This window comes from Stappia sp. TSB10GB4 (genome assembly GCF_900185745.1).
Classification (GTDB): domain Bacteria; phylum Pseudomonadota; class Alphaproteobacteria; order Rhizobiales; family Stappiaceae; genus Stappia.
The window spans coordinates 1-55,321 of the sequence record NZ_FYAV01000072.1 but is presented as its reverse complement, the minus strand read 5'-3'; the positions used below and the strand labels follow the sequence as shown (position 1 = coordinate 55,321).

Genomic DNA, 55,321 nt, shown 5'->3' with positions numbered 1-55,321 from the left:
GAAGGAGGCGATCTCCTTGCGCAGCACCCGGGCCTGCTGGCCGAGCGTGCCGGACAGGTCGCCGACCATCTCGCCGGTGCCGCGGGCATGATCGGTGGCGCCGGTGACCCGCCCCATCGCCTCGGCGCCGGAGCCGGAGCGCTCCGAGGCGCGCGCGACATTCGAGGTGATCTCGCGCAGGGCGATGCTCTGCTGGCCGACGGCGGCGGCGACCGAGCCGGCGATGTCGTTCATCTGGACGATGATCTGCTCGACATCGCCGATCGCCATCACCGCATTGGCCGAGGCCTGCTGGATCGCCTCGACCTGCTTGGCGATGTCCTGGGTGGCCTGGGCGGTCTGGCTGGCAAGGTCCTTGACCTCGGCGGCGACGACCGCGAAGCCCCGGCCATGCTCGCCGGCGCGGGCGGCCTCGATGGTGGCGTTGAGGGCCAGCAGGTTGGTCTGGTTGGCGATCTCGCGGATCAGGCCCATGACCTCGCCGATCCGGTCGGCGGTGCGCGACAGCTCGCTCATGCTCGATCCGGTGTCGCGGGCGCTGGCCACGGCCTTTTCCGCCACCTGGGTGGAGCGGTTGGCCTGGTCGGCGATCTCGGCGATGGAGACGTTGAGCTCTTCCGAGGCCGAGGCGGCGGAGGTGACGGCGTCGGCGGCGACCCGCACCGCGTCGCCGGCAATGGTCGCTTCCTCGGCGGCGCGGTTCGCTGCCTCGTCGAGCGTGCCGGAGGCGCCGGCGAGTTCCTCGGAGGCCTGGTCGAGGCGGGCGAGCGCCTCGCCGACGGTCGCCTCGAAACCGGCGATCAACTGGTCGAGATGGCGCATGCGGCTGTCGCGGGCGGCATTGTCCGCTTCCTGCGAGGCGGCGAGCCGGGCGCGCTCCAGCGCATTGTCGCGGAACACGGCGACGCTGGCGGCCATGGCGTCGAGCTCGGTGCGGCCGCGCGCGTCCGGCAGGTCGATGTCGGTTTCGCCGGCGGCCAGCCGGTCCATCGCCTGCCGCAGCGCGGCGAGCGGGCCGGAAATCGAGGCGCCGATGACGATGCTGGCGACGAGCAGCACGGCGACGGTGAGGCCCATGATCACCAGCATGGTCAGGGAGGCGATGTCGCGGCCCCTGTCGAGGGCGCTCGCCGCCTCCGCCTGGCCGGCATCGGCCGCCGCCTTGAGCTGGGCGAGATAGGGGGGCAGCACGTCGAAGAAGGCCTCGAGTTTTTCCACGAGCGCCGTGTGTTCGCCGCCGGCGCCGGTGAAGCTGTCGAAGGCCTCGCGATAGGCGGCAAGGATGCCGGTCAGCTCGGCGGCGACCGCCTCGTCGAGGCCGGCGCGGGAGAGCGCGCGCTCGACGCGGGCGGCGGCGACCTCGAAATTGCCGAGATTGATGTCGCTGCGGTCGAGCAGATAGGCCTTCTCGCTGCGCTGCAGGTCGACGCCGGCAAAGGCGAGGCGCTCGGTCTCGGGGCCGCGCTTGAAGCGGGCCTGCTGCTGGACGCCGGAGACGAGGGCATCGCCGTTCCCGGTCAGCGCCTTGCCGGAGCCGCCCTCGCTGTCGGTCAGGCCGAGGCGCTGCTGGATCGCATGCAGGTCGCGGAAGGTGGTCTCGATATCGCCGAGAACGCCGGAAACCTGGGCGATCTGCGCGCCATAGGGCGCGGCGACGGCGAGGCCGCGGACCCGGTCGAGCTGCTCGCGGGCGGTGACGACCTGGCCGGTGAAGCCGCGGTAGAGGGCGGCAGAGGGTTCGGCGAGATAGGTCTTCTCGGTGATCCGCATGGCATTGGCGGTGGTCGACAGGTCGGCGACCGTGCCGGCGAGGTCGGAAAAGCCCTCGGCCGTCTCGAAGGCGGTCTCGACGCTGGCCTGGCTCCACCAGAACACGCCGCCGATGGCGGCAAGACCGGTCATGGTGACGGCGATGAGAGCAAAAATCCTGATGCGGACCGATAGTCGCCCGATTAAGGTCGACATCGACGCGATACCCCGGAAGCGCGACACTGGATTACCTCGACTTGTCAACTCCTGCCCTAGGTCGTGAACTCATAATTCTGCCGAGAAACGGTATGCCCGAACCCGATCGGATACAAGGAGCAAGACCGCAGGAAACCATTAGGTTTTCAAGGGCTTGCGACGCTGTTGCCGGCGGGTTCCGACATACCCGAAGGGCGCCGTTCGAGCTTCGATCTGCGGCGTCGGATCGCTCGGCCGGGGGGCCTGCCCCGGCCATCGCGCTCCTCCTGGCATATCTTTGCCCGAACGGACGCCGTTTCCGGCACAATTATGAGTCCACGACCTAGGCAAAGGTCGGCGAGGAAAGTTAACATTCACTCACCATGTAGCGGCCGTGCTGCACCATTTCCCGTTGCAACCGGGTGCAAGGGAGGTCGGCGGCCCGGCCACACCCCCGCAACAGCCTGAACTGGATCGATTTCTTGCACTCGCTCCTGCATATGGCCGCACCCGGCATCTTCGTGCTGCTGTGGTCGACCGGTTTCATCGGCTCCAAGCTGGGCGCGCCCTATATCGAGCCCTTCGTCTTCCTGACGATCCGCTTCGCCGCGGTGCTGCCGGTGCTGCTGGCGCTCGCCCTGGTGCTGCGCGCCGACTGGCCGCGCAAAGGGGCCGAGTGGGCGCATTGCTTCTTCGCCGGGGCGCTGATCCACGGCGTCTATCTCGGCGGCATCTTCTATGCCATCGACAACGGCATGCCGGCGGGGATCGCGGCGCTGGTGCTGGGCCTGCAGCCGCTGCTCACCGCGCTGCTGGCCGGGCCGATGCTGGGCGAGAGCGTGGCGCCGCGCCACTGGCTCGGGCTGGCGGTCGGCGCGCTCGGCCTGCTGCTGGTGGTCGGCCCGCGCATCGGCGTCGATGCCTCGGGGCTGACGGTCGAAAACGCGCTGGTCTGTCTGGTGGCGGTGGCCGGCATCGCCTTCGGCACGGTCTATCAGAAGCGCTTCGCCGGCGGCGTCGACCTGATGCCCGGCACCTTGGTGCAGTATTTCGGCGCGCTCGCCGTGGTGATGCCGCTGTCGATGCTGGAAAGCTGGGAGATCACCTGGTCGGGCGAGCTGATCATCGCCATGACCTGGCTGGTGCTGGTGCTGTCGATCGGCGCGATCCTGCTCCTGATGGTGCTGATCAAGGGCGGCAGCGCGGCGCGGGTGGCAAGCCTGTTCTACCTGGTGCCGGTGGCGACCGCCGTGGAGAGCTACCTGCTGTTCGGCGAGACGCTGTCGCTGCTGCAGGTGGCGGGCGCGGCGCTGGTGGTGGGGGCGCTCCTGATCATCCGCGAGCGGCGGATCGGCACGCGGCGCACGCCGGCGTGAGGCCGGTTGTTGCCGTCACGCGCCGGCGAGCTTGCGGGCGCGGCGGCGCAGGATCGCGGCGTTGAGCTCGCCGCCGAAGACGAAGCACAGCGACATCAGGTAGAGGAAGATCAGCGCGGTCATGGCGCCGGCAAGGCCGGCATAGGTCGAGACATAATTGGCGAAGCCGGCGAGCCAGGCGCCGAAGGCCATGCCCGAGGCGAGCCACAGGAGCAGCGTGGCGGCGACGCCCGGCAAAAGGTCCAGCAACCGGCGGCGGCCGGCCGGCAGCACCGCATGGGCGAAGAACAGGCCGCTCAGCGTCAGCACCGTGGCGATGAGATAGCGCGACAGGTTGAGCCGGGCGGTGAACGGCTCGAGCAGCGGCGCCTGGGCCAGCACGGCGCGCCAGACCAGCGGCGCGAAGACGATCAGCAGGGCGAAGCTGATCAGCACGAAGGTGCCGAACAGCACCAGGAGCAGCGACTGGGCGCGCAGATAGAGGAAATTGCGGGTCTCGCCGACACCATAGGCGCGGTTCAGCGCCACGCGCAGGGCCTCGACGCCGTTGGAGGCGAACCACAGGGCGGCAATGATGCCGAAGGTGAGGATGTCGCCGCGCGGCTGGGTCAGCACCACATGGATCTCGCGGGCGATCGGCCGGGCGACCTGTTCCGGCCAGGCGTCGAACAGCAGGGTGGCGATGCGGTCGGCCATGTCCGACATACCGAGGAAGCCGGTGAGCGCGGCGACGAAGATCAGGAACGGGAACAGCGCCAGCAGCGAGGACAGGGCGACATGGCTCGCCAGCGCGAAGCCGTCGTCGCTCGTCATGTGCATGACGGCGTCGTAGATCGTCGCGACGGTGGCGCGGATGGCCTGCAGCACACTCATTCCTCGCTTTTGGGCGAGGCGGCGCCCAGGGTCAAGCCATGGCCGGGCAGTTCATGCCGCAGTGCGAAATCCATGAAATAAAATTGCTTTTCCCCTCCTTCAAAAGAAGCATTGCTTCGCGGGTTCGCCGCGATATTGTTTGCGCTGCAACATCGCACGGCCGGCGCGGGATGCGACGGGGAACGGCGGGAAACGACAATGGAGAGGAATGAATGTCCCTGGCGAGCGAATTCGGTCACGAGGCACGGGAAACGCGGCTTGCGGCGCTGACGGGCGCGGCGGTGGAGACGCTGGGCCGCCTGCTCGATGCGGCGGCGGCAAGCGTGCGCGCCCGCGTGGTCTCGGCCGAGGGGCGGCTGTCGGCGGAAAAGCTGGAGGCCGAGCAGCGCGCCACCCACGGGCTCGCCTGGCTCGCGACCTATGTGGAGGCGCTGCGCCAGCTCGCCGCCTATGCCGGGCGGCTGGAGGAGGCGGGCAGCTTCGGCGAGACCGAGGAGCTGCTGGTGCGTCTCGCCTTCGCCGAATATCTGGCGCAGGTCTTCGGCGGCATTCCGATGAACCAGGGCGAGATGGTGCGGCTCGCCGATCTCGGGCTCGGGGCGGAGGCGGCCGCCTCCTTCCGCAGCGCAGCGGTGGAGGAGCTGATCGCCGGCGGCAACACGCCGGCGCTGCGGGCGCGGCTCGCCGAGCTGATCCGCCAGCAGGAGGGCAACTCGATCTTCGGCGCCTCGGGGCTCGAGGACACCTACGAGCAGGTGCGCGAGGAAATGCGCCGCTTCGCCGCCGACAAGGTGGTGCCGCATGCGCATGAGTGGCACCTGAAGAACGCCTATATCCCGCTGGAGGTGATCGAGGAGATGGCCGGGCTCGGCGTCTTCGGCCTGACGATCCCGGAAGAGTTCGGCGGGCTGGGGCTCGGCAAGGAGAGCATGTGCGTCGTCTCCGAGGAGCTGAGCCGGGCCTATATCGGCGTCGGCTCGCTCGGCACCCGCTCGGAGATCGCCGCCGAGCTGATCCTGTGCGGCGGCACCGAGGTGCAGAAGCAGACCTGGCTGCCGCAGATCGCCTCCGGCGAGGTGCTGCCGACGGCCGTCTTCACCGAGCCGAACACCGGCTCCGACCTTGCCTCGCTGAAGACCCGCGCGGTGCGCGAGGGCGAGGTGTGGAAGATCTATGGCAACAAGACCTGGATCACCCATCCGGTGCGCGCCGACGTCATGACGCTGCTCGCCCGCACCGATCCGTCGGAGCCGGGCTACAAGGGCCTGTCGATGTTCCTGGCGCAGAAGCCGCGCGGCACCGACGCCGACCCGTTCCCGGCGCCGGGCATGTCGGGCGGCGAGATCGAGGTGCTCGGCTATCGCGGCATGAAGGAATACGAGATCGCCTTCGACGGGTTCGAGGTGGCGCAGGAGAACCTGTTAGGGGGCGTGCCGGGCCAGGGCTTCAAGCAGTTGATGCAGACCTTCGAGGGCGCGCGCATCCAGACGGCGGCGCGGGCGCTCGGCGTCGCCCAGGCGGCGCTCGACCTGGGGCTGCGCTACGCGCAGGAGCGGGTGCAGTTCGGCAAGCCGCTGATCGCCTTCCCGCGCGTCTCCGACAAGCTGGCGATGATGGCGGCGGAACTGATGGCGGCGCGCCAGCTCACCTATTTCTCGGCCTTCGAGAAGGATTCGGGCCGGCGCTGCGACCTGGAGGCGGGGATGGCGAAGCTGCTCGGCGCACGCGTCGCCTGGGCGGCGGCGGACAATGCGCTGCAGATCCACGGCGGCAACGGCTTCGCGCTGGAATACGCGATCAGCCGGGTGCTGTGCGACGCCCGCATTCTCAACATCTTCGAGGGCGCGGCGGAAATCCAGGCGCAGGTGATCGCCCGCAGGGTGCTGGAGGAGCGCGGCTGAGGGGGAGCGTCAGGCGGAGCTGTCGGCGGCGGCATCGGGGGTGAGCGCGCGCAGGGTGGCGACCTCCTCCGGATGCCGCTCAAGCAGCCGCAGGGCCGAGGCGATGCCGCGGCTGACGAGAACCTCGCCGGATTCGTATTTCTGGAAGGCCCTCGGCCCGCCACCGATGACGAGGCCGGCATCGCGCTGGGACAGGCGCAGCTTGCGGCGGATCGCGCGAACCTCGTCCGGCGTAAGCAGGTGCTCGGCCTCCGCCTTCAGGCGGTTCAACTCGCGATCGGAGACCTTCATGTCTTCGCCGGAATGGATGCCGTCCTCCACCCCGTCCGCGTACCAGCCCGGCATGTCGAAGCTGCGCGAGAGGCCCTTGTAGGAAATCGTCACCTGGCGCAGACCGCGCGCCATCGGCTTTCCGGTTTCCGGGCAGGTGAGAGGTTCCATCTCACTTCTCCTTGAACGACAGCAACAGGAACTGGGTGACGATCCCGACCGTGACCTTCACATAGACCAGGCCTGCCGGACTGCGGCCGTGATAGACATCCTGCCAGACTGTGTGGTTGTGGTGGGACGTCATCGACTTGTAGAAATCGCCCGGCCGAAGCCCCTGGATCACGTCGACGATCTCTTGCCGTCCCATGCCGAGGGCCGCGGCACCCCTCAAGGCTGTTGTGGTGGCCACCAGCCGGTCGGGCCGGTCGAAGGCACCCTGAATGGCAGGGAGATCGTAGGCGGGTCTCCGCTTCTCCATTAGATATGACACCATAATGGTGTTTTTCAAGATGCATGATGGTCTCCCCGGCTCTCTGCAGCCGGAGGGTACCGTTATGACTGCGGCGATACAATCAAAGGGTGTTCTTGATTGTGGGTGCGTCTCGCGTGGAGCGAGCCTCACCCTTCACACCTCACCCCATGGCGACGACCAGCCAGAGCGAGATCCACGGCACGCCGACGAGCAGGGCGAGGCGGAAGATGTCGGCGATCCAGAAGGGCGTGACGCCCCGGAAGATCGTGGTCAGGCTGACGTCTTCCAGCACGCTGCGCAGCACGAAGACATTGAGCCCGACAGGCGGGGTGATCAGGCTGATCTCGGTCACCACGACGACGACGATGGCGAACCAGATCAGCACCAGTTCGGGATCGGCGAGCAGGCCCGAACCGAAGTCCAGCGTCGTCACCAGCGGATAGAAGACCGGCACGGTGATGAGGATCATCGACAGGCTTTCCAGCACGCAGCCGAGCAGGATGTAGATCGCGACGATCGCCAGGATCACCAGCCAGGGGCTGACCTCGAGATCCGACACGAAATCGGACAGGGCGTCGGGAAGGCCGGCGAAATTCACGAAGTTGGTGAAGATGTCGGCGCCGATGATCAGGGCGAAGATCATCGCGGTGGCGCGGGTGCTCTCGCCGATCGCCTGGCCGAGGGCGCGCCAGCCGAGCCGGCCGAACAGGGCCGAGAGCGGCAGGGCGGCGCCGGCGCCGATGCCGGCGGCCTCGGTCGGGGTGAAGAAGCCGCCATAGATGCCGACCATGATGATGGCGAACAGCACGACGAGGGCGAGGACGCCGAGCGCGTCGCGCCGGGTCAGCGGCTCGGCCTCGGTTGCCGGCGGGGCGAGCTCGGGATTGCGCCACACGGCAAGCTGCACGGCGGCGAGATAGAACAGCAGGCCGACAATGCCCGGCACCACGCCGGCGATGAACAGCTTACCGATGTCGGACTCGGTCAGCAGCCCGTAGATGATCAGGATCACCGAGGGCGGAATGAGGATGCCGAGCGTGCCGCCGGCGGCGATGGAGCCGGCGGCGAGGCTGTCGGCATAGCCGAAGCGGCGCATGGAGGGCATCGCCACCCGCGACATGGTGGCGGCGGTGGCGAGCGAGGAGCCGCAGACCGCAGAGAAGCCGCCGCAGGCGATGACCGAGGCCATGGCGAGGCCGCCGCGCATATGCGCGGTCGCATGGTTGGCGACCGCATAGAGGCCGTGCGCGACGCCGGAGCGGGCCAGCACATTGCCCATGAAGATGAACAGCGGCACCACGGAGAGCGAATAGGCAAGGCCGGCGTCGAAGACCAGCGTGCCGGTCATGGCAAGGCTGGCGTCGAGACCGCGCATTGAGGCAAAGCCGGCAATGCCGACCAGCGCCATGGCGAAGGCCACCGGCATCTTCAGGAAGATGAGGACAAGCAGGACGGCGAAGCCGATCAGCGATTCCGTCATGTCGGATCCCGTCGGGAGACGAGCGGGCGAAGCGCCCGCAAGACGGCGGCAAGGCAGGCAAGCCCGCAGGCCGCGGCAGCAAGGAAGGCGACCGGCGCCAGCGGCAGGGACAGCGAATCGCTGACCCCGCCATCCTGGGCGAGCCGCTGTCCGTGCAGGACCAGCCGCCAGGAGAAGACGGCAAGGACCAGGGCCACCAGCAGGCCGGCGACCGGCTGGACGGCGCGGGTGATGCGCCCGCCCGCGACCATGTCCATCAGGTCGACCTCGACATGCTCGCCGCGGCTCGTCGTCACCGGCAGCGCCAGGAAGACGAGCGAGGCGAGAAAGATCTCGGTCAGCTCGTAGGCGCCGGCGAGAGGCGCGTTGAACCAGTAGCGGGCGACCACGTCGATGCAGGTGACGAGGGTGAGGGCGAGAAGCAGCGCGCCGGAGGCCGCGGAGAGCAGCAGCTCCAGGGCATGAGCGAAGGGCCGGCGCGGCGGCCGGCCCTCTTTGTCCGCTGTCGGCGTCATAACCCTTGCGTCCTGCCGGCTCAGAAGGAGACGCCGGTCTCGGCGCGCAGCTCGGCCAGAGCGGCGGCGCCGTCGAAGCCCTGCGCCTTGACCGCCTCGGCCCAGGCGGCCTCGTGCTTGGCCGCTTTCTCGCGAATGGCGGCGACGACCGCTGCGTTCGCCTCGTGCACCTCGATCTTGGTCTGCGCGACCAGTTCCGCGCCGCCGGCATCGGCCGCATCCCACACCGCGCCGGCCTTTTCGGCGAAGGCGGCGCCGGAGAGCTGCTCGATCGCGGCCTTGTCGGCGTCGGAGATCCCGTCCCACTTGGCCTGGTTCATGACCAGGAACCAGGAGGTGTTGTAGATGCCGCCGGGAACCGTCAGCGTGTGCGAGAGGTGATCGGCGAGGCGGAAGGCCTTCAGCGCCTCCATCGGGAAGGTGACGCCGTCGATGACGCCGCGCGACAGCTTCTCGTAGACCTCGCCCGGGCCCATGAACTGGGTGACGACGCCGAGGTCCCGCATCAGGTCGGCGATGTAGCCGCCCGGCGTGCGCAGCTTGAGGCCGGCGAAGTCCTCCGGCTTTTCGATCTTGCGCTGGTTGTTGTGGACCATGCCGGGGCCGTGGGCGAAGACGGAGAGCAGCTTGACGCCCTCGTGCTCTCCGGCCGCATCCAGCGTGCCGGCATAGACCTTCCAATAGGCCCTGGAGACGGTGACCGCGTCGTTGCCGAGGAAGGAGAACTGGCCGATGCGCGAGCGCAGGAACCGGTCGTCCTGGGTGAAGGAATGCAGGCCGTAGGTGATGTCGGCGACGCCGTCGCGGGCCATGTCGTAATGGGCCGGCGGGGCGCCCAGGGGCTTCGCCAGCACGCGCACCTTGACCCGGCCCTCCGTCGCCTTCTCGACCTCCTCGGCCCAGGGCTTCATGGCGTTCTCGACCAGCGGGTGCTTGGGCGGCAGCCAGGACGACATGACCAGAGTGGTGTCGGCGCGGGCACCGGCAAGGCCGGCAAGGAGCCCGCAGGCGAGCGCGGCAAGGCCGAACCCGGCGGATTTCACCGTGAAGCGCATTGTTTCCTCCCGTTTCCCGGCCGGGGGAACGTCGCCGCGACCGGTTATTAGTTTCGTTTGCAACTTTTCAGGAAAGGCCGGGCGCGTCAAGAGGGCGCAGGCGCTCGCCTGGCGGCGCCTAAGCGCCCGGCGGCGGCAGTGCGGTGGAGACCCAGCGGGAGACGAGCCGGTCGAAAAGGGCGGCCTGCTCCTCGGCCTGCGGAATGGCGCCGATGCTGAAGCCGACGATCATGTGGTAGAAAAAGGCCAGAACCCCCTGGGCCAGAAGCACGGGCTCGGCACCGGCCGCAAGGCGGCCGGAGGCCTGCAGCAAACTGGCCGCCTCGACGACGGCCTCCTCCAGCCGGTAGCAGACGTCGAGAAACTGGCGGGTCCAGGGAGCGTCCTTGAGCGTCGACTGGACGAGATAGAGCCGGGCGAATTCCGGGTCGGCGCGATAGAGCGCCAGCCAGGGATGCAGGAGGCCGGCGAGGAAGGCGGCCGGATCATCCGTCGGTCCCCGGTCGATCTGCGCCCGCATCGCCTCGGCGAGCGCGTCGAGGCTGCCGATGCGCACCGCGATCAGCAGGTTGGCCTTGTCGTTGAAATGCGCGAAGACGGTCGCCTTGGCAACGCCGGCGCGCTCGGCCACCGCATCGACACTGGTCTCCTCGTAGCCTTGCGCATCGAAGAGATCGCGCGCCGCGACAAGGATCTTGTCGCGGGTCTCGCGGGTGCGCTTCTGCGGGCGTCCGACCATTCCAGTCCTTCTCTCTCGATGGGGCTCTCTTGCGAGGCGGTTTGGCGCTGCCCGCGCGGGCCGCGTGAATTTATTTATTGACCGAGGTCAAAAAATGAGTCATCAAAAAATGACCGCGGTCAATTATGCATGGATACACGCGAAACCGGAGAGAGACAATGCCGAAACGCATTCTGGTCCTGGATGGACATCCCGGCCCCGACAGCCTGTGCGGGGCGCTGGCCGCCGCCTATGCGGAAGGGGCCATCCGCGCCGGGCACGATGTGGCGCTGCTGCGCCTGTCCGACATGACGTTCGATCCCGACATGGGGGCGGGCTTTGGCGCCGACAAGCCGCTGGAGCCGTGCCTCGCCGAGGTGCAGGACAAGATCGCCTGGTGCGAGCACCTGGTCATCGTCCATCCGATGTGGTGGGGATTGATGCCGGCCAAGCTCAAGGGGCTGCTCGACCGGGTGCTGCTGCCGGGCTTCGCCTTCCGCTACACGTCCGGCCAGATGCTGCCGGACAAGCTGTTGCAGGGACGGACGGCGGAGGTGCTGGTGACCGCGGACTCGCCCCGCTGGTATCTCTACCTGATCGAGCGGGTGCCGGGATACCGGGTGATGAAATCGCAGATCCTCGGGCTTTGCGGCTTCAAGGGCATCCGCTTCCGCACTTTCGCGCCGGTGCAGGGGTCGAACGAGGCCAAGCGAAAGGGATGGATCGAGAGGGCGGGGCACTACGGCGCGGCTGCCTGAACGATACGGCGCGGCCGGTCCGCCGGGAGCCGGATGCCTCAGAACCGGTCTTCGGCGAACCAGCCGAAGACCGTCAGGTCGAGCGTCGTCTGGGCGATGCGCTCGCGATTGGTCATCAGGATCTGGCCGCCCCGGCGCTGGTAGAAGCGCACCGCCTCCTCGTTGTCCTTGAGCACGCGGATGGCGAGGCCATCGAGGCGGGCGCGGGTCAGCGCGGCGCGGGTGGCGGTGAACAACTCGCTGCCGAAGCCGAGGCCCTGGTGGTCCGGGCGGATATAGAGCTCGTAGATCTCGCCCTCGAAGGGCAGTTCGCGCATCCGGCTGCGGCCCCAGGTGGCATAGCCGGCCGGCACGCCGGCGACCTGGAGAATCTGGATCTGGACGCCGCGCGACAGGGCGGTGCGCCACCATTTCGGCCCGCGCCGGGAAATCATCCGCTCCAGTTCGAGCCCGTCGATGATGCCGCGATAGGTCGCCCGCCAGGCATCCTCATGGATGAGGGCGAGCGCTTCGGCATCGTCGTGGCGCGCTGGGCGCAGGGCTGTCAGACCGATACTCATGGAGACATGATAGCGCCCTTCGCCGGCCGACAAAAGCCGTTGCGCGCAGCGCCGCGCCCGGCGGGGCGGGAGAGCTGGAAAATGCGGAAGAGCCGTGGGGAGAAACGGAAAAGGGCCGGCGCTGAGCCGGCCCTTCCGGTTGCAGTTCGGCCCTTGCGGGCCGGGGAACGCCTGAGACAAAACCCCGGGGGGCTGGGGGGCTGTTGCGTACCGAAGCCTTGTCGTCAGTCCCTCATGCAACGATGCCAATTTCGCCGGCCAAGATGGCGCCGTATGGGCTGCAATGGGGCGAAACTATGAAATCGACAGGGGGGGTAAAAACTCCTGGGGCCGCGCCGGAGCCGCCTGAAATAGTGATTTTTTCCAAGGGCTTGCCGGAGGGGCGGTCTGGCCGGGGCGCCAGCGGGCGAAGCGCGGCGCCCGGCCCTCGCTGCCCGGGACTTGCCAAAGGCGGAAGCAGGGGCTCATCATGACGGATCGATGACGGGACCCCGAGCCAGGCGGGAGGCGCGATGAGCGAGTTCGAAGAAGAGGCATCCCGGTTCGGGGCGGACCTGGAGGCAATCTCCGGCTTCGCCCCTGCGCAAGGGACGGCCAGCCCCCCGGCGCTGGTCACCTTTCACCGCCGGGAGCTCGACCTGATCCTGCGGGTCTATGGCCACCGGGTGGCCTCCGGCGAGTGGCGCGACTATGCCATCGACCATCTGAAGGACCGGGCGGTGTTTTCCGTGTTTCGCCGCAGCTCCGAAATGCCGCTGTTCCGCATCGAGAAAGTGCCGCGCAACGCCCGGCGCCAGGGCGCCTATGCGGTGGTCGGCACCGGCGGGGTGATCTTGAAACGCGGCGGCGATCTCGCCCAGGTGCTCAAGGTCTTCGAGAAGAAGCGTCACCTCAGCCTGGTGTGAGGCCGCAAGGCAGGGGCTGCTCGCCGCCCGGCGCAAAAGCGGAGGCCGGGCGAGCCGACCCCAATCGATCAGCAAAAAGCGGAGGCCGGGCAGGCCGACCCCCCTTTGAGGCAAAAAGCGGAGGCCGGGCGAGCCGACCCCCCTTTGAGGCAAAAAGCGGAGGTCGGGCAGGCCGACCTCCGCAAGGCAGTGCCGCGGGAATGCAGGCACGGAACCGGGAGCCCCGCAGGGGCTCGTCAGAATTTGTAGCCCATGCGCGCGGCCAAAGCGTGCGAGCGGGCGCGGGCCCGGTACTCGCCCGAGTAGGTGAGGGCGCCGGACAGGCGGCCCTCCATCGCGTCGACCTGCAGGCCGGCCGACAGACGGGCGATGTCGCGGCCGACACGGGTGCCGGTGGCGGTGACCGGCGCGCCGAGCATGGTGGCGGTGCGGGTGTCGCCGAGCGAGCCGAGGGCGCGGGCATAGGCGACATCGACCACCGGCGTCAGCGTCGCCGCCGCACCGAGCGGCAGGGCGGGCGCGGCAACGCGCAGACCGGCGCCGGCATCGAACTGGCTGCGGTTCGCCGACGGTGCCGAGAGGGCGAAGACGCCGGCCCCGGTCTCGTTCGACGCGCCCAGCCACTGATGCACGAGGCGGGTCTGCAGGTAGGGCTGGATGGTGGTGCCGACGGTCGCGAAGGTCATGCCGATGCGGGCATTCGACCAGGCGCCGATATCGACCGACTTGCTGGAGCCGGTGAAGGGCACGGCACCGCCGGCGCCGGCGATCGAGTTGCGGGTGCGGCGCGAGTCGAAGCGGCTGAGGCCGCCGGCCGCGTCGGCGAAGAAGCCGCCGGCCGAATAGCTGCCATAGGCGACCGCATGCAGCGCATTGGCGCGGGCGGTGTTGCCGCCGCCCTGGCTGTTGCCGGAGGTGAAGCCGACACCGAAACCGCCGCCGATGCCATTGCCGAGGGTGACGTCGATACCGGAGAGCATGCCGCCGGTGCGGCTGATGCTGCCGGGGGTGGCGCCGTGGGAGGAGATGCTGGAGTAGCTGCCGAGCATGGAGCCCCACAGCCGGTAGCCGGCATCGGCCGTCGGCGCGCCGCCATGGGTGGAGACGCTGACCGTGCCCGGGGTCGCCTTGCCGGAGCCATGCGCAGCGGCAAGGTCGGCGATGGTGCCGGCGATCTGCGACATGGTCGCGGCCTGCGCCATCTGCGACTGGGTGAAGACCGAGGCGGTGGCGCCGTCGCGGGTCGAGGTCAGGTTGTCAAGGTCGAGCAGACCCCAGCCGTATTCGGCGTCGATGCCGGCTTCGCCGACGTCGCGGGCGGTCGCCAGGACCAGTTGCGCCAGGTCGGAGGCGGAGGCGTTGGGGAACATCTCGCGGGCGATCGCCAGCGCGCCGGTGACATGGGGCGCCGCCATCGAGGTGCCGGACAAGCGGACATAGCCGCCAGTGTTGGAGGTCGAGTAGATGCCGTCGGCATCCTGGTCGTCGCCGCCGCCGGGCGCGGACAGGCACCAGGCCATGGCGACGCCGCAGCGGTTGGAGTAATCGGCGAGAGTGCCGTCGCGGCCGACGGCGGCGACCGCCAGCCAGTTCGCCCGCAGCTCGGGGAAGAGGTGGGGCAGGGCCGGCTCATAGGCCGCGCCGGGCAGGCCGTCATTGCCGTTGGCGAAGACCATCACCGCGCCTTCGGCGGCGGCGCGGCGGAAGGCGGCGAGCATCAGCGGATTGTCGTTCTCGAAATGCGACCGTACGCCCTCGAGGGCGGGTCCGTCGGCCGGCATCATCCCGTCGCTGCCCCACGAGTTGTTGAAGAACTCGATGCCGTTGTCGAGGCCGTAGCCGATGACGGCGGCGACGGCGCTGTCGAGCAGCGCGGCGTCGATGCTGCCGTCGTCCCTGGCGATCTGCAGCGAGGTGACCCGCGCGCCCGGCGCGACGCCCATCATGCCCTCGCCATTGGCGAGCGCGGCGATGGTGCCGGCGACATGGGTGCCATGGCCTTCGCCGTCCGTGGTCGTCGGCGCCAGGGTGTAGCCGTTGATCGACAGGCCGCTGAGATTGCCTTCGAGATCCGGATGGCCGGAGATGATGCCGGAATCGACGACGCCGACATTGACGCCGCGGCCGATATAGCCGCGCTCATGGGCGATGCGCGCGCCGGTCATGATCAGGCCCCACTGGGCGTCGTACTCGTCGGCCTGCGCGGCCGGGACGGCGAGGCACAGGGCAAGGGAGAACAGCGGCAGGCGGGAGATGGCGGCCCGGCGGGCGCCGGCAAGTCTTCTGGTAACGCTCGACATTGGATCCGTTCGACCTGAACTGGGGGGAAGATGAATGACCGCAGATAACCCCGCCGCGCCGCGCCGCGTCAATCCGGTTCGGCGCGAAAAGGCGAAGGATTCCGCGAGGAAGCCGAAGAAATGGACGCAGTGGCGGCGGCGGCGGACGCTCTGCAAACCGCCACCGGCTTTCGCCCGCTCCCTGTCCGCTCCCCGCCCGGCACCCGCCCGGCACCCGTCCGGCACTCGCTCGGCACTGGGCAAAAGTCGTTGCCGACGCCCTCGCAAACGAAACGGGCGCGGCTTTCGCCGCGCCCGTCGATGTCCGCTTGTGCCTGAGGATGCGCGATTATTCGCGGTTGCCGAACAGTTGCAGCAGCATCAGGAACAGGTTGATGAAGTCCAGATACAGGCGCAGGGCACCCATGATCGACTTCTTCTTGGCAACCTCGGAGCCGTCGCCCGCGTAGTACATTTCCTTGATCTGCTGGGTGTCGTAGGCGGTGAGGCCCGCGAAGACCAGCACGCCGATCACCGACACGGCGAACTGCAGCGCCGAGGAGGCCAGGAAGATGTTGACCAGCGAGGCGATGATGATGCCGATCAGGCCCATGAACAGGAACGAGCCCCAGCCGGACAGGTCCTTCTTCGTGGTGTAGCCGTAAAGGCTCAGCGCGCCGAAGGAGGCGGCGGTGATGAAGAACACCCGCGCGATCGAGCCGCCCGTGTAGACGAGGAAGATCGTCGACAGCGACAGACCCATCGCCGCCGCGTAGATCCAGAAGGTCGTCTGAGCGGTGGAGGCGCTCATCGACTGGATGCGGAAGCTGAGGAAGAACACCATGGCCAGCGGCGCGAGCATCACCACCCACTTCAGCGGGCTGAGATAGATCGCCTGGCCGAACGGGGTCAGCGCCATGCCGCCGGCGGTCTGGTCGATGGCGAAATACACGGTCGCCAGCGCGGCAAGGCCGGTGATGGCGAGGCCGAGGGCCATGTAGTTGTAGACGCCCAGCATGTAGGCGCGCAGGCCCTCATCATAGACGCCGGCCTGTGCGTGTGCGCCGGCCGCAGCGTACCTCGTGTTGGAATTGCGGTCGAAGGTCGACATCGAAATCCTCTCTATCCGTTGAAACGGTTGCCCTTTTTGAGGGCGGTCCCCCGGCCGCGCCGGACGCCTCGCGGCCCCTTTGCGCAACCTCGTGAAGTCATGCAAGCGCCGCTGTTCGCGCCGCTCGCACGCACGTCCCCCCGAATATGGGCACAAGCCGCCGTCCCCACAAGGCATAATCGGCCCGGCCGACATTACCGTTCTGTCATTATTCCGGCAGAGGGTTACCCGCCGCGCAGGCGCGGTCCGGCGCCGGCTAAAGGTTGCGCAGCACCGGCGCCGGCTTGCGCCCCAACACCTGCCAGGTGCCCATGAGGCCGAAGCCGACGGTGAGTACGAGGGCGGCAAGCGCGGCGCCGAAGGCGGTCACGGGCAGGAAGGCGAAGCCCGCATTCATGATCTCCACCAGCACGAAGGAGGCGGCGAGCGCCCCGGCGATCACCGCAAACGCGGCGGTGACGAGGCCGAGAATGGCGTATTCCAGCGAGAAGCTGGCGATCAGCCGGCCGCGGGTTGCGCCCAGCGTCTTGAGGATCACCGCGTCGTAGACCCGGTGCCGGTGACCGGCGGCGAGCGCCCCGCCCAGCACCAGCACGGAGGCGATGAGGGTGATCGAGGCGGCGGCGCGGATCGCCACCGCGAGCTGTTCCACGAGGCTGTTGACCTGCTGGATGGCGTCCTTGACGCGCACGGCGGTGACGGTCGGGAACGCCTGCGACAGGGTCTTGAGCAGGGCCAGCTCGCGGGCCTCGCCGCCGCCGTCGGCATAGGCGAGGGTGCGCAGATGGGTGTGCGGCGCGCCGGCGAAGGTGTTGGGCGAGAACACCATGACGAAGTTGATGGCGAGCGATTCCCACTCGACCCTTCGGAAATTGGCGATCTCGGCGGTGATCTCGCGGCCGAGTACGTTGACGGTGATCGTGTCGCCGATCTTCAGGCCGAGCCCGGCGCCGGCGCCGGCCTCGAAGGAGACGAGCGGCGTGCCGTCATGGTCGGGCGCCCACCAGGTGCCCTCCGTCAGCTCCGCACTCGCCGGCCGCTCGCCGGCATAGGTGACGCCGCGATCGCCGTTGAGCACCCAGCGGCCGCCCTCGGGCACCGCGACCTCCTCGCTCGGCACGCCGTTGACCGCGGCGATGCGGCCGCGCAGCATCGGCGCGCCGTCGATGGTGGCGCCCGGCGCCTCGCGGGCGAGCAGGGCGTCGAAGGCCTCGCGCTCCGACTGCTGCACGTCGAGGAAGAAGAAGCTCGGGGCATTGGCGGTGACGGTGGTGCCGAGCTCGCGGCGCAGGTTGCCGTCGATCAAGGCCAGGGCGACCAGCAGCGACAGGCCGAGGCCGAGCGAGAGCACGACGGAGGGGGTCAGCGCGCCGGGCCGGTGGATGTTGGCAAGCGCCAGGCGCAATTCGGCGCCGCGCGGATGCGGCAGGCGGCGGGCGCCGGCCATGATGCCGCGGGCGATCAGCATCAAGAGCACGAAGACCACCGCGGTGGCGCCGACATAGGTGAGCGAGATGCGCAGGTCGCCGGACAGGGCGACGGCAAGGCCGGCGAGCACCAGCACGGCGGCGGCGGTCGCCGCGAGGTAGCGCTTGCGCGGCCAGGCGCGGGTGGCGGAGGCATCGTCGCGGAACAGCAGGCTCGGCGGCACGTCATGGGCGCGGCCGAGCGGCCACAGCGCGAAGGCAAGCGCAGTGAGCCCGCCATAGAGCACGCCGAGGCCGAGCTCGGCCGGATAGACCGAGGCGATCGCCTTGATCGGCAGCACGGCGGCGATGAAGCCGGCGGCAACGAAGGGGATCAGCGCGCCGAGGACGAGGCCGGCGGCGATGCCGAGGCCGGCGAGGCAGAGGATCTGGATCAGATAGACGCGGAAGACGAAGTCGCCATCGGCGCCAAGGCAGCGGAAGGTGGCGATCACCGGCCGCTTGGCATCGAGATAGGAGCGCACCGCATTGGCGACGCCGACGCCGCCGACGACCAGCGCGGTGAGGCCGACAAGGGTGAGAAACTGGGCAAGGCGGGTGATGTTGCGCTGCAGGCCGGGGGCGGCCTCGGCGCGCGACTGCACCCGCCAGCCGGCGAGCGGGAAGCGCCGGTTGGCCTCCTCGGCCAGCGCCTCGACCGCCGCGGAGGAGGTGCCGGCGGGCAGGCGGACGCGGTAGAGCCAGCGCACCAGGCTGCCGGGCTGGACGAGGCCGGTCTCCTCCAGCGCAGCGTCCGAGGCGATCATCCGGGGGCCGAAATTGATGCCGTCGCTGAGGCGGTCGGGCTCGGCCGCGAGGGTGTCGGCGATGTGCAGGCTGGCACGGCCGAGAGTGATCGTGTCGCCCTTTTCCAGCCCCAGGCGGACCAGCAGCTCCGGCTCCACGACGACGCCATGTACACCGTCGCGGGGTGCCAGCGCGCCGGCCAGATCGCCGCCGCCGGCAAGGCGCAGCTCGCCATAGAGCGGATAGGCGCCGTCGACGGCCTTCAGCTCGACCAGGGTCTGCTCGCCGCTGTCCGGCGCCCGCGCCATGCCCCGCAGGGTGGCGACGCGCGAGACCGCGCCGAGGCTTTCCAGCCAGGCAAGCTCGTCCGGCTCGGCGGTGCGGTGGATCAGGCGGGCCGACAGGTCGCCGCCGAGGATCGAGGTGCCTTCGGCGGCGATGCCTTCCACCAGCGCGCGCGAGACGGAGGCAACGCCGGAGATGGCGGCGACGCCAAGCGCGATGCAGGCGATGAAGACATAGAAGCCGCGCAACCCGCCGCGCATCTCGCGAAGGGCGAAGCGGAAGGCGAGGCCGAGCGGCGGGCGGGCGCGGCGCTGCGACGGCGTGGGCAGGACACCGTGCATGGTCAGGCCCCTCCGCCGGCGGGAGCGGGCTCCAGCGTCTCGATATGGCCGGAGCGGACGCGGATGGTCTCGTCGCAGCGACGGGCGAGCGCCGCATCATGGGTGACCATGACCAGCGTCATGCCGCGCTCGCGGGTGGCGGAGAACATCAGGTCGACGATCTGCGCGCCGGTGGTCTCGTCGAGATTGCCGGTCGGCTCGTCGGCCAGCAGCAGTGGCGGGCGGGTGACCAGGGCGCGGGCGATGGCGACGCGCTGCTGCTCGCCGCCGGACATCTGCGAGGGGTAGTGGCCGGTGCGCTCGGCAAGGCCGACGGCGGCCAGCTCCTCGCGCGCGGCCTCGAAGGCGCGCGGCACGCCGGCAAGCTCCAGCGGCACGGCGACGTTTTCCAGCGCCGTCATGTTGGGAATGAGGTGGAAGGACTGGAAGACAATGCCGATGGAGCGGCCGCGGAAGCGGGCGAGCTGGTCCTCCGACAGGTCCGTCAGTTCGGAGCCGCCGACGACCACCGAGCCCTGGTCAGCCCGCTCCAGCCCGGCCATCACCATCAACAGGGTCGACTTGCCGGAGCCGGACGGGCCGATGATGCCGACCCGACGGCCGGCGGCGATGTCGAGGTCGACGCCCTTGAGAATGTGGACGCGGGCGGCGGCGTGGCCGAGGCTGAGATGAACGCCGGACAGGGAGACGATGGGGGGCGGGACTGTTCGGTCGGTCATGCTCTGCCTATATGGTTGGGCCATATGATCGGGTCGACGTTGCAACATGCCGCGCTGCACGCAACCTTTCGCGATATGGGAGGTTACGCGGGGAGCGTCCAGAGGATCAGCCGACATGATACGTTTCGTTACAGTTTTTCTCGCCATGGCCGGATTGCTGGCCGCGCTGCCGGCGCGGGCCGAGCCGCTGCGCATCCTCGCGCTGGGCGACAGCCTGACGGCCGGCTACCAGTTGCCGCCCGAGGCGGCGTTCCCGGTGCAACTGGAAGCGGCGCTGAAGGCGCGCGGGCACGATGTCGTCGTGGTCAATGCCGGGGTTTCCGGCGACACCACGGCGGGAGGGCTGTCGCGGCTCGACTGGTCGCTGGGCGAGGGGGCGGACGCGGTGATCGTCGAACTCGGCGCCAATGACGCGCTGCGCGGCCTGCCGGTGGCATCGGCGCGGGCGAATCTCGAGCGGATCGTCGGGAGCCTTGCCGAGCGCGGGCTGCCGGTGCTGCTGGCCGGCATCGCCGCGCCCCGCAACATGGGCGAGGACTATGTCGCCGGCTTCGAGCGGATGTATGCGGAGATCGCGGCGGACCACGACGCGGTGCTCTATCCGAATTTCCTTGCAGGCATCCCGATCACGGCCGAGACGGTGCTGCCGGACGGCATCCACCCGACGCAGAAGGGCGTCGCGATCATCGTCGAGGGCATCCTGCCGAAGGTCGAAGAACTGATCGCGCGGGCCGGCGCGGCGCGGGGCTGAGCGGGCACCCGGCGCGGCGCATCGGGGCGTGCGGGGAGAGGCCGGCAGACGGTTGACGAGGCGCGCTTGAGCGGTCAAGGTCCGGCCATCCTCCCGGTCTTCACAAGACACCGCAGCAGAAAGATCCCCCGATGCAAAAGCGCCGTCTCGGACGCACGGACATTCATGTCTCCAGCCTGTCGCTCGGCACGATGACCTTCGGCGAGCAGAACACCGAGGCCGAGGGCCATGCCCAGCTCGACCTCGCGCTCGACCGCGGCATCAACCTCTTTGATGCCGCCGAACTCTATCCGATCCCGCCCAAGGCCGAGACCCAGGGGCGCACCGAGGAAATCATCGGCACCTGGCTGAAGGCGCGCGGCAACCGCGACAAGGTGGTGATCGCCACCAAGGTGGTCGGCCGCACCGAGAACACCTGGTTCCGCAAGGACGGCAGCGAGGGCCGGCTGACCCGCGCGCAGATCGAGGAAGCCGTCGACAAGAGCCTGACGCGGCTGCAGAGCGACTATATCGACCTCTACCAGATCCACTGGCCGGACCGGAACGTCTCCGGCTTCGGCTCCAACCCGACGATCTGGAAGGCACCGGCGCCCTGCGACGACGAGACGCCGATCGAGGTGACGCTGGAGGCGATGGACCGGCTGGTGAAGGCCGGCAAGATCCGCCATCTCGGCCTCTCCAACGAGAGCCCCTGGGGCACGATGCGTTTCCTGGAACTGGCCGAGCGCAACGGCTGGCCGCGGGTGGTGTCGATCCAGAACGCCTACAATCTGGTCAACCGCACCTTCGAGGGCGGGCTTGCCGAAATCGCCCACCGGGAACAGGTCGGCCTGCTCGCCTATTCGGCGCTGGGCCAGGGCTATCTGACCGGCAAGTATCGCAACGGCGCGCTGCCGGCCGGAGCCCGCAAGACGCTGTTCGACCGGCTGCAGCGCTACGAGAAGCCGGGTGCGGACGTCGCGATCAACGCCTATCTCGACCTTGCCGACGAGCTCGGCCTGTCCTCCTCGCAACTGGCCATCGCCTTCGCGCTGTCGCGCGCCTTCACCACCTCGGTGATCCTCGGCGCGACCTCGCTGGGCCAGCTCGAGCACGATCTCGGCGCGCTGGACCTTGCAATCACCGAGGAGATCGAGGCGCGGATCAACACGCTCTACCAGCATCACGGCAGCCCCTGCCCGTAAGGCGGCGGAAAGACGCGGCGGGCCGGCCCGAATCACGGCCGATCCGCCGCGACGGAGGGGGCCTGCTGCCGGTCGCAAAGCCGGCCTGAGGCGGAATGCCCTTGCGGATCAGCGCCTTGCTTTTTTGCTTGCGGTGCAGCGAAAAACCCGTCCTGATGAGAGCATGCGGCGACAGCGGAGGGTTCGATCATGCCTCGACTGTTCACCGGGCTTGAGATTCCGGCCCAGACCGGCCTCATGCTCTCCCTGTTGCGCGGTGGCCTGCGCGGTGTGCGCTGGATCGACCCCGAAAATTACCACATCACCCTGCGCTTCATCGGCGACATCGACGACCGCATGGCCGACGAGGTGGCGGACGCGCTCGACCGCATCCGCCGCGATCCGGTGGAGATCCGGCTGACCGGGCTCGGCGCCTTCGCCAACGGCAAGCCGCATGCGGTCTTCGCAAGGGTCGAGCCGACGCCGGGGCTGATGGAGCTGCAGGGCGAGCAGGAGCGCATCCTGCAGCGGCTGCGGCTGCCGGCGGAGCGGCGCAAATACGTGCCGCATGTGACGCTGGCGCGCTGCCGCACCTGCAGCAACCAGGACGTGGCGCGCTGGCTCGCCGAGCATGGCGACTTCTACGCCCAGAGCTTCACGGCGGCGCGCTTCGCGCTGTTCTCCTCCCGTGCCAGCGTCGGCGGCGGGCCCTACCTGGTGGAGGAGGCCTATCCGCTCGACCGGCAGGGCGGCGGCTACGGCCTGCCGGAGGGCCCGGCGCAGTTCGCCGGCCAGCATCGCTGAGCAGGACGGGGCGTCCCGACCCGCGAACCGGTTGCATTAGGCCTTAAGTTGCAGTGCAACAAGTTCCGGCTTGCCTTTGGACACGGCGCTTGCGATACAGCCGCCAACATCCAAAGAGGAGCCCCCATCCATGCGTATCGATGCCGTTCCGATCGGAAAGAATCCGCCCGAGGACATCAATGTCATCATCGAGGTCTCGGTGGGCGGCGAGCCGATCAAGTACGAAATGGATAAGGAAGCCGGCGCCATGTATGTCGACCGCTTCCTCTACACGCCGATGCGCTATCCGGGCAATTACGGCTTCGTGCCGCACACCCTGTGCGGCGACGGCGACCCGGTCGACGTGATCGTCGCCAACCAGCGGCCGATCGTGCCGGGCGCGATCATGAACTGTCGCCCGATCGGCGTGCTGTTCATGGAGGACGAGGCGGGGCAGGACGAGAAGTTGATCGCGGTGCCCTCCAGCAAGCTGACGCGGCGCTACGAGAACATCGTCCATTACGAGGACCTGCCGGACATCACCATCCAGCAGATCAAGCACTTCTTCGAGCACTACAAGGACCTGGAGCCGGGCAAGTGGGTGAAGATCACCGGCTTCGGCGGCCCGGACGAGGCCAAGCGGATCATCGAGGAATCGATCGAGCGGGCCAAGGCCGCCAAGGCCTGAGCCGCCTGTCGCGCTGTTTCAGCCGACGACATTCGACATTCTAGGCCGCGTCCCACAAGGGCGCGGCCTTTTGCGTTTCCCAGTCTCTTGGTCTCCGGGCGTCAGGCGCTGTCGCCGGTCTGGGCGCGGATGGCGCGGGCGACCTGCTGCGGGATTTCCAGATGCGGCATGTGGCCGACCCCGTCGAACACCTGCACGGCGATGTCGCCGGGCAGGCCGCGCGCCTGGGAGACCGGCAGCACCCGGTCCTGGGCACCCCAGATCAGCCGCACCGGGGGGCCGAGGGCCGCGATCTCGGCGATCGGCAGGGTCTTCTGCTCCTTGCCGTCGAGCAGGGTCTCGACGATCTCGGTCAAGGTCTCGCAGACGCCGGGACGGGCGCGGGCCTCCGCCGCCTGGCGCACGACGAGGCGCGGCAGGTCGAAGCCGAGGCCGAAGAACTGCTCCAGCAGCGGTTCCAGTTCGCCCGGCTCGCGCGCCGCCGCATAGCGGCGCAGCAGGGCGGCGTTGATCTCGGGGCCGAAGCCGCCCGGACCGAGCAGGGTGAGGCTCGCCACCCGCTCGGGCGCCTTCAGCGCAACGAGCGCGGCGGCCGCCCCGCCCATCGAATGGCCGACGAGATGGACGCGGGCGAGGCCCATCGCCTCCAGCGAGCCGAGCACGGCGCGGGCGGCGACGCCGGCGCCGCCGATCCTCGGCCAGCCGAGGGCGCGGCCGTGGCCGGGCAGGTCGAAAGCCAGCGTGCGCCGGCTCATTGACACTTCGCCCTGCAGCTCCGCGAAACCGCGCGCGTCGCCACCGAAGCCGTGCAGCAGCACCACCGGCTCGGGACTGTCCGGGCCGCTGGCGGTGACGGGCAGGATCGAGGGCGGCAATTCGGACATGGGGCGTTGCTCCGCTGATGGGTCTTTTGCTCCTTGTCGCATGCAAGGCCAGAGGATGCGAGGGGGGGATGCGAGAGGGCAGGCGCCCATGCCGGGGAGGCGGGTCCGCCTTGGCCTTGCGCGGACTTGACAGGCGGGGGGAGCGCATCGCATGGACTTAAATCGATTGAATTGACCGGAGTGGACCAGTGAGCGAGCTACTTTGCCTCGGCGAGCCGATGATCGAGTTCAACCAGACGGCGCCGGGCGGGCCTTACGTGCAAGGCTTCGGCGGCGACACCTCGAACGCGGCGATCGCGGCGGCGAGGCAGGGGGCGCGTGTCGGCTATGTCAGCGCGACGGGGCGCGACGTGTTCGGCGACCTGTTCGACGGGCTGTGGCGTGCGGAGGGCGTCGACACGGCCGGCGTGGCGCGGATGGAGCAGGCGCCGACCGGGATCTATTTCGTCACCCATGGGCCGTCGGGCCACATGTTCTCCTATCGCCGGAGCGGATCGGCGGCGAGCCTGATGCGCCCGGAGGACCTGCCGCTCGAGCTGCTGCGCAAGGCCAGGATCCTGCATGTCTCGGCGATCAGCCAGGCGATTTCGGCGAGCGCCTGCGACACGGTGTTCGCGGCCATCGAGGCCGTGAAGGCGGCCGGCGGGCTGATCTCCTACGACACCAACCTGCGGCTGGCGCTGTGGCCGCTGGCGCGGGCCCGCGCGGTGGTGGAGGCGACAGCGGCGATGGCCGACATCCTGCTGCCCGGCCTCGACGATGCGCGCAAGCTGACAGGGCTGGAGAGCCCGCAGGAGATCGCCGATCACTACCGGGCAAAGGGCGCGGCGCGGGTGGCGCTGACGCTCGGCGACAAGGGCGTGCTCTATGCCGGGCCGGAAGGGACGGAGATCATCGCTCCGCACAAGGTGGCGGCGGTGGATGCGACGGGGGCGGGCGATGCCTTCGACGGGGCGTTTCTCGCCGAATTCCTGGCCACCGGCGACGGGCTGGCGGCGGCCCGTCACGCCAATGCGGCGGCGGCGCTCGCCGTGTGCGGCTTCGGTGCTGTTGCGCCGCTGCCACAACGGGCCGAAGTCCTTGCCTTGCTCGCCAAACAGGGCGCGCGCGGCGCCTGAGGGACGTGTAGATTTTCTGCCGATTGCGAATCAGTCGGAGGGGCGGGCGGCGCGGCCTCCGGGGCGTGGAGGTGACATGCGGTTCTTTGCTGGACGGATCTTTTCTGGGCGGGTTTTTGCGGGACTGGTGCTGGCGCTCTCCCTGGCGGGCGGTGCGCCTGCCAAGGCGCAGACGGAGCAGTATTACGATCCGGTCAGCCGGAGCTGGCAGACCTACCGGATCACGCCGGAGGCGGCCGGCAAGATCGTCCGCGAGAAATACCGGCGCACCGAGGTGCGCTACCGCACCGACAAGAAGCCGGGCTCGGTGATCGTCGATACCCGCGACCGCTATCTCTATTACGTGCTGCCGGGCGGCAAGGCCGTGCGCTACGGCATCGGCGTCGGCCGCGAGGGCTTCTCCTGGGCCGGAACCGAGAAGGTGACGCGCAAGGCCAAGTGGCCGGGCTGGACGCCGCCGCCGGAAATGATCGTCCGCGAGCGCAAGAACGGCCGCAACCTGCCGGCCTTCATGCCTGGCGGACCGAAGAACCCGATGGGCGCGCGGGCGCTCTATCTCGGGGCGACCGAATACCGCATCCACGGCACCAACGAGGACTGGTCGATCGGCCGGGCGGTGTCGTCGGGCTGCATCCGCATGCTCAACGAGGATGTCGAGGACCTCTACGAGCGGGTCTCGGTCGGGGCGCAGGTCACGGTGATGTAAGACGCCGGCCTGCCGGGCCGGTCTTTCGAGGGGCGCTGCGACCGCAAGGTCCGGCGCCCTTTTCGCGTCCGGAGAGGGGCAGGCCTCACACGGGGGCGTGCAGCTCCACCTCCTCGCCGAAGCCGGCGAGCTGGAAGCGGCCGAGCGGAGTGAAGGCGTGCGGGGCGAAGGCGGCGATGTCGGCGGTGACGAGAAGCGGCCGGCCGAGCGTCTTGGTCATCGCCTCGATGCGGGCGGCGGCGTTGACCGTGCGGCCGATCACCGAGAAGGTCAGCCGCTCGGGAATGCCGATATTGCCGAACATCACGTCGCCGGAGGAGAGCGCGATGCCGCAGTGAAGCGGATGCTCGGTCGCCGCCTGCGCCCGTTCGATCTGCACCAGCACGGCGTCGGCGGCGCGCAGGGCGCGGCTGACGGCGGCATCGAAGCCGCCCGCCTCGATCGGAAACACCGCCAGCACCGCGTCGCCGATGAAGTCCAGCACCTCGCCGCCATGGGCCATCACCGTGCGGGCGGTGGCGTCGAAATAGGCGTTGAGATGGGCCATGTAGACGTCGGGGGCGAGACGGTCGGCCAGGGCGGTCGAGCCGCGCAGATCGGAATAGAAGATCACCGCGTCGAGCCGCTCGCCGTCGCCATGGCGGATCAGGCCGGAGAGCACCCGCGATCCGGCGCGGGCGCCGAGATAGGTCTCGGCGAGGGTATGGGCGATCCGCGACTGGATGGTGGCGCGGCAGGCCAGCGCCAGGCGGATCTGCAGATAGTCGAGCCCCTCAATGTCGTCGTCGGAAAAGCCGCCCTCGGCCCGTGTCGCCCAACTGACCAGCATGCCGGACGAGCCGAAATCCTTGGCCGTCGGCAGCTCAAACGGGGTCGACAGGACGAGATAGTCGGTGAAGCCCTCGGCCTTCAGCGTCGTCAGGATCGGGAAGTCGTCGGTGGCGGCGTTGGCGCCGGCAAGACGCCGGCGCAGCCGCGTCTCGCGCGCCTCCAGCACGGCGCGGATGGGGCTTTTCAGCCAGTCCTCGGTCTCTTCCTCGTCATGGCGGTGCTGGGACAGTTCGGCCGCGCGGCCGGTGAGCCAAAGGGCGGATTCCGCCTCGACCAGCGGATGCAGCGTCGCCCAGGAGAGCATGGCGCGCTCCACCGGCATGCCGGCGGCAACGAGACGCTCGCAGAAGCCGGCGAACATCTCGCCGATATCCGGCTGGCCGAGCGCCTCGCGGATCACCCAGTCCTCGATCGCCTCAAGCTTTGGATTGGTTTTCACGCTTCACCTCCAGGCCCGAGCCCCGCGCCACGAAAAACGGCGGGCTGGCCGCCCGCCGTTCCTGACTTCACACCCCGGCCCGTCGCGGAGATTTTCTCAAGCGAGGGCGCCGTGGCAATGCTTGTACTTCTTGCCCGAGCCGCAGGGGCAGGCCTCGTTGCGGCCGACCTTGCCCCAGGTCGAGGGGTTTTTCGGATCGCGCACCGTGCCGGGGGCGACGGCCTGATAGGCCTCGTCGAACTCGTTCTCGCCGGTCAGCGGGTCGCGGTGCTCGGCATGCATCGGCGGCAGGTCGCCGCCGTCCGGCAGGCTTGGCGGCTGCTCCTGCACCAGTTCCACGCGCATGAGCTGGGCGGTGGTCGCCTGGCGCAGGTTGACCAGCATGCTCTCGAACAGGGTGAAGGCCTCGGTCTTGTATTCCTGCAGCGGATCGCGCTGGGCATAGCCGCGGAAGCCGATCACCGAACGCAGGTGGTCGAGATTGGCAAGATGCTCGCGCCACAGGTGGTCGAGCGTCTGCAGCAGCACCGCCTTCTCGACCTGGCGCATGATCTCTGGCGAATACTGGCCGACCTTGCGGGCCATGGCCTCGTCAGCGGCCTTCTTCAGCCGCTCGGTCACCTCTTCCTCGGCGATGCCCTCTTCCTTGGCCCAGTCGACGACCGGCAGGTCGAGATTGAGCAGGCGGCGCACCTCGGTCTGCAGGCCCTCGGTGTCCCACTGCTCGGCATAGGCCTTTTCCGGAATATGCTTGGCGACGAGATCCTCGATCACGTCGTGGCGCATGTCGGTGACCGTCTCGGCCACCGTCTGGCCGTCCATCAGCTCGATGCGCTGGTCGAACACGACCTTGCGCTGGTCGTTCATGACGTCGTCGAACTTCAAGAGGTTCTTGCGGATGTCGAAGTTGCGCGCCTCGACCTTCTGCTGCGCCTTGGCCAGCGCCCGGTTGATCCAGGGATGGACGATCGCCTCGCCTTCCTTGAGACCGAGCTTCTGCATCATCCCGTCCATCCGGTCGGAACCGAAGATGCGCATCAGGTCGTCCTGCAGCGACAGGAAGAACTTGGAATGGCCGGGGTCGCCCTGGCGGCCGGAACGACCGCGCAACTGGTTGTCGATGCGCCGGCTCTCGTGGCGCTCGGTGCCGATCACATAGAGGCCGCCGGCGGCGAGCGACTGCTGCTTGCGCTCCTCGACCTGGGCGCGGATCGCCGCTTCGCGGGCCTCCCGCTCCGGGCCGGCGGCCATGTCGGCGAGCTCGTGCTCGATGCGCATCTCGGCATTGCCGCCGAGCTGGATGTCGGTGCCGCGGCCGGCCATGTTGGTGGCGATGGTGACGGCGGCCGGCAGGCCGGCCTGGGAGATGATCGAGGCTTCCTGCTCGTGATAGCGGGCATTGAGGACGGTGAAGATCCGGTCCTTGTTGCCATTGCCGGCGAACAGCGGCTCGAAGGCGGCCGGCGAGGAGACGTCGGCCTGCTTGTAGCCGGCGGCCTTGAGGCGGGCGGCGAGCAGTTCCGACTTCTCGATCGAGGTGGTGCCGACCAGCACCGGCTGGCCGCGCTTGCGGCAGTCCTCGATCAGCTCGATGATCGCGTTGTATTTCTCCTCGACGGTCCGGTAGACCTCGTCGTCGTCGTCGATGCGCTTGACCGCGACATTGGTCGGGATATCGACCACTTCGAGGCCGTAGATATTGGCGAATTCCTCGGCCTCGGTCTGGGCGGTGCCGGTCATGCCGGCAAGCTTGTTGTAGAGGCGGAAGTAATTCTGGAAGGTGATGGAGGCCAGCGTCTGGTTCTCCGGCTGGATCTGCACCTTCTCCTTGGCCTCGAGCGCCTGGTGCAGGCCCTCCGAATAGCGGCGGCCCGGCATCATGCGGCCCGTGAACTCGTCGATGATGACGACCTCGCGGTTGCGCACGATATAGTCCTTGTCGCGCTGGAACAGCTTGTGCGCCTTCAGAGCCTGCTGCAGGTGGTGGACGACGGAGACGTTCTCCACGTCGTAGAGGCTGTCGCCCTTGAGCAGGCCGGCCTCGCGCAGCAGGCCTTCGAGCTTCTCGTTGCCGGCCTCGGTGAAGGTCGCCGAGCGCTGCTTCTCGTCGAGCTCGTAGTCCTCCGGCGCGATATGCGGGATGAAGGCATCGACGGTGTTGTAGAAGTCGCTGCGGTCCTCGAGCGGGCCGGAGATGATCAGCGGCGTGCGGGCTTCGTCGATCAGGATCGAGTCGACCTCGTCGACGATCGCGAAATTGTGTCCGCGCTGCACCATCGAGCCGCGCTCGTATTTCATGTTGTCGCGCAGATAGTCGAAGCCGAACTCGTTGTTGGTGCCGTAGGTGACGTCGGCGGCGTAGGCGGCCTTGCGCTCCTCGTCGGTCAGCCCGTGGACGATGACGCCGACGGAGAGGCCGAGGAAGCGGTAGACCCGGCCCATCCACTCGGCGTCGCGGCGGGCGAGATAGTCGTTGACGGTGACGACATGGACGCCCTTGCCGGCAAGCGCGTTGAGATAGACCGGCAGGGTGGCGACCAGGGTCTTGCCCTCGCCGGTGCGCATCTCCGAGATCTGGCCGGCATTGAGCACCATGCCGCCGATCATCTGGACGTCGTAGTGGCGCTGGCCGAGAACCCGGCGGGCCGCCTCGCGCACCGTGGCGAAGGCCGGCTCCAGCAGGCTGTCGAGCTTGGCGCCGTCGGCGAGCTGGCGGCGGAACGTCTCCGTGCGGGCGCGCAGGTCGTCGTCGCTGAGGGCCCTAAGGTCGTCCTCCAGCGCGTTGATGGCCGCGACACGGTTGCGCAACTGCTTGACCAGGCGGTCATTCGAGGAACCGAAGAGCTTCTTGGCGAGTGCGCCGAGGCCGACCATGTGGCGGTCCTTATCGTTTGGTCAGGTCGCGCCGGACATTCGGTCCTGGCAGCAACCCGGAGATCGGATTGACGGTACGGGCAGGCGCGGGCCTCACAACCGCCGCATTGGGGCGAGACGAACGCATGCTCGACTGGGAGTGTCCGGCCCTTCCATGGGGGACGCTCGACAGATAAGAGGGGGTCCGGAGGTTGTCAACGCCGCGCAAACCGTCAGCCGACGGGGCGGACCTCCGGCGACAGGCGGGGCGCGGCAGGCGCGACCGCCGAAACACAAGACGACAGGGATACAGGGCATGACACGCATTCTTTCCGCGACGGCGCGGCGCGCCGCCTTTGCCGCGCTGCTGGCCGGCAGCCTGGCGGCCACCGGCGCGGCGGCGCAGGAGCCGGGCGACGTGGTCGCCAAGGTCGGCGACACCGAGGTGACCGAGGCGGACATCGCCTTCGCCTCGCAGGATTTCGCGGATCAGCTCTCCCAGGTGCCGCCGACCCAGTGGCGCAAGATCCTGACCGACGTGGTGGTCGACATGACCGTGCTGGCCAATGCGGCGCGCGAGGCCGGCATCGCCGAGGAGGACGCCTTCAAGCGGCAGGTCGAGTTCCTGACCATGCGGGCGCTGCGCAATGCCTATCTCGCCCGCGAGATCGAGGGCAAGCTCAGCGAAGAGGCGCTGCAGGCTGCCTATGACAAGGAATTCGCCAATTACCAGGGCGAGGACGAGCGGCGGGCCCGCCACATCCTGGTGAAGACCAGGGAAGAGGCCGAGGCGGTGATCGCCGAACTCGACGGCGGGGCCGATTTCGCGGACGTGGCGAAGGAAAAGTCCATCGATCCGATGGGCTCCAATGGCGGCGATCTCGGCTATTTCACCCGGGGCCGGATGGTCAAGGACTTCGAGGACGCGGCCTTCGCGCTGGAGGTCGGCGCCTATTCCAAGGAGCCGGTGGAATCGCAGTTCGGCTGGCACGTGATCAAGGTCGAGGATGCCCGCAAGCAGCCGGCACCGGAGCTCTCCGAGGTGCGCGAGCGGCTGCGCCAGCAGCTTCTGCGGGCGCGCTATACGGAGGTGCTGGAGGACCTGAAGTCGAAGACCAGCATCGAGGTGATGGCCGCGCCAGCCCCGGCCGAGGGCGGCGAGGCTCCCAAGGCGCAGTAAGCGGAACGCCGCTTCAGGGGCGCGCGGCCGGTGCGGCGCGCCAGCCATCCACGAACAGGCAGACGGCCGCCCTCACGGCGGCCGTTTCCATGTCCAGCCGGCCGGTCAGCAGCCGAATGTAGGCGAACCCGACCACCAGCTCGATGGCAAGGCGCGGGTCGACATGGGCGGCGACCTCGCCGCGCTCGCGGGCGCGCTCGATCATCTTTGCGGAATGGGAAAAGCGCCCCTCCATATAGGAGCGGAGAGCTTCAGCCGCGCTGTCCTCGCTCTGCGCCTCGGCGATGACCGAGCGGAACACCGGACCGGTCGGTGTGTCGCGCCAGTGGCGGAACAGCGAGTCGAGAAACGCCGTCAGGTCTTCCACCAGATCGCCGGTGTCCGGGTTGACGACGCCCTGCTTCTGGCGGTGATAGACGTCGAGCAGCAGGGCCGCCTTGCTCGGCCACCAGCGATAGATCGTCGGCTTGCCGGCCCTGGCGCGGCGGGCCACCGCCTCGATGGAAAAGCGCGCATAGCCGTCTTCCGCGAGAATGTCGGCGGCCGCCTGGCGGATCGCATCGGCGCTTGCCGGATTGCGCCGCGCGCCCGTCGAGGGTCTGGCAGCGGGCAAAGCCTCATCGACCCCAGCGCCGACGACATCCTTCGCCTCATGGTCCGTGATGTTGCCGTTCCGCATCGCGTTTCCTCAAGTTTCCCGCCGTTCGGCCACCTTCCTGCGCGGATTGTGGGCGGCTCTGTCGTTGCATTCAGCCTTAGCACAGGGCTTGACTAAACGAAACGGCCCGTTTAGATAATGCGAAACGAAACGGCCCGTTTCGTTTGTTGAGGCGCCAGAATTTCTTCAAGCCGCTCCGCCGCCCTGACGCTGCCTGGGCGCCGTCACCCGGATCCTTCCAGCCGAGCCATTGCCTTCGGCCTGCTCACCAGGAGATCTCCCGATGTCCGCACAGACTGCCTCCGCCCCGTCCCCGGATGTTCCCGCCTCCGACCCTTCCGACATGCGGGCGGATGCGGCCGCCCGTCCGGCGCCCCCTGCCGCACCGCGCGTCCTGTCGCGTCCGCGCTTCGCTCTGCTGGTCTTTGCCGGCGTCTATCCGCTGGTGACGGCGCTGCTTTATCTGGTCGCGCCGCTGACCCGCGGCTGGATGTTCTGGCAGCAGACGCTGGTTCTCGCGCCGATCATGGTCGTGATCATGGTCTGGGGTCTCATCCCCTTCCTGCACCGCCGCTTTTCCGCCTTCCTGCATCCGGTCCGCAGGCCCTCGGCAGGATAGGACTTGCGCGAGCGGGAGCGATGGGGCAAGGCTCGCGGCAGTCTCTTCCCCCCGCTTTTCAAGGGAGTGTCCGATGTCCACGGCCGTCTCGCCGCTCGCCCCGAAATCCTATCCGGCGCTGCCCGCCGTCGCCGGCGTGCGCTTCGCCACCGCCCAGGCCGGGATCAAGTACAAGGGCCGCACCGACGTCCTGATGGTGCTGCTCGACGAGGGCGCGGACGTCGCCGGCGTGTTCACCAAGTCGCGCTGCCCGTCGGCGGCGGTCGACTGGTGCCGCGACAATCTCGCGGGCGGCCGCGCCCGGGCGCTTTTGGTCAATTCCGGCAATGCCAATGCCTTCACCGGCCGCAAGGGCCGCGAGGCGACCGAGCTTTCGGCGCGCTATGTGGCGGAAGCGGCCGGCTGCGCCATGGGCGAGGTGTTTCTCGCCTCCACCGGCGTGATCGGCGAGCCGCTGCCGGCGGAGAAGTTCGCCGGCGTCGTCGGCACCCTGGTCGGCGAGGCCGAGGCCGGCGACTGGCAGGGCGCGGCGCGTGCCATCATGACCACCGACACCTTCCCCAAGGCGGTCTCGCGCAGCATCGACCTCGGCGGCCAGAGCGTGACGCTCAACGGCATCGCCAAGGGCGCCGGCATGATCGCGCCGGACATGGCGACGATGCTCTCCTTCCTGTTCACCGATGCGCCGATCGCCGCGCCCGTGCTGCAGGAACTGCTGTCTGAAGCGGTCGAGGGAACCTTCAACGCCATCACCATCGACGGCGACACCTCGACCTCCGATACGGTGCTGCTGTTCGCGACCGGCAAAGCCGGCGGCGCGCGGGTCGAGCGGGCGGACGATCCCCGGCTTGCCGGCTTCCGCCAGGCGCTCGGCGAGCTGATGCGCGAGCTGGCACACCTGATCGTCAAGGACGGCGAGGGCGCGCGCAAGTTCGTCGCCGTCACCGTGACGGGCGCGGAGAGCGACGCCTCGGCCAAGCGCATCGGCTTTTCCATCGCCAATTCGCCGCTGGTGAAGACCGCGATCGCCGGTGAGGACGCCAACTGGGGCCGTATCGTCATGGCGGTGGGCAAGGCCGGCGAGCCGGCCGACCGCGACCGGCTGGCGATCTGGTTCGGCGACGTGCGCGTCGCCGTCGATGGCGAGCGCGATCCCGGCTACTCGGAAGAGGCTGCCTCCGCCGCCATGCGCGAGGAGGAGATCGCGATCCGCGTCGATCTCGGCCTCGGCGAGGGGACGGCGACGGTGTGGACCTGCGACCTCACCAAGGAGTATGTCGCGATCAACGGCGACTACCGGTCCTGAGCCGGGTGCCCGCATGGCGGACCGCGCGCCTGTCCTCGACCTTGCGACGCTGAAGGCCATCGAGGAAGCCAATCTCAACAGCTTTCCGAGCGAGCGCAGCGTCGTCGACGGGGCCTGGGTGGCGCGGCTGTCGCCCGGCAATCCGGCGCGGCGGGTGAACTCGCTCAACGTGATGGATCCGCGCGACGGGGGCAGCGCCGGCCGGCGGCTGGCCGAGATGCGGGCGGTCTTTGCCCGCAACGGGGTTCCCTTTCACCTGCGCCATACGCCCCTGACGCCACCGGAGCTGGCGGCGATCGCCGACAGCGAGGGCTGGCCCCGCAGCGGCGACACCGATGTGTGGCTGCGGGAGGTGGACGGGGCGGAAGCTGGAGCCGGCGGCCCCGACGACATCCGCGCGGTCGATCTCGCCGCCTTCATGGACGGGTTCGCGGCGGTGGGCGGCACGCGGCCGGAGACGGTGGCAAGCGTCGCCCTGCAGCGGCTCGCCGAGGCCCTTGGCCGGGTCGCGGTGGAGCGGCTGGCCTTCCGGGCCGAGGACGATGCGGGAGCCGCGAGCGGGGTCGTGGTGGCCGTGGTCGATCGCGGGCTGCTCGGCATCTACGATCTGGCGGTGCGGCCCGATGCCCGCGGGCAGGGGCTTGGCGCCCGCCTGGTTCGCCGCTGCCTCGCCGAGGCACAGGCGCGCGGCTGCCGGCTGGCCTGGTTGCAGGTGACGGCGGAAAACGCGCCGGCGCGGGCGCTGTACCGGCGGCTCGGCTTTCGCCAGGGCTATGGCTATCACTACCGGCTGCCGGGGGAAGCTCCCCGCATGGTGAGCAAAGTCTTGCGGCAGCGTCCCGAAACGGAACGGGGAAGCGGATGAAACTTCTGATCGTCGCGGCCTGCGCGCTGCTCGATGCCGACAACCGGGTACTGATCGCCCAGCGACCCGAGGGCAAGGCGATGGCCGGGCTTTGGGAATTTCCCGGCGGCAAGGTCGAGCCGGGGGAGCGCCCGGAGGAGGCCTTGATCCGTGAACTGGCCGAGGAACTCGGCATCACGGTTAAGAAAGAGTGCCTCGCACCGCTCACATTCGCCAGCCACGCTTATGAGGAATTTCACCTGCTCATGCCACTTTTCGTATGCCGACGGTGGTCGGGCACGGTGGCGGGCCGGGAAGGTCAGGCGATCAAGTGGGTGAGGGCGGTGCGGCTTCGGGACTATCCGATGCCGCCGGCGGACGAGCCCCTGATTCCGCATCTGATCGATCTGTCCTGACAAGCGGAGGATCCGCAGCCGCCACCGGAGAGGCAGGAAGCACGGGACGCGGCAGATGCAGGCACGAATCGACAAGTTGCGCGAGCGCGGCGATCAGGTCGTCGATCTGGCCGGCACCCTGCGCCGCGACGAGGCGGGCGCGACCGCCATCGAATACGGGCTGATCGTCGGCCTGGTGTCCTTTGCCATCATCGGCGCCCTGATGAGCATCCAGGGCGTGCTCGGCGACAACGTGTTCGCCGTGGTCGCCTCCGCGCTCGCCAATATCTGACCTAAGGTCCTGAGCCTAGTCCGAACGGGGGGCCTTGCCCCCACGCTCCGCTTCGATTGCCGAGAGTGCGTCGGCAAGGCTCGCCTTTGCCGATCCCGGCTTCAGCGGCTTCTGCTGGCTTTCGTGCGGCGCCCATCCCGACAGCGACACGAGATCGAAGGTCGCGCGGATCCGCCCGTCCGGATCGGCATGGCGTTCGCCATAGATCTGCGCCGCCCGTACGAGGGTCGCGCGCGGCAGCGGCTTGCGGCTGCGGTCGGCCAGCATATTGGCCGCGCCCATCGCCCTGAGATCGCGCATCAGGGCAAACATGTCGCCATAGCGCACGGTCAGGCGGTCGACATCGGCGACCGGCAGGGCGAAGCCGGCGCGCTGCAGCAGGGCGCCGAGCGCGCGGGTGTCGGCAAAGGGTGCAACGCGCGGGGTCGCGCCGCCCAGGGTCTCCAGCTCCGCCAGCAGGAAGGCGTCCTTCAGCTCGAACAGCGTGTCGCCGCCGAGCAGGTTGGCGAGGAACAGGCCGTCCGGGCGCAGCGCCCGGCGGATCTGGATCAAGGCGCCGGGCAGGTCGTTGACGAGATGCAGCGACAGGGCCGAGGCGACGAGATCGAGCGAGGCATCGGCAAAGGGCGGGACGGCGTCGTCGGCGACGAGCGCGGCGCCCGGCACCGAGCGGTCCTCGACCAGGAGGTCGGCGCGCAGCACCGTCCCGACCCGGCCGGAGGCGGCAAGGGCCGTCGAGACATGGCCGCGATGGCCGCCGAGATCGAGGGCGAGCGGAAAGTCGCGGCTGACCGCGGCGAGCCGTTCGCCGAGGTCGGCGGCGGCATGGGCAAGCAGGAAGTCGGCATCGCCCGAGGAGGTCGCAAGGCGGGCGAGCGCGCGGGCGCGGCGCAGCGCGAGCAGGCGCCGGTCGAAGATCTCAGGTCGCTCGGTCTCTGCCACGGTTTTTCCACTTCCGCCCTTGCCGGCCGTCCCGATGACGGCGCGCGCCACAGGTAGCGCCGGCAGGGGGGCGGGATCAAGGGCGGCGCGCGGGTTCGCGTCTCGATTGCATTTTTCACGCCGTAGCTGTTCACTGGCCGGGGCTTGCACGGCATCTTCCAGCGATCCTCCGGGGGACGGGATGGCGGACACAATCGCGGACACAGTCGCGGACACACTGGCAAACACGCTGGCGGGCGGTGACGCGGCGGCGCGGCGCGGCGGGATCGGCGCGGCGATGCCGGTGCTGGCGGCGGCCGGGCGGCGGCTGCTCGACCTGCTGCTGCCGCCGACCTGCCTTGCCTGCGACGCGATTGTCGGCGTGGAGCAGACGCTGTGCCCGTCCTGCTGGAGCCGCATGCCGTTTCTCGCCCCGCCCTGGTGCGAGCGTCTCGGCCTGCCCTTTGCCTATGACCTTGGACCGGGCGCGTTGTCGCCGCAGGCGATCGCCCGGCCGCCGGCCTTCGAGCGGCTGCGGGCGGTGGCGGCCTATGAGGGGCCGGCGCGGGTGCTGGTGGCGCGGCTGAAATATCACGACCGGCCGTCGAGTGCCGGCGCGATGGGGCGCTGGATGGCGCGCACGGGAAGCGAATTGCTGGCGCCGCGCGCCGGCGAGGCCGGGCCGCCGCTGCTGGTGCCGGTGCCGCTGCACCGGCTGCGGATGTGGAGCCGGCGCTACAACCAGGCCGGCCTGCTGGCCCGCGAGATCGGCCGTGCCGGAGGGGTCGAGGTGCTGCCGCAGGCGCTGGTCCGGCGCAAGCGCACCCGGCAGCAGGTCGGGCTGGACGCGGCGGCGCGGGCGCGCAATGTCAGCGGCGCCTTCGCGGTGACGCCGCAGGGGCTGATGGCGATCTCCGGGCGGCGGGTGGTGCTGGTCGACGATGTCTATACGACCGGCGCGACGGTCGGCGCGGCAACCCGGACGCTGCTGCGCGAGGGGGCGACGGCGGTCGATGTGCTGGTGTTCGCCCATGCCGGCGCCGACGCGCCGCTCGGCTGAGGCCGAGGTTGGGGTGGTGACGCGCGTTGACGTCTTGCGGCGAGCGGGCAATGGTCAATATATGCAGAAAGGACGCCGGCTTCGCATGTGGGGAGGCCGGCGCGCGACATGGGAACGGCAGGACGGAAATCATGACAGTGGAGATCTATACGCGGCATATGTGCGGCTATTGCGCGATGGCCAAGCAGCTCCTGCAGAAGAAGCAGGTGGCGTTCCGCGAATATGATGCCACCTATAGCCCGGAGCTGCGCAGGGAGATGATCCAGCGGGCCAGCACCGGGCGCGGCGGGACGACATTTCCGCAGATCTTCATCGGCGAGACCCATGTGGGCGGCTGCGACGACCTGATGGCGCTGGAGCGGGCCGGCCGGCTCGACGCGCTGCTGGCCGCGGCCTGAGCCGGATCGCGGCAGAGAACGGAAACGGGGCGGACGTCATGGGCAAGGCAGAGAGCGGAACACTCGTCGCGGCCGTCATCCAGATGCGCAGCGGGCGGGACGTTGCGGCCAATATCGACGCCGCGTCGACGCTGATCCGCCAGGCGGCGGCGGCGGGCGCGACCTATATCCAGACGCCGGAAATGACCAACCTGCTGGAGCGCAGCCGGGAGGATCTGTTCGTCAAGATCCGGGCCGAGAGGGAAGATCCTTCGGTGGCGGTCTTCGCGGCGATAGCAGCCGAACTGCAGATCGTGCTGCATATCGGCTCGCTGGCGATCCGCACCGGCGTGGACAGGGCCGCCAATCGCGGCTTCCTGTTCGGCACCGACGGGGTGCCGCTTGCCCGCTACGACAAGATCCACATGTTCGACGTCGATCTGCCCAACGGCGAGAGCTGGTGCGAATCGGCGACCTATCAGCCGGGGGAGGAGGCGGTCGTGGTGCCGGCCGCCGGCACGCTGATCGGCCTCGGCATCTGCTACGACATCCGCTTCCCGGCGCTGTTTCGCGCCCAGGCGGGGGCGGGGGCGCGGGTGCTGACCGGCCCGGCGGCGTTCACCCGGCAGACCGGCGAGGCGCATTGGCACGTGCTGCAGCGGGCGCGGGCGATCGAGAACGGCGCCTTCGTCGTCTCCGCCGCGCAAGGCGGCCGCCACGAGGACGGGCGCGAGACCTATGGCCATAGCCTGATCGTCGCGCCCTGGGGCGAGGTGATCGCCGAAGTCGACGGCGACGCGCCGGGCTATGCGCTGGCCGTGCTCGACCTGGAGAAAGCCGACGAGGCGCGCCGGCGGATCCCCGCCATTGCCAACCAGCGCAAGTTCTCGCTTGCCGGACTGCGCGAAGCGGAGGCGGTCGAGTGATCCGTTACGCGCTCTCCTGCAAGGCCGGCCATGCCTTCGAGGGCTGGTTCCGCGGACTTGAGGATTTCGACCGCCAGAAGGCGGGCGGGCTGCTGTCCTGTCCGTTCTGCGGCGGCAGCGAAGTCGACAAGGCCTTGATGGCGCCGGCGGTCTCGACCTCGCGCAGCAGGGAGGCGCGGGCCGAGAAGGTGGCGGCTTCCGTGCAACAGACGGCTGCGGTCGTGGGGGCAGAGCCTGCGCAGGTGCCGGCGATTGCCGCCCCGCGCTCACCGGATCAGGCTGCGCTGATCGAAAAGCTCCGGGCATTGCGGGCGGAACTGACTGCGAATGCGGAGAATGTCGGCGAGGCGTTTGCGGAAGAGGCGCGCAAGATCCACTACGGCGAGACGGAAGCGCGCGGCATCTATGGCGCCGCCTCGCGCGAGGACATCGGCGAGTTGCTGGAGGAGGGCATCGCCGTGATGCCGCTGCCGGTGCTGCCCGAGGACCGCAACTGACGGCCGTCCGCCTGTCTCCCGCTATCTGATGTGTCCCAGAACGCCCAGCAGGGCGCGGGCCTGATCGGGTCCGCCGCCGGGCAGCGCCGCGTCGATCTCCGCATGGACCGAACGCCAGACCGGCACCGCGGCGATCAGGGTCTCGTGGCCCTTGTCGGTGAGGATCAGCAGGCGGCTGCGCCGGTCCTTCGGGTCGGGACGGGAGGCAACCAGGCCGTTGCGCTCCAGCGGCTTGAGCGCCGCCGTCAGCGTCGTACGGTCCATGGCGAGCAGAGCCGCGACCGGGCCAAGCGGCGGCGGGTCCGGCCGGTTCAGCGACATCAGCAGCGAGAACTGTCCGTTGGTGAGGCCGAAGGGCTTCAGCGCTTCGTCGAAGCGGCGCGCAAGCGCCCGCGCCGCCCGCTGCGCATGCAGGCACAGGCAGGTGTCGCGGACCTCGATGGTCGTTTCGAAGGGAAGGCGGTTTGACATGATCGAATTATGTTGATATCAACCTTTTTGTCAAGGCCGACCGCTGGCCTGCCTGCTGTTTTTCACAGGGCGGTTTTTCGCAGGAAAGACCGGGCAGAGCGGACGGGCCAGATGCGAAAAGGGAGAGTCGCGTGTCGAAAATGATGTTTCTCAACCTGCCGGTGACGGACCTTGCGGCTGCCATCCGCTTCCAGGAGGCGCTGGGCGCAACGCAGGACATGCGGTTCTCCGACGACCGGGCGGCGGCGATGGTCCATTCGGACAGTGTCGTGGTGATGCTGCTGACGCATGCGCGCTTCTCGGACTTCATCGACAAGCAGATCATCGACGCCCGCACTCAGGTGCAGGGCCTGTTCGCCCTGTCCCTCGGCAGCCGCGACGAGGTCGATGCGCTGGTGGCGGCCGGGGTCGCCGCCGGCGGCCGGGCGGATCCCGGCCCGGCGCAGGATTACGGCTTCATGTATGGCCGGAGCTGCGAGGATCCGGACGGTCATGTCTTCGAGCTGTTGTGGATGGATCCGGCGGCGCTGGAACAGACATAGGCACACGGACTTTGGACTGTGCTGTCCCTCAACTCACCAAGGATCGGGAGAACGGAAATGGTTGCGATGGGTTATGTCGATGGGTTCGTCGTCGCGGTGCCGGCGGCGAACAAGGAGAGCTATCTGAAACTGGCGGCGAAGGCCGCCCCGCTGTTCCGCGAGTTCGGCGCCACGCGGGTGGTCGAGTGCTGGGGCGATGACGTGCCGGACGGCAAGGTCACCGACTTTCGCGGGGCGGTGAAAGCGACGGAAGACGAGATCGTCGTCTTTAGCTGGATCGAATACCCGTCCAAGGAGGTGCGGGATGCCGCCGTGCAGAAGATGATGAGCGATCCGCGCATGAAGGAGATGGGCGACACCATGCCCTTTGACGGCAAGCGGATGATCTTCGGCGGGTTCGCGCCGATCCTCGACGCTTGAGAGCTTCGACAAGCGGCTTGCGCCCGCATGCCGGCGGGTGTGCGGGCGCAAGCCGCGGGAAAGGGGCGCAAGGTGGGGGAGGAGAAAACGATGGCAAGCATTATCCAGCATTTGTGGTTCCAGGCCGACATGGCCGGAGCGCTTGAAACCTATACCCGGCTGATTCCCGGATCGGCCGTCGAGTGGACGTCGGCGCTGCCGGCGGAGTCTCCCGCGGGACCGGCCGGCAGCGTCAAGATCGCTGCCTTCCGGCTCGGCGACCAACGCTACCGGGCGATCGAGGCGGAGGCGCCCTGGGCCTTCAACCACACGTTCTCGGTGATGGTGGAATGTGAGGATCAGGCGGAGGTCGACCGGCTGTGGGACGGTCTCTCGGACGGCGGCGAGATCCAGCAATGCGGCTGGCTGCGCGACCGCTGGGGCCTCTATTGGCAGATCACGCCGCGCCGGCTCACCGAGCTGATGAACGATCCGGATCCGGCGGTGGCCAAGCGCGTCGCCGAAGCCATGCTCACCATGGTCAAGATGGACATTGCCGGGCTCGAGGCCGCGGCAGCGGCCCGATAAGGCGGGCGCCGGTCAGACGGCGCCGAGCCAGCCGCGCATAACGGCGGTGACGGCGCCCGGCGTCTCCAGCGTCGGCAGGTGTCCGGCGCCGGCCACCACTTCCAGACGGCCGCCGGGGATCAGCTCCCGCATCTCGCGCGCCAGCTCCGGCGGCGTCAGCCGGTCGCCATCGCCGACGACGATGGTGGTCGGACAGGCGATGGCGGCGAGGGAGGGGCGCGAATCCGGCCGGCCGAGGATCGCGCTCTGCTGGCGGATGAAGGCATGCGGTCCGGTCGCGGCCGCCATCTGCGTGACGATCTCGCGCAGCGCCACGTCCTCCTGCCGGTCTTCATGGACGAACAGGGGAAACAGCGCGGGCGTCACCTGGTCGAAGCGGCCGCTGTCGGCCAGCGCCATCAGGCGGCGGCGGTTCGCCGTCTGCTCCGCGCTGTCGGGGCGCGCGGAGGTGTCCAGCAGCATCAGCCGTGTGACCCGGTCCGGCGCCCGGCGCATCACTTCCATTGCGATATAGCCGCCCATCGACAGGCCGGCGAGGGCAAAGCGCGGCGGCGCCGCCGCCAGCAGCCGGGTGGCAATCGCCGCGATGGTGTCGTCCTGGCGGTGATCGGCGACCGAAATGGCGGCGCCGGCGCCGGCCAGTTCGCCGATCTGCGGGGCGTAGAGCGCCTCGGTGCAGAGCAGGCCGGGGACAAGGACGAGCGGATCCATCGGGGTCTCCTGCGGTGCCGTATCAGGCGGGGGGTGTCAGGCGGGGCGCGCGAACAGCATCATGTAGTTGACGTCGGTGTCGGAGGTCTCCTGCCAGCGGTCGCGCAGCGGATCGAAGGAGACGCCGCAGCGCTCGACCTCCCGCAACCCCGCCGCCGCCAATGGCTCCAGCAGCTCCTGCGGGCGCACCAGCTTCTCGTAGGAGTGGGTGCCGCGCGGCAGCCAGCGCAGGACATATTCCGCCCCGACGATCGCCAGCGCATAGGCCTTCAGCGTGCGGTTGATCGTTGCGACGAACATCAGCCCGCCGGGCTTCACCAATTGCGCGCAGGCCCGGAGATAGAGCGGCACGTCGGCGACATGCTCGACCACCTCCATGTTGAGGACGACGTCGAAGCGCTCGCCCGCCGCCGCCAGCGCCTCGGCCGTCGTCGCGCGGTAGTCGATGGCAAGGCCGGAGCCGGCGGCGTGAATCTTCGCCACCTCGATATTGGTCGCCGAGGCGTCGGCGCCGGTGACCTGCGCGCCGAGCCGGGCCATCGGCTCGCTGAGCAGGCCGCCGCCGCAGCCGATGTCGAGCAGGCGCAGGCCGGAAAAGGCATCGGCGGCTTTCTCGTCGCGGCCGAAATGGGCGCTGACCTGGCGCTTGATATAGGCAAGGCGCACCGGATTGAACTTGTGCAGCGGGCGGAACTTGCCGGCCGGGTCCCACCATTCTGCGGCCATCGCCGAGAAGCGGGCGACCTCGGCGTCGTCAACGGTGCTGCCGGCTCCGCCGGCTCCGGTCTGTGCGGCGCTCATGCTGCTGTCCTTTCGGGTTTCCCTTGCAGGTTTGGTCGATTGTCGCAGGCGCTTTGTCAAGCGTGGCAGTTGCGGCGGCGGGCCGCAGTCTGTATGGATGTCGCCCGATCCGGCCCGCTGTTCCGGCGGCCGACGCTCACCTTCTCGAAGACGACATAACACAGCCCATGGCCCGTCTGGTTCTCAAGTTCGGCGGAACCTCCGTCGCAAATCTCGAACGCATCCGCAACGTGGCGCGGCATGTGAAACGGGAGGTCGATGCCGGCCATCAGGTGGCGGTGGTCGTCTCCGCCATGGCGGGCGAGACCAACAAGCTGGTCGGCCTGTGCCGCGAGGCGTCGCTCTTGCATGATGCCCGCGAATATGACGCGGTCGTGTCGTCGGGTGAGCAGGTGACGAGCGGCCTTCTCGCCATCGTGCTGCAGGATATGGGCGTCGAGGCCCGCTCCTGGCAGGGCTGGCAGATCCCGCTGAAGACCGACGCCCAGCACGGCGCCGCCCGCATCACCGAGATCGACGGCAACCGGCTGATCGAGCGGCTCGAGAAGGGCCAGGTGGCGGTGGTCGCCGGGTTCCAGGGGGTCGCCCCCGACAACCGTATCGCGACGCTCGGGCGCGGCGGCTCCGACACCAGCGCGGTGGCGCTGGCCGCGGCGATCCGCGCCGACCGCTGCGACATCTACACGGATGTGGACGGCGTCTACACCACCGACCCGCGCATCGTGCCGCGCGCCCGCCGCCTTGAGCGCATCGCCTTCGAGGAAATGCTCGAGATGGCCTCGCTCGGTGCCAAGGTGCTGCAGGTGCGCTCGGTCGAGATGGCCATGGTTCACGGCGTGCGCACCTTCGTGCGCTCCAGCTTCGACGACCCGGATGCGCCGCAGCTCGGCGCGGGCGGCCTGCCCCCGGGCACACTCATCTGCGACGAGGACGAGATCGTGGAACAGCAAGTGGTAACCGGCATCGCCTTCGCGAAGGACGAGGCGCAGATTTCCATCCGCAACGTGGCCGACAAGCCCGGCGTCGCCAGCGCCGTGTTCGGCTCGCTGGCCGATGCCAACATCAATGTCGACATGATCGTCCAGAACATCTCGCCGGACGGGCGCACCACCGACATCACCTTCACGGTGCCGGAGAGCGACTACGACCGCGCCTTCGCGGTGCTGCGCGACAAGAAGGAACTGATCGGCTACCAGGCGATCGAGGGTGCGCGCGACGTGGTCAAGGTGTCGGTAATCGGCATGGGCATGCGCTCGCATGCGGGCATCGCTGCGCGCTGCTTCCAGGGCCTCGCCGAGAAGGGGATCAACATCCGCGCCATCACGACGTCGGAGATCAAGATCTCGGTTCTCATCGATTCCGCCTATACCGAGCTTGCGGTGCGGACTCTCCATTCGCTATACGATTTGGACGGGTAAGCGATCCGCGGCACCTGCCGCCTCGCGATGCGGGCCTTCGGGCCCGCTGGCCCCTGACGGTGGTGCGGAAAGGATCTGACGGGTGATGCGGAGCACTCTCGCCGGGCCGCGCGTACTGTTGCGGCGCCTCCGCGAGGTCATGGCGGAGCCGATCAACGCGCAGGAGCGGCTGGACAAGATCGTGGTGCTGATCGCGGCCAATGTGGTGGCCGAGGTCTGCTCCGTCTACATCCTGCGCGCCGACGGCGTGCTCGAGCTTTACGCCACCGAGGGCCTCAACCGCGACGCGGTCCACAAGACCAGCCTGAAGGTCGGCGAGGGTCTGGTCGGCCTGATCGCTGCCGATGCCCGGCCGCTCAACCTGCCCAACGCCCAGGCGCATCCCGCCTTCGCCTATCGCCCGGAAACCGGCGAGGAGGCCTACAACTCCTTCCTCGGCGTGCCGATCCTGCGCGCGGGGCGGACGCTCGGCGTGCTCGTCGTCCAGAACCAGTCGCACCGGACCTATTTCGAGGACGAGGTGGAGGCGCTGCAGACCACGGCGATGGTGATCGCCGAGATGGTCGCCGCCGGCGAGTTGGAGGCCATCGTCCAGCAGGGCACCAAGCTCGACCTGACCCGGCCGATGCACTTCCAGGGCGTGGCGCTGTCCGACGGCGTCGGCCTTGGCCATGTGGTGCTGCACGAGCCGCGCGTCGTGGTCACCAACCTGATCGCCGAGGATGCCGGCGTCGAGCTGGAGCGGCTGGAGCGGGCGATCAACCGGCTGCGGATCTCGCTCGACGATCTGCTGAATTCCGGCGACTTCGCCCAGCATGGCGAGCATCGCGACGTGCTCGAGGCCTATCGGATGTTCGCCCATGACCGGGGCTGGATCCGCAAGATCGAGGAAGCGATCAACAACGGCCTGACCGCCGAGGCGGCGGTGGAGAAGGTGCAGTCGGACACGCGGGCGCGCATGCTGCGCCAGACCGACCCCTATCTGCGCGAGCGGCTGCACGATCTCGATGACCTCGCGCATCGGCTGATCCGCGAGCTGATGGGCCGCCAGCACGGGCCCTTGTCGGAAACCCTGCCGCAGGACGCGGTGATCATCGCCCGCAACATGGGCGCGGCGGAACTGCTCGACTATGGCCGCGAGCGCATCCGCGCGATCGCGCTGGAGGAGGGCGGCCCGACCAGCCACGTCACCATCGTCGCGCGGGCGCTCGGCATTGCCGCGGTCGGGCTTGCGGACAATCTCGTCAGCCTTGCGGAAACCGGCGACCCGATCATCGTCGATGGCGAAAGCGGCCAGGTGCATCTGCGCCCGGCGCCCGATATCGAGAACGCCTATGCGGAGAAGGTGCGCTTCCGTGCCCGCCGCCAGGCGCAATACCGGCGGCTGCGCAACAAGCCGTCGATCAGCCGCGACGGCATCGACATCTCGCTGCAACTGAATGCCGGCCTCCTGGTCGACCTGCCGGCCGTGGCGGAATCGGGGGCGAGCGGCGTCGGCCTGTTCCGCACCGAGTTGCAGTTCATGGTCGCCTCCGCCTTCCCCAGGATGAGCGAGCAGCGCGACTATTACCGGCAGGTGCTGGATGCGGCCGGCGGGCGGCCGGTGACCTTCCGCACGCTCGACATCGGCGGCGACAAGGTGCTGCCCTATCTGCGGGCGATCCAGGAGGAAAACCCGGCGATGGGCTGGCGGGCGATCCGCTTCGGCCTCGACCGGCCGGGCATCCTGCGCACCCAGGTCCGCGCCCTGCTGCATGCCGCGTCCGGCCGCGACCTGAAGCTGATGTTCCCGATGGTCACCGAGGTCGCCGAGTTCCACAAGGCGCGCGGTGTGGTGGAGCGGGAGCTGAAGCATCTGCGCCGGCACGGCTATCCGGTGCCCGAGCGCTTGATGCTCGGCGTGATGATCGAGGTGCCGTCGCTGCTGTATCAGCTCGACGAACTCTATCAGGCGGTCGATTTCGTCTCGATCGGCTCGAACGACCTGTTCCAGTTCTTCAGCGCCGTCGACCGGGGCAACACCCGGGTCGCCGGCCGGTTCGACACGATGAGCCCGGCCTTCCTGCGGGCGCTGAAACATATCGTCGACAAGGCCAATGCCTATGCCACGCCGGTGACCGTGTGCGGCGAGATCGCCGGTCGGCCGCTGGAGGCGATGGCGCTCGCCGCGCTCGGCTATCGCCATCTGTCGATGTCGGCCTCGGCGCTGGGACCGGTGAAGGCGATGGTCCGCACCCTCGATGTCGGCCGCCTCGCCGCGCGCCTGCTGCCGAGGCTGGACGAGCCGGCGGCCGCCGCCGATATCCGCGGCTTCCTGCGGCGCTTTGCCTCCGATACGGATGTCGCCTTGTAGCGAGCCTGCCAGCGACCCTGCGCGCCAGGCCTGCTCCGGCCCGCAAGGGCCTTCTTTTTCCGAATCTTGAGGATCGCAACGCCATGATCCCGGCGGACAAACTGGATGCGCTGCTGACGCGCGTCGCCGAACTGGAATACCGGATGACCCAGAATCCGGACCCGGAAACCTATGTCCGGCTGGCGCGCGACTATGCCGAACTGGAGCCGCTGGCCGCGCGCATCACCGCGCTGCGTAAGGCGGAGGCGGAACTGGCGGGCGTCGAGGCGATGCTGACCGACCCGGCCGCCGACGCGGAGATGCGCGAGCTTGCCGAGACCGAACTGGACGACTTGCGCGAACGCGTCGAGGCCTTGGCGCAGGCGGTGCGCATCGGCTTTTTGCCCAAGGACGTGGCGGACGACCGCAACGTCATTCTCGAGGTGCGGGCCGGAACGGGGGGCGACGAGGCGGCGCTGTTTGCTGGCGATCTCTTCCGCATGTACCAGCGTTATGCCCAGTTGAAGGGATGGAAGGTCGAGATCCTGTCGGCGAGCGAGGGTGAGGTCGGCGGCTTCAAGGAAGTGATTGCGTCCGTTGCCGGCGACCAGGTCTTCGCCCGGCTGAAGTTCGAATCGGGCGTGCACCGGGTGCAGCGGGTGCCCGAGACCGAATCGGGCGGGCGCATCCACACCTCGGCGGCGACGGTGGCGGTGTTGCCGCAGGCCGAGGATGTCGATGTGCAGATCAACGATGCCGATCTGCGGATCGATACGTTCCGCGCCTCCGGCGCCGGCGGCCAGCACGTCAACACCACCGACTCGGCGGTGCGCATCACCCATATGCCGACCGGCATCGTCGTCGCCGTGCAGGACGAGCGCTCGCAGCACAAGAACAAGGCGAAGGCGTTTCAGCTCCTGCGCGCCCGCATCTTCGACGAGGAACGCGCCCGGCTGGCGAGCGAACGGACGGAGGCCCGCCGCCTGCAGGTGGGATCGGGCGACCGGTCGGAGCGCATCCGCACCTACAACTTCCCGCAAGGGCGGGTGACCGACCACCGGATCGGCCTGACGCTGTACAAGCTGCCCGAGGTGATCGGCGGCGAGGCGCTCGACGACGTGATCGAGCCTCTGGCGCTCGACCACCAGGCGACCCTGCTGGCGGCGGAAGGGCTGTGAGCTCGAGCTTGAACTCGCGTGATCGGCGGCTCGGTACGCTGTGCCGCGAGGCGCGGGCGCGCCTTGCCGAGGCGGGCGTTGCGACGGCGGCTCTCGATGCGCGCCTGCTGGTGGCCGCGGCCGCCGGTGTCGAGCCGGCCGTGCCTCTCACCGATCCCGAGCGCGAGGTGACGAAGGCGGCGCTGGCTCTGGTGGACAGCCACATCGCCCGGCGGGTCGCCGGCGAGCCGGTCGGGCGGATCCTGGGTGCGCGCGAGTTCTGGGGGCTCCCCTTCGCCCTGTCGCGCGAGGTGCTGGAGCCGCGCCCCGATACCGAACGGCTGGTGGAGGCGGTGCTGGCCTGGTGCGACGAGGGGAAGGGACGGGATCATCCGTACCGCTTCGCCGATCTCGGCACGGGCAGCGGGGTGATCGCCGTGGCCTTGCTGAGCGAGCTGCCGAAGGCCGTGGCGGTGGCCTCCGACATGGCACCGGGGGCGCTGGCGACCGCGCGAGACAACGCCTGGCAGAACGGCGTCGGAGCACGATTTCTCGCCTGCCGGGGCGACTTCGCCGCAATGCTGGGGCAGACGATGGATTTCCTTGTCTCGAATCCGCCCTATATTTCCCTCGCGGAAGAGTCCGGCCTGTCCCGGGAGGTGCGGCAGTACGATCCCCGCGCGGCGTTGTTTGCCGGCGAGGACGGGCTCGATGCCTATCGGGTGATCCTGCCGCAGGCGCGGGAGCGTCTTGTCCGATTCGCGCCGGTGTTTCTGGAGATCGGCGCCTCCCAGGTGCTTGCCGTTGCGGCACTGGCACGGTCGGCGGGATTCGACGATATCGGGATATTTCAAGACCTTGCCGGACGCGACAGGGTTTTGCGGGCACGCTGTGTTGCAAAATAGCGGCAGATCCGGGGCTTGTAAAAAAGACGCTTGGAAAACCGGACGGAACGGGCTAGGTTCACCTCGCCGAGACCCGACGGGGGTGGCGTTAAAAGCCACGGGTGGGCAGTTCGAAAGTTATCGAGGCTTTTCGTTCCGGCCAGATCTCGCATCGCATGACGGGACTCACCGTCGGCAAGGATGCCCGAAGGACCGCAGGGTCCCGGGATCACTCGGCACCGGTCTGTTCAAGATGAACCCTTAGAGTCAAGCGGGATTGAGCGGCATGTGCCGTTTCGCCGTCCGCTGAAGGTCTCTTGATTGGCCCACGCAACACCGGCTTCGTGCGGTTGCGTTTCATGGCGCCGGCTCCCCGAGAGCCGGACTCCTGACCGGATCTGCCGGTCGCCGTTCTTGAGAGTTAACGGCAGAATGAGACCAGGAAATCAGAGCAACAAGCGCATCCGCGGCCGTGGCCGCAAGGGACCGAATCCGCTTTCGCGGACGTATGAATCGAACGGTCCCGACGTCAAGATCCGCGGAACGGCGCATCATGTGGCCGAGAAGTATCAGCAGCTCGCCCGCGACGCGTCGGCAGCCGGTGATCGCGTCATGTCGGAAAACTACTTCCAGCATGCGGAACACTACCTGCGGATCATTGCCGCGGCACAGCAGAGCATGCATCAGCCGGTGGTCCTGCCGCGCGGCGACGAAGCGGAGGACGAGGCGGAGGAGCTTGAGGAGCGCAATGAGCGCACCGAGCGCGCCGACCGCCGCGAGCGGGATCGCGATCGGGACCGTGACCGTGATGGGGGAGCGCAGGCTTCGGCGAAGCCGGTCATGCCGGTGGACGCACCGCAGCCGTTCGTCGACGACATTCCGGTCCTCAACACCAAGTCGTTCCCCGGCCAGCCGACAGAGGCCGAGGCAGAGGACGATGCAGGCGATGCGGATGGCGATGCCGACGACCGGGGACGCCGCCGGGTTCGCGGCGCACGCGGACGCGGACTGCGTCGCAACCGCACCGCCCAGGGCGAGGCCGGAGCGCCCGACGAGAAAATGAACGGCGTCGAGCATTCCGCCGCCGCGGAGGCCGAGGTTGCCGTCGAGACGCCGGAGGACAAGAAGCCGCGGGCGCGCCGCGCGCCGCGCAGCCGCAAGCCGGCCGAGGCGGAGGCGGCGCCGACGGACGCCTGATCCCAGGACGGATCTGCGGCGAGCCCCTGCGCCGAACATCACAGCGACAAGGCCGCGGCACGCTCCGCGGCCTTTTTGCTGTCGGGCGCCGGATCCGCAATGCCCCCCTCTTTTGTGCTCGAAATGCAACACTATATGGTGGGTGCGGCCCTCGTCGGGCCGTGCGGATGCCGGTACGGGTCCGCATTCCGAAAAGGCGGCCTTGCTGCGGGGGGCTGTCGGATCTGGAGGTCATCATGGATTTCGAGAAATACACGGAGCGGGCGCGCGGGTTCGTCCAGTCGGCGCAGACCCTGGCGCTCGGGCAGTCCCATCAGCAGTTTACGCCCGAACATCTTCTGAAGGTCCTGCTGGACGACCCGGAGGGGCTGGCGGCGGGCCTGATCGACCGTTCGGGCGGACGCTCGCGCGATGTGCTTGCCGCGACCGAGAAGGCGCTCGCCGCCTTGCCGAAGGTTTCGGGCGGCAGCGGGCAGCTTTATCTCTCGCCCGCCCTTGCCCAGGTTTTCGACCAGGCGGAGAAGCTCGCCGACAAGGCCGGCGATTCCTATGTCACCGTGGAGCGGCTGCTGGTCGCGCTGGCGATCGTCAAGGACAGCTCCGCCGGCAAGGCGCTCGCCGAGGGTGGCGTCACGCCGGTGCGGCTCAATGAGGCGATCAACGACCTGCGCAAGGGGCGCAAGGCCGACACCGCCTCGGCCGAGGGGCAATACGACGCGTTGAACAAATATGCCCGCGACCTGACCCAGGTCGCCCGCGACGGCAAGCTCGACCCGGTGATCGGCCGCGACGACGAGATTCGCCGCACCATGCAGGTGCTGTCGCGCCGCACCAAGAACAATCCGGTGCTGATCGGCGATCCGGGCGTCGGCAAGACGGCGATCGCCGAGGGCCTGGCGCTGCGGATCGTCAACGGCGATGTGCCGGAGAGCCTGAAGGACAAGAAGCTGCTTGCCCTCGACATGGGCTCGCTGATCGCCGGCGCGAAGTATCGCGGCGAGTTCGAGGAGCGCCTGAAGGCGGTTCTGTCCGAGGTCCAGGCGGCGGCTGGCGGCATCATCCTGTTCATCGACGAGATGCACACGCTGGTCGGCGCCGGCAAGGCGGACGGCGCCATGGACGCCTCCAACCTCTTGAAGCCGGCGCTGGCGCGCGGCGAGCTGCACTGCGTCGGCGCGACCACGCTCGACGAGTACCGCAAGTATGTGGAGAAGGACGCGGCGCTGGCGCGGCGCTTCCAGCCGGTCTTCGTCGACGAGCCGACGGTGGAGGACACGATCTCCATCCTGCGCGGCATCAAGGAGAAATACGAGCTGCATCACGGCGTGCGGATCACCGATTCGGCGGTGGTGGCGGCGGCGACCCTGTCCAACCGCTACATCACCGACCGGTTCCTGCCGGACAAGGCGATCGACCTGGTCGACGAGGCGGCGAGCCGCCTGCGCATGCAGGTCGACAGCAAGCCGGAGGAACTGGACGAGCTCGACCGGCGGATCATCCAGCTCAAGATCGAGCGGGAGGCGCTGAAGAAGGAGACCGATCCGGCGGCCCGCGACCGGCTCGACAAGCTCGAAGGGGAACTTGCCGACCTGGAAGAGGAATCGGACGCACTGACCACCCGCTGGCAGGGCGAGAAGGAGAAGCTGTCGTCCGAGCAGAAGCTGAAGGAGCAGCTCGACCAGGCCCGCATCGATCTGGAAAAGGCGCAGCGCCGGGGCGATCTCGCCAAGGCCGGCGAACTCGCCTATGGCGTCATTCCCGGGCTCGAAAAGGCCCTGGCCGATGTCGAGGCGAGGGGCGGTGCCGATGGGGCGATGGTCGAGGAGGCGGTGACCACCGACCATGTCGCCCATGTGGTGTCGCGCTGGACCGGCATTCCGGTCGACAAGATGCTGGAAGGTGAGCGCGAGAAGCTGCTGCGCATGGAGGACGAGCTGGCACGGCGCGTCATCGGTCAGCAGGAAGCGGTGCATGCGGTCTCGACCGCCGTGCGCCGGGCGCGGGCCGGCCTGCAGGATCCGAACCGGCCGATCGGCTCGTTCCTGTTCCTCGGGCCGACCGGTGTCGGCAAGACCGAGCTGACCAAGGCGCTGGCGGAGTTCCTGTTCGACGACGAGACGGCAATGGTCCGCCTCGACATGTCGGAATACATGGAGAAGCACTCGGTCTCCCGGCTGATCGGCGCGCCTCCCGGCTATGTCGGCTATGAGGAAGGCGGTGCGCTGACCGAGGCGGTGCGGCGGCGGCCCTATCAGGTCGTGCTGTTCGATGAAATCGAGAAGGCCCATGGCGACGTGTTCAACGTGCTGCTGCAGGTGCTCGACGACGGGCGGCTGACCGATGGTCAGGGCCGGACGGTCGACTTCCGCAACACGCTGATCGTGCTGACCTCGAATCTCGGCGCCGAGTATCTGGTGGCCCAGCCGGAGGGAGAGGATTCCTCCGCGGTGCGCGACCAGGTGATGGCGGTGGTGCGCGCGTCGTTCCGGCCGGAATTCCTCAACCGGCTCGACGATCAGATCCTGTTCCACCGCCTGCAGCGCTCGCAGATGGCGGCAATCGTCGACATCCAGCTCAAGCGGCTGGAGAAGTTGCTCGCCGACCGCAAGATCGGCCTGCACCTGGATGCCGGCGCCCGCGACTGGCTGGCCGAGAAGGGCTACGACCCCGCCTATGGCGCAAGGCCGCTGAAGCGGGTGATCCAGCGCGAGGTGCAGGACCCGCTGGCCGAGATGATCCTGGCCGGACGGGTCGCCGACGGACAGTCGGTCGTCGCCACCGCCGGGTCGGATCGGCTGCTGTTCGAAGTGGCGACATCGGAAAGCGCGGCGGCCTGATCCGTTCGCACCTGCCGAAAGACAAAGGCCCGGGCAGCGATGCCCGGGCTTTCTGTCTTCTGCCCTGCGGGCCAGGTCGCCCTGTCAGACCGTTTCGTCCCGTCAGTTGATGGCGGCGGCCGAGGCGGAGGCAATCCGCGAGGGGCCGGCGGCCCGCTCGACCAGGGCATCGATGCGCTCGCGCTCGCGATGGAAGGCGGCCAGCAGGTCGCCTTCGAGCACCCGTCCGCGCGGCAGGCGGATGCGCATCGGGTTCACGAAGCGGCCGTTCACCTTGACCTCGTAGTGAAGATGCGGGCCGGTCGACAGGCCGGTCGAGCCGACATAGCCGATGATCTGGCCCTGGTTGACCTTGACGCCCTCGCGGATGCCCTCGGCGAAGCTGGTCAGATGGCTGTAGGTGGTCTCGTAGCCGTTGGCGTGCTGAAGCTCAATGCGCTGGCCATAGCCGGAGACCCATCGCGCCTTGGTGACGGCGCCGTTGCCCGCCGCCATGATCGGCGTGCCGCGCTGGGCGGACCAGTCGACGCCGCTATGCAGCCTCATGACGCCGACGATCGGGTGGCGGCGCATGCCGAAGCCGGAGCGGAACTGGCCGCCCGACAGCGGCTTGCGCATCAGGAACTTCTTCGCGCTCTTGCCGGTCTCGTCATAGAAGTCGACCTGCCCGTCGTCGGGCGTGCGGAACCGGTAGAACCGATGCATGGTGCTGCGGGTGGTCAGGGCCGTGTAGAGGATCTCGGCCGGAACGTTGTCGGCATTCTGCTCCAGGCCGTAGAAGACCTCGAAGGAATCGCCCGGCTTGACCCGCGACTTGAAGTCGACGTCGAAGGAGAAGATCCGGACCAGATCGGTGATCATCTCCGGCTGCATCTCCTGTTCGAGCGCGGTCTGGTAGAGACTGTCGTAGATCGTCGGAGTGGTTCCGGCATAGCCGACGCGATCAGCCTCGGCGAAGGCATCGGCCAGGAACGTGTCGGGCGCCTGGGCCGCGACGAACTCCCCCGTATCCGAGCGGGCGATGGTGGCGCGGTGCTCGGTGTCGGCATAGAGGCTGACGCGCTGCGGCTGCAGCCGGCCGGCCTCGTCCGGGCTGGGAGCGAGCGCGATGCGCAGGCGCTGGCCCATTTCCAGCTTTTCGATGCCGTATTCGCGAACGAAGGCGTCGACGATGCTGGCCGCGTCCTCCTCGGTCGCGTAATTCGCCATCAGCTCGTCCTGGAAGCTCTCCTCGCCGCTCACCGGGACGATCTTCTCTTCCATGCCGGCATAGATGTCGGAGGTCTCGCTCTTGGAGATGAAGGAGACGTTTTCCGGCGTGATCCGCACGCTGAGGCGGGACAGTTCGGGCTGTTGGGCCAGATGAAAGTCGAAGCGGCCCGGATCGATCACCGGTCCGCTGGCCTCGTCGACCGAATTGCCGGCCAGGAAGCGGGCCGACTGGCGGACGAACTGCTCGATCTCCAGTTCCTCATAGCCGCTGTCGGCGGTCGCGAGCGGGTTGTCGAGCGGGAAGTCGCGGGTGCTGATCGTCACCTCGCCCTCGACGCGGGCATCGTAGAGCGCATCGCTGACGGCGCGGGCCGGGATGACGTTGGCATCGGAGAAAAGCTGGAGCGGGTTGAAGGGCGGGATGTTCTCGGAGGTCTCGCGCGAGGCGCGCGTGGCAAGCGTGGCGGTGACCAGCGCATAGGGCCTCAGCTTGATGTGATCGCGTCCGTCGATGCGGTTGACGGTGGAGACCGGGATGACATGCCGGTTGGAATATTGCGCGGCGGCCCGGATGACGCGGTCGCCCTTGGCGGAGCCGCTGCCGCCGACGGTTCTGGAGGCGGTGACTTCCGGCTGGTCGCCGCGCGAGGGCGCCGCCGAGACCTTGTACTGGCCGTCAAGCGCGGCAAACAGGGCTCCGCCCATCAGCGTGACCGAGGTCAGGCCGGTCAGGACCGAGCCCGTAAGCCATCGCAAGCTGACCCGGCGCCGATCCGGCAACTGGTCGCGCTCGTCGTAGACCATGAGGGGCGGCTCATCGCCAAGGTCCGGCGAGGTGCGGTGTGTCGCGCCGAGATGCATCCTGTCCTTCTCGTCGTGCTCGGTCCCTGCGGCCGACGCCCGTCGGCACCGGCCCGCAACTGCCTTCGTTCTTGCAGGCCGTTGCCGGCCCGTCCCTGCGTCTCGCGATCTCGCCTGCCCCGGCGTTCGACGCGATCCCTGCTTGCCCCGGAAGGCCTGCCGAACAGGCCCCCGGCCTCGGCCAGACAGTGTCCGGCAGTGCCCGGCAATAGAAAGAGCCGCGCATCCAACCATGCCCCGCGCGCCCAGGCCAAAGCCAGTCAAAGGCGCTGGTCGAGCCGGTGTGGCCGGAGCGGCGCAGGCGGCATCATAGGAACCCCGAAGGACAAGAGCAATCTGGCGTATTTGTGACGCGACCTTGCCACAATTCGCGATGTGACGGGAATTGGCCGCTCGGCGCCCGCCGCCGCGCTGTCTCCCGTGCCCGTCCGCGCAGGCACGGAGCGCATTTGCGCGCGGGGGCTCGTTAGAAGCCGTGCCGCTCGTGTGCTTCAGGAACGTGCTTCGGGGCCGTGCTTCAAGCGGCGTGTGCTGCCGGCGCGCCGATGATGGGGCGCCGACGATGGGCGCCGGGGAGGGCAGGGGGATGGAGGGAGGATGACGTCCGGATGACACGAAAGCGGGGCTTGCGGGGCGGCCGAGTTGCTTCAAAGGGCCGGTTCTGCCGGTTTTGGCGGTGAGGCTTCGGATCGCAAGGTGCCGCCGCTAGCCTTGTCGCCTCTCCTGTGCATATTGTTATGTAATTGATATTGTTTTGGTTTGTGTGTTTGTTGGGTATGTTTTCCCCAAGTTGGTTTGGTGGTTTGGATTGGTTTTTTGGTTTGGTTTGATTTTTTTTGGTGAGG

The 55,321-nt window shown here is 68.7% G+C and carries 52 protein-coding genes (1 of these 52 cut by a window edge); 29 read left to right on the top strand and 23 right to left on the bottom strand.

Annotated elements, in window-relative coordinates:
- A protein-coding gene (locus TSB10GB4_RS20875) for a methyl-accepting chemotaxis protein (protein ID WP_186397299.1) crosses the window boundary here: on the bottom strand, positions 1-1,902 show its 5' portion. Its footprint begins 24 nt before the window's first position; the window shows 1,902 of its 1,926 coding nt (coding positions 1-1,902); it begins with the start codon at positions 1,900-1,902; its stop codon lies off the left edge, out of view.
- A gap of 524 nt (positions 1,903-2,426) precedes the next feature.
- Between TSB10GB4_RS20875 and TSB10GB4_RS20870 the strand changes: the two genes are divergently transcribed.
- The gene (locus TSB10GB4_RS20870; RefSeq protein ID WP_244570990.1) at positions 2,427-3,320 is read left to right on the top strand and encodes a DMT family transporter; all 894 of its coding nucleotides are present in this window, start codon (positions 2,427-2,429) and stop codon (positions 3,318-3,320) included.
- A gap of 15 nt (positions 3,321-3,335) precedes the next feature.
- On the opposite strand, the gene TSB10GB4_RS20865 is transcribed toward TSB10GB4_RS20870, so the two are convergent.
- Complete coding sequence (locus TSB10GB4_RS20865; protein WP_186397298.1) at positions 3,336-4,193, bottom strand: YihY/virulence factor BrkB family protein; 858 nt, start codon at positions 4,191-4,193, stop codon at positions 3,336-3,338.
- A 212-nt stretch (positions 4,194-4,405) separates the two neighbouring features.
- On the opposite strand from TSB10GB4_RS20865, the gene TSB10GB4_RS20860 reads away from it, so the two are divergent.
- A complete protein-coding gene (locus TSB10GB4_RS20860) occupies positions 4,406-6,094 on the top strand; it encodes an acyl-CoA dehydrogenase family protein (protein ID WP_186397297.1) in 1,689 nt (562 codons plus the stop codon).
- 9 nt (positions 6,095-6,103) lie between these two features.
- Here the strand turns inward: TSB10GB4_RS20860 and TSB10GB4_RS20855 are convergent, their stop codons facing one another.
- From TSB10GB4_RS20855 to TSB10GB4_RS20830, 6 genes are all read right to left on the bottom strand, one after another.
- Positions 6,104-6,535, bottom strand: a complete 432-nt coding sequence (locus tag TSB10GB4_RS20855) for a type II toxin-antitoxin system MqsA family antitoxin (protein WP_186397296.1) — start codon at positions 6,533-6,535, stop codon at positions 6,104-6,106.
- Position 6,536: 1 nt separating this feature from the next.
- Entirely contained in the window at positions 6,537-6,842 is a 306-nt protein-coding gene (locus tag TSB10GB4_RS20850) for a type II toxin-antitoxin system MqsR family toxin (RefSeq protein WP_186397318.1), read from the bottom strand.
- A 154-nt stretch (positions 6,843-6,996) separates the two neighbouring features.
- Positions 6,997-8,316, bottom strand: a complete 1,320-nt coding sequence (locus TSB10GB4_RS20845) for a TRAP transporter large permease (RefSeq protein ID WP_186397295.1) — start codon at positions 8,314-8,316, stop codon at positions 6,997-6,999.
- Complete coding sequence (locus TSB10GB4_RS20840) at positions 8,313-8,831, bottom strand: TRAP transporter small permease (protein WP_186397294.1); 519 nt, start codon at positions 8,829-8,831, stop codon at positions 8,313-8,315. The genes TSB10GB4_RS20845 and TSB10GB4_RS20840 overlap by 4 nt, the downstream gene beginning before the upstream one ends.
- Positions 8,832-8,851: 20 nt before the next feature.
- On the bottom strand, positions 8,852-9,886 hold the full coding sequence (locus tag TSB10GB4_RS20835) for a TRAP transporter substrate-binding protein (protein WP_186397293.1): 1,035 nt from the start codon (positions 9,884-9,886) through the stop codon (positions 8,852-8,854).
- Positions 9,887-10,004: 118 nt separating this feature from the next.
- Positions 10,005-10,625 carry a TetR/AcrR family transcriptional regulator gene (locus TSB10GB4_RS20830; RefSeq protein WP_186397292.1) on the bottom strand — a complete coding sequence of 207 codons (621 nt, stop codon included), beginning with the start codon at positions 10,623-10,625 and terminating at the stop codon, positions 10,005-10,007.
- 158 nt (positions 10,626-10,783) lie between these two features.
- Here TSB10GB4_RS20830 and TSB10GB4_RS20825 point away from each other — a divergent pair, with 158 nt between their 5' ends.
- Positions 10,784-11,362, top strand: coding sequence for an NAD(P)H-dependent oxidoreductase (locus TSB10GB4_RS20825; RefSeq protein ID WP_186397291.1), 579 nt, complete (start codon positions 10,784-10,786; stop codon positions 11,360-11,362).
- A 38-nt stretch (positions 11,363-11,400) separates the two neighbouring features.
- Here TSB10GB4_RS20825 and TSB10GB4_RS20820 read toward each other — a convergent pair whose 3' ends face one another.
- Positions 11,401-11,922, bottom strand: a complete 522-nt coding sequence (locus TSB10GB4_RS20820; RefSeq protein ID WP_186385926.1) for a GNAT family N-acetyltransferase — start codon at positions 11,920-11,922, stop codon at positions 11,401-11,403.
- Between the two features lie 512 nt (positions 11,923-12,434).
- Here TSB10GB4_RS20820 and TSB10GB4_RS20815 point away from each other — a divergent pair.
- Positions 12,435-12,827 carry a DUF2794 domain-containing protein gene (locus TSB10GB4_RS20815; RefSeq protein ID WP_186385925.1) on the top strand — a complete coding sequence of 131 codons (393 nt, stop codon included), beginning with the start codon at positions 12,435-12,437 and terminating at the stop codon, positions 12,825-12,827.
- A 236-nt stretch (positions 12,828-13,063) separates the two neighbouring features.
- Here the strand turns inward: TSB10GB4_RS20815 and TSB10GB4_RS20810 are convergent, their stop codons facing one another.
- From TSB10GB4_RS20810 to TSB10GB4_RS20795, 4 genes are all read right to left on the bottom strand, one after another.
- A complete protein-coding gene (locus TSB10GB4_RS20810; RefSeq protein WP_186397290.1) occupies positions 13,064-15,127 on the bottom strand; it encodes a S8 family serine peptidase in 2,064 nt (687 codons plus the stop codon).
- Positions 15,128-15,455: 328 nt separating this feature from the next.
- A complete protein-coding gene (locus TSB10GB4_RS20805) occupies positions 15,456-16,217 on the bottom strand; it encodes a Bax inhibitor-1/YccA family protein (RefSeq protein WP_186385923.1) in 762 nt (253 codons plus the stop codon).
- A 256-nt stretch (positions 16,218-16,473) separates the two neighbouring features.
- The gene (locus TSB10GB4_RS20800; protein WP_186397289.1) at positions 16,474-19,056 is read right to left on the bottom strand and encodes an ABC transporter permease; all 2,583 of its coding nucleotides are present in this window, start codon (positions 19,054-19,056) and stop codon (positions 16,474-16,476) included.
- Positions 19,057-19,058: 2 nt separating this feature from the next.
- Positions 19,059-19,775, bottom strand: a complete 717-nt coding sequence (locus TSB10GB4_RS20795; RefSeq protein WP_186397288.1) for an ABC transporter ATP-binding protein — start codon at positions 19,773-19,775, stop codon at positions 19,059-19,061.
- Positions 19,776-19,890: 115 nt separating this feature from the next.
- On the opposite strand from TSB10GB4_RS20795, the gene TSB10GB4_RS20790 reads away from it, so the two are divergent.
- The 4 genes from TSB10GB4_RS20790 to ppa all read left to right on the top strand — a co-directional run bounded on the left by TSB10GB4_RS20790 (position 19,891) and on the right by ppa (position 23,160).
- A complete protein-coding gene (locus tag TSB10GB4_RS20790; RefSeq protein ID WP_186397287.1) occupies positions 19,891-20,526 on the top strand; it encodes an arylesterase in 636 nt (211 codons plus the stop codon).
- Between the two features lie 131 nt (positions 20,527-20,657).
- Positions 20,658-21,710, top strand: coding sequence for an aldo/keto reductase (locus tag TSB10GB4_RS20785; protein ID WP_186397286.1), 1,053 nt, complete (start codon positions 20,658-20,660; stop codon positions 21,708-21,710).
- Between the two features lie 189 nt (positions 21,711-21,899).
- On the top strand, positions 21,900-22,493 hold the full coding sequence (thpR, locus tag TSB10GB4_RS20780; RefSeq protein WP_186397285.1) for an RNA 2',3'-cyclic phosphodiesterase: 594 nt from the start codon (positions 21,900-21,902) through the stop codon (positions 22,491-22,493).
- A gap of 130 nt (positions 22,494-22,623) precedes the next feature.
- On the top strand, positions 22,624-23,160 hold the full coding sequence (gene ppa / locus TSB10GB4_RS20775; protein ID WP_186385917.1) for an inorganic diphosphatase: 537 nt from the start codon (positions 22,624-22,626) through the stop codon (positions 23,158-23,160).
- A gap of 101 nt (positions 23,161-23,261) precedes the next feature.
- Here the strand turns inward: ppa and TSB10GB4_RS20770 are convergent, their stop codons facing one another.
- The gene (locus TSB10GB4_RS20770; RefSeq protein ID WP_186397284.1) at positions 23,262-24,044 is read right to left on the bottom strand and encodes an alpha/beta fold hydrolase; all 783 of its coding nucleotides are present in this window, start codon (positions 24,042-24,044) and stop codon (positions 23,262-23,264) included.
- A gap of 188 nt (positions 24,045-24,232) precedes the next feature.
- Between TSB10GB4_RS20770 and TSB10GB4_RS20765 the strand changes: the two genes are divergently transcribed.
- Positions 24,233-25,162, top strand: a complete 930-nt coding sequence (locus TSB10GB4_RS20765) for a sugar kinase (RefSeq protein ID WP_186397283.1) — start codon at positions 24,233-24,235, stop codon at positions 25,160-25,162.
- Positions 25,163-25,238: 76 nt separating this feature from the next.
- Positions 25,239-25,868 carry a L,D-transpeptidase gene (locus tag TSB10GB4_RS20760; RefSeq protein WP_186397282.1) on the top strand — a complete coding sequence of 210 codons (630 nt, stop codon included), beginning with the start codon at positions 25,239-25,241 and terminating at the stop codon, positions 25,866-25,868.
- Between the two features lie 85 nt (positions 25,869-25,953).
- Here the strand turns inward: TSB10GB4_RS20760 and TSB10GB4_RS20755 are convergent, their stop codons facing one another.
- Both TSB10GB4_RS20755 and secA read right to left on the bottom strand, forming a co-directional pair.
- Positions 25,954-27,138 carry an adenylate/guanylate cyclase domain-containing protein gene (locus TSB10GB4_RS20755; RefSeq protein WP_208984911.1) on the bottom strand — a complete coding sequence of 395 codons (1,185 nt, stop codon included), beginning with the start codon at positions 27,136-27,138 and terminating at the stop codon, positions 25,954-25,956.
- Positions 27,139-27,234: 96 nt separating this feature from the next.
- Positions 27,235-30,012 carry a preprotein translocase subunit SecA gene (gene secA / locus TSB10GB4_RS20750; protein ID WP_186397281.1) on the bottom strand — a complete coding sequence of 926 codons (2,778 nt, stop codon included), beginning with the start codon at positions 30,010-30,012 and terminating at the stop codon, positions 27,235-27,237.
- A 295-nt stretch (positions 30,013-30,307) separates the two neighbouring features.
- On the opposite strand from secA, the gene TSB10GB4_RS20745 reads away from it, so the two are divergent.
- A complete protein-coding gene (locus tag TSB10GB4_RS20745; protein WP_186385912.1) occupies positions 30,308-31,171 on the top strand; it encodes a peptidylprolyl isomerase in 864 nt (287 codons plus the stop codon).
- A gap of 13 nt (positions 31,172-31,184) precedes the next feature.
- Here the strand turns inward: TSB10GB4_RS20745 and TSB10GB4_RS20740 are convergent, their stop codons facing one another.
- Positions 31,185-31,850: a TetR/AcrR family transcriptional regulator gene (locus TSB10GB4_RS20740; RefSeq protein WP_186385911.1), complete on the bottom strand. Its 666-nt coding sequence runs from the start codon at positions 31,848-31,850 to the stop codon at positions 31,185-31,187.
- Positions 31,851-32,112: 262 nt separating this feature from the next.
- On the opposite strand from TSB10GB4_RS20740, the gene TSB10GB4_RS20735 reads away from it, so the two are divergent.
- From TSB10GB4_RS20735 to TSB10GB4_RS20715, 5 genes are all read left to right on the top strand, one after another.
- Positions 32,113-32,448: a hypothetical protein gene (locus tag TSB10GB4_RS20735; protein ID WP_244570989.1), complete on the top strand. Its 336-nt coding sequence runs from the start codon at positions 32,113-32,115 to the stop codon at positions 32,446-32,448.
- Positions 32,449-32,521: 73 nt separating this feature from the next.
- The gene (argJ, locus tag TSB10GB4_RS20730; RefSeq protein WP_186397280.1) at positions 32,522-33,754 is read left to right on the top strand and encodes a bifunctional glutamate N-acetyltransferase/amino-acid acetyltransferase ArgJ; all 1,233 of its coding nucleotides are present in this window, start codon (positions 32,522-32,524) and stop codon (positions 33,752-33,754) included.
- 13 nt (positions 33,755-33,767) lie between these two features.
- The gene (locus tag TSB10GB4_RS20725) at positions 33,768-34,619 is read left to right on the top strand and encodes an N-acetyltransferase (protein WP_186397279.1); all 852 of its coding nucleotides are present in this window, start codon (positions 33,768-33,770) and stop codon (positions 34,617-34,619) included.
- On the top strand, positions 34,616-35,014 hold the full coding sequence (gene mutT, locus TSB10GB4_RS20720; protein WP_186385908.1) for an 8-oxo-dGTP diphosphatase MutT: 399 nt from the start codon (positions 34,616-34,618) through the stop codon (positions 35,012-35,014). The genes TSB10GB4_RS20725 and mutT overlap by 4 nt, the downstream gene beginning before the upstream one ends.
- Positions 35,015-35,069: 55 nt before the next feature.
- Entirely contained in the window at positions 35,070-35,285 is a 216-nt protein-coding gene (locus TSB10GB4_RS20715) for a Flp family type IVb pilin (RefSeq protein ID WP_186385907.1), read from the top strand.
- Between the two features lie 15 nt (positions 35,286-35,300).
- Here TSB10GB4_RS20715 and TSB10GB4_RS20710 read toward each other — a convergent pair whose 3' ends face one another.
- The gene (locus TSB10GB4_RS20710; protein ID WP_186397320.1) at positions 35,301-36,227 is read right to left on the bottom strand and encodes a methyltransferase domain-containing protein; all 927 of its coding nucleotides are present in this window, start codon (positions 36,225-36,227) and stop codon (positions 35,301-35,303) included.
- Between the two features lie 181 nt (positions 36,228-36,408).
- On the opposite strand from TSB10GB4_RS20710, the gene TSB10GB4_RS20705 reads away from it, so the two are divergent.
- The 4 genes from TSB10GB4_RS20705 to TSB10GB4_RS20690 all read left to right on the top strand — a co-directional run bounded on the left by TSB10GB4_RS20705 (position 36,409) and on the right by TSB10GB4_RS20690 (position 39,066).
- A complete protein-coding gene (locus TSB10GB4_RS20705; protein WP_244570988.1) occupies positions 36,409-37,266 on the top strand; it encodes a ComF family protein in 858 nt (285 codons plus the stop codon).
- A gap of 128 nt (positions 37,267-37,394) precedes the next feature.
- Positions 37,395-37,664: a glutaredoxin 3 gene (grxC, locus tag TSB10GB4_RS20700; protein ID WP_186397315.1), complete on the top strand. Its 270-nt coding sequence runs from the start codon at positions 37,395-37,397 to the stop codon at positions 37,662-37,664.
- Positions 37,665-37,702: 38 nt separating this feature from the next.
- The gene (locus tag TSB10GB4_RS20695; RefSeq protein ID WP_186397277.1) at positions 37,703-38,569 is read left to right on the top strand and encodes a carbon-nitrogen hydrolase family protein; all 867 of its coding nucleotides are present in this window, start codon (positions 37,703-37,705) and stop codon (positions 38,567-38,569) included.
- Positions 38,566-39,066, top strand: a complete 501-nt coding sequence (locus tag TSB10GB4_RS20690) for a DUF1178 family protein (RefSeq protein ID WP_186397276.1) — start codon at positions 38,566-38,568, stop codon at positions 39,064-39,066. Before TSB10GB4_RS20695 ends, TSB10GB4_RS20690 begins: the two co-directional genes overlap by 4 nt.
- Positions 39,067-39,087: 21 nt before the next feature.
- Here TSB10GB4_RS20690 and TSB10GB4_RS20685 read toward each other — a convergent pair whose 3' ends face one another.
- Positions 39,088-39,537 (bottom strand): MarR family winged helix-turn-helix transcriptional regulator, encoded by a 450-nt coding sequence (locus TSB10GB4_RS20685; protein ID WP_186385903.1) that lies wholly within the window; start codon positions 39,535-39,537, stop codon positions 39,088-39,090.
- A 140-nt stretch (positions 39,538-39,677) separates the two neighbouring features.
- Here TSB10GB4_RS20685 and TSB10GB4_RS20680 point away from each other — a divergent pair, with 140 nt between their 5' ends.
- The 3 genes from TSB10GB4_RS20680 (at position 39,678) to TSB10GB4_RS20670 (ending at position 41,066) form a co-directional block, all read left to right on the top strand.
- Positions 39,678-40,079: a VOC family protein gene (locus tag TSB10GB4_RS20680; RefSeq protein ID WP_371328924.1), complete on the top strand. Its 402-nt coding sequence runs from the start codon at positions 39,678-39,680 to the stop codon at positions 40,077-40,079.
- Positions 40,080-40,145: 66 nt separating this feature from the next.
- Positions 40,146-40,499: a DUF1428 domain-containing protein gene (locus tag TSB10GB4_RS20675; RefSeq protein ID WP_186397314.1), complete on the top strand. Its 354-nt coding sequence runs from the start codon at positions 40,146-40,148 to the stop codon at positions 40,497-40,499.
- Positions 40,500-40,589: 90 nt separating this feature from the next.
- Positions 40,590-41,066 carry a VOC family protein gene (locus tag TSB10GB4_RS20670; RefSeq protein WP_186397274.1) on the top strand — a complete coding sequence of 159 codons (477 nt, stop codon included), beginning with the start codon at positions 40,590-40,592 and terminating at the stop codon, positions 41,064-41,066.
- A 12-nt stretch (positions 41,067-41,078) separates the two neighbouring features.
- Here the strand turns inward: TSB10GB4_RS20670 and TSB10GB4_RS20665 are convergent, their stop codons facing one another.
- A complete protein-coding gene (locus TSB10GB4_RS20665) occupies positions 41,079-41,777 on the bottom strand; it encodes an alpha/beta fold hydrolase (RefSeq protein ID WP_186397273.1) in 699 nt (232 codons plus the stop codon).
- A 36-nt stretch (positions 41,778-41,813) separates the two neighbouring features.
- Positions 41,814-42,578 carry a bifunctional 2-polyprenyl-6-hydroxyphenol methylase/3-demethylubiquinol 3-O-methyltransferase UbiG gene (ubiG, locus tag TSB10GB4_RS20660; protein ID WP_186390168.1) on the bottom strand — a complete coding sequence of 255 codons (765 nt, stop codon included), beginning with the start codon at positions 42,576-42,578 and terminating at the stop codon, positions 41,814-41,816.
- 167 nt (positions 42,579-42,745) lie between these two features.
- Here ubiG and TSB10GB4_RS20655 point away from each other — a divergent pair, with 167 nt between their 5' ends.
- From TSB10GB4_RS20655 to clpB, 6 genes are all read left to right on the top strand, one after another.
- Positions 42,746-43,996 carry an aspartate kinase gene (locus TSB10GB4_RS20655; RefSeq protein WP_186397272.1) on the top strand — a complete coding sequence of 417 codons (1,251 nt, stop codon included), beginning with the start codon at positions 42,746-42,748 and terminating at the stop codon, positions 43,994-43,996.
- Between the two features lie 85 nt (positions 43,997-44,081).
- A complete protein-coding gene (gene ptsP / locus TSB10GB4_RS20650; RefSeq protein ID WP_186390166.1) occupies positions 44,082-46,349 on the top strand; it encodes a phosphoenolpyruvate--protein phosphotransferase in 2,268 nt (755 codons plus the stop codon).
- Between the two features lie 83 nt (positions 46,350-46,432).
- On the top strand, positions 46,433-47,506 hold the full coding sequence (gene prfA, locus TSB10GB4_RS20645) for a peptide chain release factor 1 (protein ID WP_186397271.1): 1,074 nt from the start codon (positions 46,433-46,435) through the stop codon (positions 47,504-47,506).
- An 8-nt stretch (positions 47,507-47,514) separates the two neighbouring features.
- On the top strand, positions 47,515-48,390 hold the full coding sequence (gene prmC / locus TSB10GB4_RS20640; RefSeq protein WP_186397270.1) for a peptide chain release factor N(5)-glutamine methyltransferase: 876 nt from the start codon (positions 47,515-47,517) through the stop codon (positions 48,388-48,390).
- Between the two features lie 300 nt (positions 48,391-48,690).
- Positions 48,691-49,566, top strand: coding sequence for a DUF4167 domain-containing protein (locus TSB10GB4_RS20635; protein ID WP_371328923.1), 876 nt, complete (start codon positions 48,691-48,693; stop codon positions 49,564-49,566).
- Between the two features lie 236 nt (positions 49,567-49,802).
- The gene (clpB, locus tag TSB10GB4_RS20630) at positions 49,803-52,403 is read left to right on the top strand and encodes an ATP-dependent chaperone ClpB (protein WP_186397269.1); all 2,601 of its coding nucleotides are present in this window, start codon (positions 49,803-49,805) and stop codon (positions 52,401-52,403) included.
- A gap of 102 nt (positions 52,404-52,505) precedes the next feature.
- Here the strand turns inward: clpB and TSB10GB4_RS20625 are convergent, their stop codons facing one another.
- Complete coding sequence (locus tag TSB10GB4_RS20625) at positions 52,506-54,476, bottom strand: M23 family metallopeptidase (RefSeq protein WP_186397268.1); 1,971 nt, start codon at positions 54,474-54,476, stop codon at positions 52,506-52,508.
- Between the two features lie 647 nt (positions 54,477-55,123).
- Positions 55,124-55,321: hypothetical protein (locus TSB10GB4_RS23710; RefSeq protein WP_208984910.1), on the bottom strand; the 198-nt coding region annotated here is incomplete at its 5' end.

Excerpts from the sequence above, each read along its gene's own strand:
- TSB10GB4_RS20715 (WP_186385907.1), top strand. The coding sequence starts at position 35,070 with ATGCAGGCACGAATCGACAAGTTGCGCGAGCGCGGCGATCAGGTCGTC.
- TSB10GB4_RS20670 (WP_186397274.1), top strand. The coding sequence starts at position 40,590 with ATGGCAAGCATTATCCAGCATTTGTGGTTCCAGGCCGACATGGCCGGA.
- TSB10GB4_RS20860 (WP_186397297.1), top strand. The coding sequence starts at position 4,406 with ATGTCCCTGGCGAGCGAATTCGGTCACGAGGCACGGGAAACGCGGCTT.
- TSB10GB4_RS20725 (WP_186397279.1), top strand. The coding sequence starts at position 33,768 with ATGGCGGACCGCGCGCCTGTCCTCGACCTTGCGACGCTGAAGGCCATC.
- TSB10GB4_RS20785 (WP_186397286.1), top strand. The coding sequence starts at position 20,658 with ATGCAAAAGCGCCGTCTCGGACGCACGGACATTCATGTCTCCAGCCTG.
- TSB10GB4_RS20655 (WP_186397272.1), top strand. The coding sequence starts at position 42,746 with ATGGCCCGTCTGGTTCTCAAGTTCGGCGGAACCTCCGTCGCAAATCTC.
- TSB10GB4_RS20625 (WP_186397268.1), bottom strand. The coding sequence starts at position 54,476 with ATGCATCTCGGCGCGACACACCGCACCTCGCCGGACCTTGGCGATGAG.
- TSB10GB4_RS20705 (WP_244570988.1), top strand. The coding sequence starts at position 36,409 with ATGGCGGACACAATCGCGGACACAGTCGCGGACACACTGGCAAACACG.
- TSB10GB4_RS20770 (WP_186397284.1), bottom strand. The coding sequence starts at position 24,044 with ATGTCCGAATTGCCGCCCTCGATCCTGCCCGTCACCGCCAGCGGCCCG.
- TSB10GB4_RS20740 (WP_186385911.1), bottom strand. The coding sequence starts at position 31,850 with ATGCGGAACGGCAACATCACGGACCATGAGGCGAAGGATGTCGTCGGC.
- mutT (WP_186385908.1), top strand. The coding sequence starts at position 34,616 with ATGAAACTTCTGATCGTCGCGGCCTGCGCGCTGCTCGATGCCGACAAC.
- TSB10GB4_RS20685 (WP_186385903.1), bottom strand. The coding sequence starts at position 39,537 with ATGTCAAACCGCCTTCCCTTCGAAACGACCATCGAGGTCCGCGACACC.
- TSB10GB4_RS20680 (WP_371328924.1), top strand. The coding sequence starts at position 39,678 with ATGATGTTTCTCAACCTGCCGGTGACGGACCTTGCGGCTGCCATCCGC.
- TSB10GB4_RS20810 (WP_186397290.1), bottom strand. The coding sequence starts at position 15,127 with ATGTCGAGCGTTACCAGAAGACTTGCCGGCGCCCGCCGGGCCGCCATC.
- prfA (WP_186397271.1), top strand. The coding sequence starts at position 46,433 with ATGATCCCGGCGGACAAACTGGATGCGCTGCTGACGCGCGTCGCCGAA.
- argJ (WP_186397280.1), top strand. The coding sequence starts at position 32,522 with ATGTCCACGGCCGTCTCGCCGCTCGCCCCGAAATCCTATCCGGCGCTG.
- TSB10GB4_RS20845 (WP_186397295.1), bottom strand. The coding sequence starts at position 8,316 with ATGACGGAATCGCTGATCGGCTTCGCCGTCCTGCTTGTCCTCATCTTC.
- TSB10GB4_RS20760 (WP_186397282.1), top strand. The coding sequence starts at position 25,239 with ATGCGGTTCTTTGCTGGACGGATCTTTTCTGGGCGGGTTTTTGCGGGA.
- TSB10GB4_RS20815 (WP_186385925.1), top strand. The coding sequence starts at position 12,435 with ATGAGCGAGTTCGAAGAAGAGGCATCCCGGTTCGGGGCGGACCTGGAG.
- ubiG (WP_186390168.1), bottom strand. The coding sequence starts at position 42,578 with ATGAGCGCCGCACAGACCGGAGCCGGCGGAGCCGGCAGCACCGTTGAC.
- clpB (WP_186397269.1), top strand. The coding sequence starts at position 49,803 with ATGGATTTCGAGAAATACACGGAGCGGGCGCGCGGGTTCGTCCAGTCG.
- TSB10GB4_RS20825 (WP_186397291.1), top strand. The coding sequence starts at position 10,784 with ATGCCGAAACGCATTCTGGTCCTGGATGGACATCCCGGCCCCGACAGC.
- TSB10GB4_RS20805 (WP_186385923.1), bottom strand. The coding sequence starts at position 16,217 with ATGTCGACCTTCGACCGCAATTCCAACACGAGGTACGCTGCGGCCGGC.
- TSB10GB4_RS20790 (WP_186397287.1), top strand. The coding sequence starts at position 19,891 with ATGATACGTTTCGTTACAGTTTTTCTCGCCATGGCCGGATTGCTGGCC.
- TSB10GB4_RS20675 (WP_186397314.1), top strand. The coding sequence starts at position 40,146 with ATGGGTTATGTCGATGGGTTCGTCGTCGCGGTGCCGGCGGCGAACAAG.
- TSB10GB4_RS20695 (WP_186397277.1), top strand. The coding sequence starts at position 37,703 with ATGGGCAAGGCAGAGAGCGGAACACTCGTCGCGGCCGTCATCCAGATG.
- thpR (WP_186397285.1), top strand. The coding sequence starts at position 21,900 with ATGCCTCGACTGTTCACCGGGCTTGAGATTCCGGCCCAGACCGGCCTC.
- ppa (WP_186385917.1), top strand. The coding sequence starts at position 22,624 with ATGCGTATCGATGCCGTTCCGATCGGAAAGAATCCGCCCGAGGACATC.
- TSB10GB4_RS20840 (WP_186397294.1), bottom strand. The coding sequence starts at position 8,831 with ATGACGCCGACAGCGGACAAAGAGGGCCGGCCGCCGCGCCGGCCCTTC.
- TSB10GB4_RS20800 (WP_186397289.1), bottom strand. The coding sequence starts at position 19,056 with ATGCACGGTGTCCTGCCCACGCCGTCGCAGCGCCGCGCCCGCCCGCCG.
- TSB10GB4_RS20745 (WP_186385912.1), top strand. The coding sequence starts at position 30,308 with ATGACACGCATTCTTTCCGCGACGGCGCGGCGCGCCGCCTTTGCCGCG.
- TSB10GB4_RS20665 (WP_186397273.1), bottom strand. The coding sequence starts at position 41,777 with ATGGATCCGCTCGTCCTTGTCCCCGGCCTGCTCTGCACCGAGGCGCTC.
- TSB10GB4_RS20795 (WP_186397288.1), bottom strand. The coding sequence starts at position 19,775 with ATGACCGACCGAACAGTCCCGCCCCCCATCGTCTCCCTGTCCGGCGTT.
- TSB10GB4_RS20835 (WP_186397293.1), bottom strand. The coding sequence starts at position 9,886 with ATGCGCTTCACGGTGAAATCCGCCGGGTTCGGCCTTGCCGCGCTCGCC.
- TSB10GB4_RS20855 (WP_186397296.1), bottom strand. The coding sequence starts at position 6,535 with ATGGAACCTCTCACCTGCCCGGAAACCGGAAAGCCGATGGCGCGCGGT.
- TSB10GB4_RS20735 (WP_244570989.1), top strand. The coding sequence starts at position 32,113 with ATGTCCGCACAGACTGCCTCCGCCCCGTCCCCGGATGTTCCCGCCTCC.
- ptsP (WP_186390166.1), top strand. The coding sequence starts at position 44,082 with ATGCGGAGCACTCTCGCCGGGCCGCGCGTACTGTTGCGGCGCCTCCGC.
- TSB10GB4_RS20820 (WP_186385926.1), bottom strand. The coding sequence starts at position 11,922 with ATGAGTATCGGTCTGACAGCCCTGCGCCCAGCGCGCCACGACGATGCC.
- TSB10GB4_RS20830 (WP_186397292.1), bottom strand. The coding sequence starts at position 10,625 with ATGGTCGGACGCCCGCAGAAGCGCACCCGCGAGACCCGCGACAAGATC.
- secA (WP_186397281.1), bottom strand. The coding sequence starts at position 30,012 with ATGGTCGGCCTCGGCGCACTCGCCAAGAAGCTCTTCGGTTCCTCGAAT.
- TSB10GB4_RS20865 (WP_186397298.1), bottom strand. The coding sequence starts at position 4,193 with ATGAGTGTGCTGCAGGCCATCCGCGCCACCGTCGCGACGATCTACGAC.
- TSB10GB4_RS20850 (WP_186397318.1), bottom strand. The coding sequence starts at position 6,842 with ATGGAGAAGCGGAGACCCGCCTACGATCTCCCTGCCATTCAGGGTGCC.